This window comes from Acaryochloris sp. IP29b_bin.137, from assembly GCF_028285745.1.
Lineage (GTDB): Bacteria > Cyanobacteriota > Cyanobacteriia > Thermosynechococcales > Thermosynechococcaceae > Acaryochloris.
Genome location: NZ_JANQOP010000274.1, coordinates 1 through 40,493 on the forward strand (window position 1 = coordinate 1; position 40,493 = coordinate 40,493).

General features: G+C 48.3%; 29 protein-coding genes, 2 tRNA genes and 3 pseudogenes. 13 read left to right on the forward strand and 21 right to left on the reverse strand.

Translation table 11 applies throughout. The annotated features are described in order from the left end of the window. From Q0991_RS19365 to Q0991_RS19375, 4 genes and pseudogenes are all read right to left on the reverse strand, one after another. A partial coding sequence (locus Q0991_RS19365; RefSeq protein WP_299491601.1) for a hypothetical protein occupies positions 1–745 on the reverse strand: 745 nt, incomplete at its 3' end. Positions 746–776: 31 nt separating this feature from the next. Next, a complete protein-coding gene (locus tag Q0991_RS19370; RefSeq protein WP_299491604.1) occupies positions 777–1,163 on the reverse strand; it encodes a VOC family protein in 387 nt (128 codons plus the stop codon). Positions 1,164–1,168: 5 nt separating this feature from the next. Next, positions 1,169–1,331: pseudogene (locus tag Q0991_RS25275) on the reverse strand (ABC transporter ATP-binding protein); the annotation flags it as partial. Positions 1,332–1,368: 37 nt separating this feature from the next. Then, positions 1,369–1,530, reverse strand: a complete 162-nt coding sequence (locus Q0991_RS19375; RefSeq protein ID WP_299491606.1) for a hypothetical protein — start codon at positions 1,528–1,530, stop codon at positions 1,369–1,371. Between the two features lie 440 nt (positions 1,531–1,970). On the opposite strand from Q0991_RS19375, the gene Q0991_RS19380 reads away from it, so the two are divergent. From Q0991_RS19380 to Q0991_RS19390, 3 genes and pseudogenes are all read left to right on the forward strand, one after another. Further along, the gene (locus Q0991_RS19380) at positions 1,971–3,146 is read left to right on the forward strand and encodes an FtsX-like permease family protein (RefSeq protein ID WP_299491608.1); all 1,176 of its coding nucleotides are present in this window, start codon (positions 1,971–1,973) and stop codon (positions 3,144–3,146) included. Positions 3,147–3,245: 99 nt separating this feature from the next. After that, the gene (locus Q0991_RS19385; protein ID WP_366525014.1) at positions 3,246–3,989 is read left to right on the forward strand and encodes an ABC transporter ATP-binding protein; all 744 of its coding nucleotides are present in this window, start codon (positions 3,246–3,248) and stop codon (positions 3,987–3,989) included. Positions 3,990–4,187: 198 nt separating this feature from the next. Beyond that, a pseudogene (locus Q0991_RS19390) lies at positions 4,188–4,389 on the forward strand (ATP-binding cassette domain-containing protein); the annotation flags it as partial. 63 nt (positions 4,390–4,452) lie between these two features. On the opposite strand, the gene Q0991_RS19395 reads toward Q0991_RS19390, so the two are convergent. Continuing rightward, a complete protein-coding gene (locus tag Q0991_RS19395; protein ID WP_299491612.1) occupies positions 4,453–4,977 on the reverse strand; it encodes a PadR family transcriptional regulator in 525 nt (174 codons plus the stop codon). 99 nt (positions 4,978–5,076) lie between these two features. On the opposite strand from Q0991_RS19395, the gene Q0991_RS19400 reads away from it, so the two are divergent. The 4 genes and pseudogenes from Q0991_RS19400 to Q0991_RS19415 all read left to right on the forward strand — a co-directional run bounded on the left by Q0991_RS19400 (position 5,077) and on the right by Q0991_RS19415 (position 10,403). Further along, complete coding sequence (locus Q0991_RS19400) at positions 5,077–6,390, forward strand: efflux RND transporter periplasmic adaptor subunit (protein ID WP_299491614.1); 1,314 nt, start codon at positions 5,077–5,079, stop codon at positions 6,388–6,390. A 34-nt stretch (positions 6,391–6,424) separates the two neighbouring features. After that, positions 6,425–9,500 (forward strand): annotated as a pseudogene (locus Q0991_RS19405) (efflux RND transporter permease subunit). Between the two features lie 212 nt (positions 9,501–9,712). Then, on the forward strand, positions 9,713–10,015 hold the full coding sequence (locus Q0991_RS19410; RefSeq protein WP_299491616.1) for a type II toxin-antitoxin system HigB family toxin: 303 nt from the start codon (positions 9,713–9,715) through the stop codon (positions 10,013–10,015). Further along, entirely contained in the window at positions 10,005–10,403 is a 399-nt protein-coding gene (locus Q0991_RS19415) for a transcriptional regulator (RefSeq protein WP_299491618.1), read from the forward strand. The genes Q0991_RS19410 and Q0991_RS19415 overlap by 11 nt, the downstream gene beginning before the upstream one ends. 274 nt (positions 10,404–10,677) lie before the next feature. Here the strand turns inward: Q0991_RS19415 and Q0991_RS19420 are convergent, their stop codons facing one another. From Q0991_RS19420 to Q0991_RS19430, 3 genes are all read right to left on the reverse strand, one after another. After that, complete coding sequence (locus Q0991_RS19420; protein ID WP_299491620.1) at positions 10,678–10,956, reverse strand: hypothetical protein; 279 nt, start codon at positions 10,954–10,956, stop codon at positions 10,678–10,680. 132 nt (positions 10,957–11,088) lie between these two features. After that, positions 11,089–11,517, reverse strand: coding sequence for a methyltransferase (locus Q0991_RS19425; protein ID WP_299491621.1), 429 nt, complete (start codon positions 11,515–11,517; stop codon positions 11,089–11,091). Positions 11,518–11,523: 6 nt separating this feature from the next. Then, positions 11,524–11,835 (reverse strand): hypothetical protein, encoded by a 312-nt coding sequence (locus Q0991_RS19430; RefSeq protein ID WP_299491623.1) that lies wholly within the window; start codon positions 11,833–11,835, stop codon positions 11,524–11,526. Positions 11,836–12,491: 656 nt separating this feature from the next. On the opposite strand from Q0991_RS19430, the gene Q0991_RS19435 reads away from it, so the two are divergent. Together Q0991_RS19435 and Q0991_RS19440 are read left to right on the forward strand one after the other, a co-directional pair. Beyond that, entirely contained in the window at positions 12,492–13,772 is a 1,281-nt protein-coding gene (locus tag Q0991_RS19435) for an alpha/beta hydrolase (protein WP_299491625.1), read from the forward strand. A 491-nt stretch (positions 13,773–14,263) separates the two neighbouring features. Next, positions 14,264–15,445, forward strand: a complete 1,182-nt coding sequence (locus tag Q0991_RS19440) for an AAA family ATPase (RefSeq protein WP_299491627.1) — start codon at positions 14,264–14,266, stop codon at positions 15,443–15,445. Here Q0991_RS19440 and Q0991_RS19445 read toward each other — a convergent pair. Then, complete coding sequence (locus Q0991_RS19445; RefSeq protein ID WP_299491629.1) at positions 15,440–15,589, reverse strand: hypothetical protein; 150 nt, start codon at positions 15,587–15,589, stop codon at positions 15,440–15,442. The two genes, Q0991_RS19440 and Q0991_RS19445, sit on opposite strands and share 6 nt — an antisense overlap. Before the next feature lie 487 nt (positions 15,590–16,076). Further along, the gene (locus Q0991_RS19450) at positions 16,077–16,547 is read right to left on the reverse strand and encodes a cupin domain-containing protein (protein WP_299491631.1); all 471 of its coding nucleotides are present in this window, start codon (positions 16,545–16,547) and stop codon (positions 16,077–16,079) included. A gap of 75 nt (positions 16,548–16,622) precedes the next feature. Between Q0991_RS19450 and Q0991_RS19455 the strand changes: the two genes are divergently transcribed. Beyond that, entirely contained in the window at positions 16,623–16,910 is a 288-nt protein-coding gene (locus Q0991_RS19455) for a hypothetical protein (protein ID WP_299491633.1), read from the forward strand. A 237-nt stretch (positions 16,911–17,147) separates the two neighbouring features. Here the strand turns inward: Q0991_RS19455 and gltX are convergent, their stop codons facing one another. From gltX to Q0991_RS19470, 3 genes are all read right to left on the reverse strand, one after another. Then, complete coding sequence (gene gltX / locus Q0991_RS19460) at positions 17,148–18,605, reverse strand: glutamate--tRNA ligase (protein ID WP_299491635.1); 1,458 nt, start codon at positions 18,603–18,605, stop codon at positions 17,148–17,150. A gap of 104 nt (positions 18,606–18,709) precedes the next feature. Further along, positions 18,710–18,783: transfer RNA gene (locus Q0991_RS19465), tRNA-Asp, on the reverse strand. A gap of 93 nt (positions 18,784–18,876) precedes the next feature. Further along, positions 18,877–19,224 carry a hypothetical protein gene (locus Q0991_RS19470; protein ID WP_299491637.1) on the reverse strand — a complete coding sequence of 116 codons (348 nt, stop codon included), beginning with the start codon at positions 19,222–19,224 and terminating at the stop codon, positions 18,877–18,879. A 375-nt stretch (positions 19,225–19,599) separates the two neighbouring features. Between Q0991_RS19470 and Q0991_RS19475 the strand changes: the two genes are divergently transcribed. Beyond that, entirely contained in the window at positions 19,600–20,736 is a 1,137-nt protein-coding gene (locus Q0991_RS19475; RefSeq protein WP_299491639.1) for an extracellular solute-binding protein, read from the forward strand. Here the strand turns inward: Q0991_RS19475 and Q0991_RS19480 are convergent. Further along, the gene (locus tag Q0991_RS19480; RefSeq protein ID WP_299491641.1) at positions 20,733–21,362 is read right to left on the reverse strand and encodes a hypothetical protein; all 630 of its coding nucleotides are present in this window, start codon (positions 21,360–21,362) and stop codon (positions 20,733–20,735) included. The two genes, Q0991_RS19475 and Q0991_RS19480, sit on opposite strands and share 4 nt — an antisense overlap. Positions 21,363–22,235: 873 nt before the next feature. Here Q0991_RS19480 and Q0991_RS19485 point away from each other — a divergent pair. Continuing rightward, positions 22,236–28,289 (forward strand): hybrid sensor histidine kinase/response regulator, encoded by a 6,054-nt coding sequence (locus Q0991_RS19485; protein ID WP_299491643.1) that lies wholly within the window; start codon positions 22,236–22,238, stop codon positions 28,287–28,289. 102 nt (positions 28,290–28,391) lie between these two features. Here the strand turns inward: Q0991_RS19485 and Q0991_RS19490 are convergent, their stop codons facing one another. The 3 genes from Q0991_RS19490 to pds all read right to left on the reverse strand — a co-directional run bounded on the left by Q0991_RS19490 (position 28,392) and on the right by pds (position 31,742). Then, a complete protein-coding gene (locus Q0991_RS19490; RefSeq protein ID WP_299491645.1) occupies positions 28,392–29,267 on the reverse strand; it encodes a 6-carboxytetrahydropterin synthase in 876 nt (291 codons plus the stop codon). Between the two features lie 107 nt (positions 29,268–29,374). Beyond that, positions 29,375–30,316, reverse strand: a complete 942-nt coding sequence (locus Q0991_RS19495; RefSeq protein ID WP_299491648.1) for a phytoene synthase — start codon at positions 30,314–30,316, stop codon at positions 29,375–29,377. Further along, positions 30,300–31,742 carry a 15-cis-phytoene desaturase gene (gene pds, locus Q0991_RS19500; protein WP_299491650.1) on the reverse strand — a complete coding sequence of 481 codons (1,443 nt, stop codon included), beginning with the start codon at positions 31,740–31,742 and terminating at the stop codon, positions 30,300–30,302. The genes Q0991_RS19495 and pds overlap by 17 nt, the downstream gene beginning before the upstream one ends. 352 nt (positions 31,743–32,094) lie before the next feature. Here pds and Q0991_RS19505 point away from each other — a divergent pair. After that, a tRNA-Gly gene (locus tag Q0991_RS19505) sits at positions 32,095–32,166 on the forward strand. On the opposite strand, the gene Q0991_RS19510 is transcribed toward Q0991_RS19505, so the two are convergent. The 4 genes from Q0991_RS19510 to Q0991_RS19525 are packed head-to-tail and all read right to left on the reverse strand — an operon-like array spanning position 32,158 to position 39,952. Then, positions 32,158–36,024, reverse strand: coding sequence for an HsdR family type I site-specific deoxyribonuclease (locus Q0991_RS19510; protein ID WP_299491652.1), 3,867 nt, complete (start codon positions 36,022–36,024; stop codon positions 32,158–32,160). The genes Q0991_RS19505 and Q0991_RS19510 overlap by 9 nt on opposite strands. Continuing rightward, positions 36,021–37,028 carry a PDDEXK nuclease domain-containing protein gene (locus Q0991_RS19515; RefSeq protein ID WP_299491654.1) on the reverse strand — a complete coding sequence of 336 codons (1,008 nt, stop codon included), beginning with the start codon at positions 37,026–37,028 and terminating at the stop codon, positions 36,021–36,023. Before Q0991_RS19515 ends, Q0991_RS19510 begins: the two co-directional genes overlap by 4 nt. Then, positions 37,021–38,289, reverse strand: a complete 1,269-nt coding sequence (locus Q0991_RS19520; RefSeq protein WP_299491656.1) for a restriction endonuclease subunit S — start codon at positions 38,287–38,289, stop codon at positions 37,021–37,023. The genes Q0991_RS19515 and Q0991_RS19520 overlap by 8 nt, the downstream gene beginning before the upstream one ends. After that, positions 38,279–39,952 carry a class I SAM-dependent DNA methyltransferase gene (locus Q0991_RS19525; protein ID WP_299491658.1) on the reverse strand — a complete coding sequence of 558 codons (1,674 nt, stop codon included), beginning with the start codon at positions 39,950–39,952 and terminating at the stop codon, positions 38,279–38,281. Before Q0991_RS19525 ends, Q0991_RS19520 begins: the two co-directional genes overlap by 11 nt. Positions 39,953–40,493: the final 541 nt, after the last annotated feature.

Here is a 40,493-nt window from a genome sequence, read left to right on the forward strand (position 1 = left end):
CATCTGCCCAGGTATAGATAACAGCTGAGATAGCTGAAATCGATGACACTTGAGGATCTTCTTGAAATAGTGTCATCGGAATGTTATCTCCAGCTTGTCGAGAGATCTCTGCTTGATACTGATGGCCTGTTTTAAGAATAGAGAGAGTCTCTCGATCGTAGTAAATGGTCTCGTAACCAAACGGAAAGAATGCCCTAACCACTCTCGGTAAATCAGGCCGCTCCTTCAAGGCACTTGGAATCCTACATCCATTAATGGCTATCACACACGCACCATGCGGTCCAACAATACCTTTTTCCCGATAATGGTCGAATTTCTTGCACTTTTCCCAGAAAGCACTGGTTATCCTGAGTTTAATTTTCTCATCTGGAACAGGATGAGCACCGGGTTGTTTTTTCGGTACAGCATCAGCATTAGAGCCTTGATTGGGAGCTATTGCCTCGACCCATATATGGTTCGGTTTTACAACCTTAAAATCAGGTCCTTTGGAAGCATTTTTATTCTCTAGCTTGCATCCAGATTCCAATAGCGAGACACCAAGATATAACTCCCAAACTCTCTGGTAATAACTTTCTCCCAAATTTTGAACGAAATCTGGGTCAAGCATTCCGTCAAGGCGATGCCACATCTCTGTCACATAGTTACGTGCCTCAATGCAGTTTAAGTTGTTCTCTGTTCTGACTAATTCGTAAGCTTCATCCGAACCTGGTTGAGCAAAAGGGAGGATATTGGTTAACTTTTTCAAAGGTATACCTCACCCTTAATACAGGACAATTCTAGGCTTTGGCATCACCCATATGGTCTGAGATGACAACTAAGTAACCATCAGGATCGCGGAACCAAATTTCGTGCTGTTGGGCATTGGGGTTGATATGGGGTTCGGTGACAATTTCTGGGCTGAGTGCCCGAACCTTGGCAACACCGGCGTCAAAGTCATTGGTGCGAAACCATAAAATCACCCCATTTCCGGGCGGTATCTCAGGATTCCACATCCCTGGATGCTCATGTACATCCTGCCGATGAAGTTGCAGCAGCAGTTTCCCTTCAAACGTCAGCATTTCATATTCATCACCCCCATGAGCGCTTTCACAGCCCAAGAGTTTTTGGTAAAACTGGCTACTCGCGACAACATCTTTAACGGTAATGAGCGGCTCTATTTTCATCGCTGTTAACCTTCCTGAAGGCGGGCTAGTAAGGGAGCAGCACCTAGCAAAGTTTGAGTATAGGGATGTTGAGGATTGGTGAAGATCTCTGCCGTGGGGCCGATTTCGGCAATTTTGCCCTTACTTCATGACGGCGATGTGATCGCAAAAGAATCACGCCATCCACAAATGAAATCCTAGCCTACTGCAACAATGTTAGGGGTTGTTACAAGGGAACTTTGGCAATCCGGTTTATCCATTCTTCTGTAGTGACTGACCAAATTAGAATCAGTTCCTCAATAACAGTTTCTAAAGCGGTCTTCCTGGAAATAATGAGTGCACCTGAACTTTGGTTGTTGACCATAAACTCTGTGAATTCAGTCGGCATCGTTCTTCGATCATGCGTCATTAAATGCGTTTTTGCTTGGCGGATAAAGCCCATATTTCGGCATTCCTCAGTCCTTTTCTTTGATAAACGCCTCGGCTTGCTCAGCAAGTAACTGCACCTTGGTTTCTGCAGCCTCAGCTAAGGCAATAATTTCCTTTAGCTCAGATCAAGTTAGCCGACTCAAATAACCATAGTGTCAGTCAATGATTTGTGGAAATTGAACCTCAGCAAAGTGGACCTGATGGCTCATTGTGGTAGTTGGATAAAAATTACAGCGTAAACCCGGCTTCTTTTCAGATTGCTCTCAGCAAAAGTCTGTAGGTTTAGGTAATCATGCTTATACTGATAGGTGCGAAAAAAGAGTTTGCTTCCACCTAATTGAGATGATTTAAATCCACTGGTGAGCCATTGCTCCCTAAATCTCCCCCCGACGTAAACGAATGGTTTCTATCGCCCGCAAAAATTTATTCCAGGACCTACCTCGCTTTATTGTTGCCCAGGCGGGCATCATGTTTTCCGTTGGGTTAGTCACCATTCAAATTGGCATCCTCAATGGGTTTACCCGTTCGTCCACCGTACTGATTGAAAATGCAGATGCAGATATCTGGGTGACCTCCGAAGAGTTACGCCATTTGGCCTTGACCCTACCTTTGGAATATGAACAGCTGGCTGAAGCGAAAGAGGTAGAAGGAGTCGATCGCGCAGAACCCCTAATTGCCCAATCCACCGTGTGGCGGGATAAGTCCAATCAGATTGCCCCTATTCGGATTATTGGCTTTGACCCTGAAGATACCTTGTTTCGACCGCGTACTCTTTTAGAAGGAACCCTAAAGGATATCCAGCAGCCCTATAAAATCTTTGTGGATCAAGCCGACCTCAAGTTATTGGATGTCTCGGCAGTGGGTGATCGGGCTGAAATTGGCTCCTACGAAGGAGAGATTAAAGGGATTACGACCGGCACTCGCTCCATTGTGGCAAGTCCTTATATTTTTACGTCTTTACCGAATGCTACGGCTTATCTGAACTCTCCCATTGCTAAACCAGATGAGACCCCACCCGACCCGCCTGATTTAACGGATCAAAACCGGATTACCTATATTCTGGTTAAAGCGAAATCCGGTGAAAACCTATCCGCCCTGAAAGACCGCCTAGAAGAAGCCTTACCCGGTACCAAAGCCTTTACGCAAGCTGAACTCACAGAATTGACCCAAACCTATTGGCAGCAGAGTACTGGGGTCGGCTATATCTTGGGTTTAGGTGCAGTGGTAGGCATTGTGGTTGGAACCGTCGTGGTGGGCCAAATCCTCTATTCCTCTGTTACGGACCATCTGCGGGAGTTTGGCACCATGAAGGCCATGGGCTCGTCTGATTGGTATATCTATCGCGTCATCTTAGAGCAAGCGCTGTGGATGGCGGTGTTGGGATATTTGCCGGGTATGGGCCTTTGTTTGGGCTTAGGCGCTTGGACGATTCAGGCCCAAGCGATTCAGATCTTGATTAGTCCGGTAACAGCAGCCGGGGTCTTTGTCGTCACCGTCGCCATGTGTAGTGGAGCAGCCATCTTTGCCATCCAAAAAGTGACTCGACTCGATCCAGCCCTCGTCTTTAAGTCGTAAACCGATTCGGAAACAAAACTGACTCAACTGGGAAACCTGTCAAGAGAGATATACCTGATGCAACTTGCTTTTCGCCAACGACCTCAACCGATGACATTGATGACCTCCAATCCTGATACTGCTGGTGATTTGGCTACGCCTGCCATTCAGGCCAAGGGCATTGAAATGGCATTCCAAGTGGGCGATCAGCAGTTCAAGGTTTTGAAAGGCATTGATCTAGAAATTAAAACCGGGGATGTCGAATTGCTGATGGGGCCGTCAGGGTCGGGGAAAACGACGCTGCTGTCCATCTTAGGGGGCATCCTAACTCCCACCAGTGGGCAGGTTTCCTTGCTGGGCCAAAGCATCACGGGACTGCCTCGCCATAAGCTATCCAAGTTTCGCTTGCAGAATATCGGCTTTATCTTTCAGGGCTTTAACCTCTTTCCTGCCCTAACGGCAGCGGAGAATATTGAAGCGACCCTGAATTTAAAGGGGATTCGCGGTCGAGCGGCAAAGAAGCAATCGATCAAGCTGCTGCGGCAAGTGGGGCTGGCGGATAAGACCCGAAGTCTGCCGCGGGATTTGTCTGGGGGGCAAAAGCAACGGGTTGCGATCGCAAGAGCGTTAGCCGGAAATCCCAAGCTGATTCTGGCGGATGAACCCACGGCTGCCCTAGACTCTCAGCGGGGCCATACGATTATGGAACTGCTGCGCAAATTAGCCAAGGAAGAAGGTTGTACGGTCCTCATGGTGACCCATGACCCCCGGATTATGGATATCGCCGATCGGGTGGTCTATGTAGAAGATGGGCTGATCACACCGAAACCTGCCAATCCCTCCTTTGTACATAAGCCTGAATGATGCATCTTGGCCTCATTTAGTGATTCCATTTCAAGGTTAGGGAAAAACAGGATAACAGTGACAATCACCGATTTGCATCTTGGAAGACAGTTGCAGCTTCCTGAAACGAAACACCATGCTTTTGAATGCTGAAAGTGGCTTTTTGAGAAGCCCATTCAAACTGCATTGTCTAACACTATTCGAAAACTATTTCATCAGGTTGGGCTAGCTGATAAAACGTGAAATCTGACGGGCGATTTATTGGACGGGCAGAAACAGCTGGTAGCGATCGCAAGAGCATTAGCCGGAAAGCCCAAGCTGATTCTGTCAGGTGGAACCCACGGCTACCCTGGACTCTTGGCCAGGCCATACGATCATGGAACTGCTACGTAAATTAGCCAAGGAAGAAGGCTGCACGGTCGGGCGCTTTTGCCAGTTGTGGAAGGGCTAAGTTTACCTTGTTGTGACACTGGGGAATAAGACATCAACAAGTATCAAGCACTTCTTGGCACCAATCGATCCATTCTTTCTCGTATCGAATCCCTCGTCTGAGGGTCAAATACCGGAACTGCAAGGCTGGTTCTGGAGCATCTAACTGCTGAAAACAAGCCTCTTTTTCTAAATAGCGGTCTAACTGTTGTTGATGTAGGGCCTGGCGAGCTTTGACCTGCTGGATCAGCAATGGACGAGGGACATAGGGGCCTGCTAGAACCTTGACCAGGAGATCTTCACGGATGGGGGTCGGTGTGGACGGTTCAGCATACCAGTTCAGTAGTTCTTGTTTGCCCATCTCGGTAATTTGGTAGACCTTTTTATCCGGTTTACCCTGTTGGGGAACCAGCTCATGGGTTACCCAGCCTTGGGTTTCGATCTTGGATAACTCTCGATAAATCTGCTGCTGACTGGCTTTCCAAAAACAGCTCACCGATTCCTCAAAGCGTTTACTGAGGTCATAGCCGCTGTGGGGAGCCTCAGATAGAACCGTCAGAATCGTGTGGGCAAGGGTCATGAATTGATGATGGGGTAGCGTTGACATATCCAACAAGTTGAGTATAAATTATCGAAGTAATACTCAACAAGTTTTATATCAACAAGTTGGATATAAGCAATGGCTCAATCTTCTCCTCCGCTGCCTAACCAGGCCTTTAAACTGTCCGTTTGGAAATCCCCACGGATGCTGGGTTTAGCCGTGTTGACTGTTGGAGCAGTAACTTTTGGCATCAAAACGTGGGGGACGCCTCAGACTGGCCCCGCTCCCAAACAAGCCATCTTGCCCGTCACCACCCTGTTCCTGCAGCCTTCAACCTCCTATGACATTCAGCGCACCTATGCCGGGGAAGTGCAGGCCAACCGCACCAGTGAACTGGGTTTTGAATTGACCGGAACCTTGATCGAGATTGCTGTGGATGAAGGAGATTGGGTGCAGCAAGGGATGCCCCTAGCTCGTTTAGATACGCGCAGCTTAGCTGCCCAGCGGCAGCAGCTTTTGGCCCAAAAAGCACAGGCTCAAGCTCAGTTCCGAGAGCTAAAGACGGGACCGAGAACGGAAGAAATTGGCGCTGCGCGGGCGGCGGTGGAGGATTTAGGTCAGCAGCGGTTGCTGGCGGAGAAGCAAAGCAAGCGTCGTCAAGAACTGTATAAGAAAGGGGCGATTTCCCGAGAGTCCTTTGAAGAACGGTATTTTGCCGCTCAAGCCTTGGAAAAACGCCAGGGCCAGGCCCGGAAGCGGTTAGAAGAACTGTTGGCGGGAACGCGGGTGGAGCAAGTGGAGTCCCAGTCAGCTCAGTTAGCTGAAATTGATGCCCGCATAAAAGCCTTAGATATTCAGCGATCTAAAAGTGTGCTGCGAGCGCCCTTTACGGGGCAGGTAGCGCAGCGTCTTATGGATGAAGGGGTGATCTTAAACGGTGGACAACCGATTGTGCGGCTAGTGGAAACATCAAAGATCGAGGCCCGCATTGGCATCCCCCAGGCGATGGCGAGCCGCATGCAGCCTGGTCAGACCTACCCAGTGCAAGTAGGCGATCAGCGCTATCAGGGGCAGGTTAAAACGCTGCTACCGGAGGTGGATAACCAAAGTCGAACGGTGATGGCGGTGTTGACCTTACCCAAGGATGCTGCAGTCTCGATGGGGCAAACGGCCAAGCTGGTGTTGGCTCAACGGCAAACTCAACCGGGATTTTGGCTGCCCTCAACGGCGGTGATTGCGGGAGAGCGGGGCTTATGGTCGGCCTATGTATTGAAATCTACAGATCAAGATCAGGTGTTTAGTGTGGCTCGGCGCGATCTGGAAGTACTGCATACGGCGGGCGATCGCATCTATGCTCGCGGCATGCTGAATCCCCAAGAGCAAGTTATTGCCAAAGGCACCCACCGTCTCGCTCCTGGCCAACTGGTCAAAGTTGCCAACACCAAAAACTAGCGCGATACCGAAACGATACCGAGGCCGTATCACCATGTTGAACCTGTTCTACCGCAACCGCCAGTTACTGATCCTGTCGATTGCCCTCATTGTGGTTTGGGGCTTGTCCTCTTTTCTGACCTTGCCTCGGCTGGAGGACCCGGAAATTACACCTCGGTTTGCCACGGTGACCACCTTTTGGCCAGGGGCAAGTGCTGAGCGGGTGGAGTCGCTGGTCTCAGAACGGATTGAGACAGAACTACAGGAAATTGAAGAGATTGAAGAAATTGACTCCACCTCCAGTTTGGGGGTGTCCGTGGTGGTGGTGGAACTGAGTGATGCGGTTCCAGATGTGGATCCGATCTGGGCTCAGGTGCGGAGCAAGGTGGAAGATACGATTCCAGCCCTACCCCCCGATAGCCTAAAGCCGGAATTTGACCAGAGTGATCTCAAAGCCTCGGCCTTGATTGTGGCCTTGATCTGGGATTTGGAAGGTGAGCCTAACTACACGATTTTGACGCGGGTGGCGGCAGGGCTGGAAGACCGACTGCGCGGCATTCCGGGGACGGACAAAGTCGAGGTGTTTGGTGACCCCCAGGAAGAAATTCTGGTGGAAATCAATCAGGCTGAGCTGGCGAATTTGGGATTAACCCCGGCTGAAGTGGCACGGCAATTGCAGGCCAGTGATGCCAAAGTTTCAGCGGGGACTTTGCGGGGTGAGGCGGATGAGTTTTTGCTGGAAGTGGATACTCAACTGGAAACCCTGGCCCGAATTAAGACGATTCCGATCCAATTGGGCGATGCAGGGCAGGTGACCCAACTGCAGGATATTGCCCAGGTCACCAAGGGAATCCGCACGCCCCTCGATAGCCTTACCCTGATTAACGGCAAGCCAGGAATTACCCTCTCTGCTACAGTGGAATCCCAAGAGCGAGTCGATCAGTGGGCGCAGCTTGCTCGTCAGCAGATCCAAGGCTTTCAGGCCAATCTGTCGGACGGCATGAGTGTCGAGGTGATCCAAGAGCAAAGTCAGTATGTTCGCCAGCGGCTGAACGGGGTAATTACCAATCTGGTGGTGAGTTCGGTCTTGGTGATCGGCATTTCTGTGGTGATGCTGGGATGGCGGGCAGCCCTGATTGTGGGCACGGCCTTACCCCTAGTCACTCTGGCGGTGTTTGGCTGGATGCAAGGACTGGGAATTCCCCTCCATCAGATGTCAATTACGGGCTTGATTATTGCCCTGGGATTGCTGATTGATAACGCCATTATTGTTGTGGATGAAGTCCAGCATCGATTGCGAGAGGGATTACGGGGTGCGATCGCAGTTCGAGAAACCGTGCAACATCTGGGCATTCCGCTGCTGGCCTCGACCCTGACCACCGTGTTTGCCTTTGTCCCCATTGCCACGTCTAAAGGGGGTACCGGAGAGTTTATCGGCACGATTGGTTTAACGGTTATCCTAGCTCTCTTAAGCTCCCTGGCGGTGTCCCTGACGATCATTGCTGCTTTAACCGCAATTATCGGCGTCGGCCAGTCTGGAACGAAAGGGCCTCGCTGGTTGCGCAAAGGGGTGTCTAGTCCAGCCCTGTCCAGGGGCTTTCGGCATCTGCTGCGGCTCACCTTAGCCAAGCCGATTCTGGGGATTGGCCTCTCCCTGCTGTTGCCTTTGGTGGGCTTTAGTCAATTTGCCGCCTTGCCCCAGCAGTTTTTCCCACCGACTAATCGGGACCAGATCCAAATTCAGGTGGAAATGCCCACCTCCTCTACGATTACCCAAACCACGGAAACCGTGCGCGATCTGCGGGATCGGATGCTAGCCCATACTGAAGTGGCGGAAGTCCAGTGGTTTATTGGTGAAAGTGCGCCGCGCTTTTTCTACAACATCAATAGCATCCGCACCAATGTCCCGGATTTTGCCCAGGGCATTGTCCAACTGGCCTCTACAAAAAATCTCAGCCAGACCATTCAGTCCTTACAGGTTGAACTGGATGCCGCCTTTCCCCAAGCCCAAATTTTGGTCAAACAGCTGGAACAAGGCCCTCCCTTTGGTGCACCCATTGAGATTGAAGTGTTTGGTCCTGATATGGAAACTCTGCGGCAGTTGGGCAATGAACTCCGCACCCTCTTGGCTCAGGAACCCGAGATGGTGCAAACGCGGGCGGTGATTAATGAAGCCCTGCCGAAGCTGGCCTTAAATGTGGATGAAACCCAGGCTCGGCGGGTGGGCTTGAGTAATGAAGCTATTGCCCGTCAGCTCAATGCCTATTTGGATGGCAATACAGGGGGTTCACTATTGGAGTCCACGGAGGATCTGCCCGTGCGGGTGCGCTTGTCGGATACGGATCGTGACATCTCTGGAGCTATTAGGGAGTCAAGATGGGCAGGTACCGTTGAGTGCGATCGCAGACATAAATCTAGTGCCCAACCTCGCCACGATTACCCGCCGCGATGGTCAGCGGTTCAATACAGTGGAAGGCTATTTGCAAGCAGGAGCCCTGCCCGATACGGTGCTCAAACAGTTCCAGGCGCGACTCGATCAGAGCGAGTTTCAACTGCCACCAGGTTATTCCATGACCTATGGCGGCGAAGCGGATGCTCGTGGCAGTGCGGTGGGGAATTTATTAGCCACTGTTGGCTTGTTGGTGATTTTGATGACCGCGACCCTCGTTTTATCCTTTAATTCGTTTTTACTGGCGGGTCTGATTGCCCTAATTGCCCTTCTTAGTATCGGATTGGGAGCCTTTGCCCTATGGGCATTTCAGTCCATCTTTGGCTTTACCGCGATTTTAGGCATGTTGGGCTTAATTGGTTTAGCGATCAATGATTCGATTGTGGTGTTAGCGGCCCTGCGGGAAGATGAACGGGCTTGTCAGGGATCGCGACGGGCGATTGAGCGGGTAGTGTTATCTTCTGCTCGACATGTGGTGGCGACGACGTTAACCACCATTGTGGGGTTAGTACCTCTGATGGTGGATGAGACAGGATTTTGGCCACCCTTGGCGATTACGATTGCGGGGGGCTTATTGGGGGCTACCATTCTTGCTTTATATTTTGTGCCCTGTATCTTTCTACTCATTCATCGGAAACCTCGCCAACATCAGGTCAAGTCGGTAGTTGTGATGTCTGCTTAGCGATGAATGATGCTGATAGCTGTGCTGACTATGGATTGCTCCTGCACTCCATATAAAAATCGATGTTGGGCCTTAATGACCTCTGAGTAAGCCGTATAAAGTTTGTTTGATTCAGCTTGATCATCTTTGTGAATCAACACATGTTGACCTAAACTTCGCAAAATGCTAATATTTTTCTATATGCGGGGGTATTGATATGACAGCTAAAAAGAATGCACGTTATTACAAAAAGCCGACTTGTGCGGTTTTGGGAAAATCATCCTACTTCTAAATCGAGTCTTCTCCTCTGGTTTAGACTGACAACACAAGCCCATTGGAATAACTTTGTTGAGTTACGCCAAGTTTTCCCCTCTGCGGATCAAGTCAAAAACTTTACGGTCTTTGATATTGGCCGAAGCCATAGGCTAATCACCTTAGTTGATTATCAATATCAGAAAATATTTATTAGACATGTCCTCACCCATGCCGAATATGACAAAGAGGACTGGAAAAAAGATAAGTGGTTTGACAACTAATGCCAAATATCTCGAACTACTGAGTCAATTTCCACCTCAGCCAATTACCACCTCTGAAGATCTAGATGCGACCCAAGCCGTCATAGATAGTCTCCTGGATCGAGCAGCTTTAACTCCTGAAGAACAAGCATATTTAAATGTTTTAGGCACTTTAGTTTGGGAGTATGAAGAGCAAAACGTATTTATTCCGAGTCTTTGTGGTGTTGAGTTGCTTAAAGCATTAATCGCTGAATTTCAGCTCAAGCAAAAAGATTTAGTGCCGATCTTTAAAACAGAATCAATTGTTTCTGATGTTTTACATAGCAAACGTAAGTTGACAGTTGAGCATATTCAGAAGCTTGGAGAGTTCTTCAATATTTCTCCAGCCGTTTTTTTTGAAGACCCATAGGTGCAATCTCTGACTTTGGAAGGCTGGCTAAGCTAGTACGAGACGTTCAGTAGTCACGGTGGAAGATAGTGGTGATTGCTGTTAGAGCTTGGTTGGCCACATACGATACTGGACCATTAACCGGCATCGGGCTGCGTTCTAGTCTCGATCAAGATGTATCCCACTCCTCAATTCCTTCTATAATCCAAGAATGAGTAGTTACCGCTCCCCTCACCACAGTGTGAAAGGGAGCCTTTTCCTTGGGTGGTATCAAAGTCGCTATCGCTATTGATACTCAGCTCCCGCCAAGCTTATCGGCAATCCGATCATTCCAATCAACGTTTAGTTCTTGCCGATCCATTTGCCAAGTTTTTGGGACAATTTCTTCTTCAGCAAACTCTACATCACCCGTTGGCGGGATATCTACAACATCCACTAGATTCTCCCCCAACGTCTCAGCAATTTCCCAAGCATCATCAGGATCTTCGGCCTTGATCAGTCGAACCAGCGGTTTACCACTGTCCTGTTCGTAAATCGCATAAAAGTCCTTATCAACAATGTCTAACTGACTCATGGTTGAAGCTCCAAACTGGATATCAACAGTTCTAAAGTCATCGTCCCATAAACAAGAGCAGGGCAGAAATGACCTGCCAACAGAGGCCCTGCTTCGGCTTAATCGATCTTGCTTAAGACTAAGAGAACAGCACTACTCAGCAGTGGTAGCTCTTTTCGGGATGGGCAAAAGTTTTGAGACTCGCCCCATATAGTCTTTGTACTCCTGCCCCAAAGTCGCCATTAGATCCTTCTCTTCGTAGTACAGACCAATAAAGATATAGACACTCATCATTCCAGAGAGCATCAGATGCGTCGTGGTCATGGTTGGTGCAAACCAAATGCCGATTAATACACCGAGTTGGATCGGATGACGGACCAGCTTGTAGAGAAACCGATCGGTAAAATTGGGTGCTGGTTCTGGCTTATTCATAAAGTTGAAATAGACCTGCTGCAAGCCAAATAATTCGAAGTGGTTGATCACAAACGAAGCCAGAACCAGCAAGACCCAACCCACCAACTGACCCGCGATAATAGTTGTCCGGGCAATCGGATTGTCAATTTGCCAGAGGGTGCCAGGCAACGCTTGTCAGAACACACCGATCAGGCACAAAATCATCCCCGAGAGCAAGACATAGGTGCTCCGTTCTGCAGCGTTGGGAATCATTTTGGTCCACGCGGTCTTAAATCCAGAGCGGGCCATTACAGAATGTTGGAGTCCGAATAACAGCACCAACCCCACATTGATCAGCACTGCAATCCCCAGTGGGCCAGGGATACCTGAGTCGATGTGAACAGGCATAAACTCCCAACCACCAATAAACAGAATAAAGAAGACAAGTCCACCCAGACCAACAAAATAGGAGAAAATGCCATATACGAGAATTAAGTAGCGCCCCATACCCTTATTTACCTACATACCGAATCATTTTTGGCTTAATGTATTGTTCAGAAAGTTAACTGAGCGAAGTGTGTAATACCTTGCCCAGCATGGTTTTCCCTTTGTTTTGGTATTATGCACGAACTTTAGAATGCACCAACCCGACGGTAACTTTTCTTGAGAAGAATTGTGGTTGTGGCCCAATCGCAACGTGTTCGGTATGACCCGAGTTAACGAATGGAAAGGAAGATCCTCTGAAGCGTTTATGTTCTCCAGCACACTCGTTTGTGCCAAGCATTGGCGCTAGTCATACCTGTCAAGGGAAAAGGTGCCTTCAAGGGGGTTGTGTTGGTGGATGATCAGCCCACGATGTTCCTGCTGACCCATTGGTTGATATGGACCTGATAGGGATAGAAAGGGGATTGATAAAGCTCAAGTACGCTGAACCTCGAACAGCAGTCATACCGTGTGATTACTGTAGTGGCGACCCTCGATAGGCGATAGAAGACCCACAACTTTATGTATCAGTATTGATTTGCAGGCAGAATCTTTATGGCAATCCAGTCTTCTTTCTTCTCTGGCCATAAAGTGCAATATTGAAAGAAATTGAACCATCATTTTTTGTGGTTTTTATTTCTGCATCAATTATTTAACTCACTCAATTAAAGAGTTTCGTTGTGCATAAAAAGATCGCGTTACCTGCCATTCACCCTGGAGCTATAGGCATCGGTTTATCAGCATTATTTGCAGTAGGGTTCTGCCATCAGAAAGCCTACTCCAAACAGCTTGACGCTTCTAATGTGACTCAAAAAACGCTTTATGCCAATACGAATGTGAGTAAAAAAGCTAACTTTGCCAGTGTAAGTGATGGGTCGTTTGATAGGCATCGTTTCACTTTTAACGGCAAAGATCTTGGCCACGTAATGGCAGACATAGATCGAGAAAATATCGGCGATAATAAGGGTCAAGATGACATCAGAACTGATGTCTGGATAGAGAGTTCTAAGCAAGACGAGGTGCTGAACATTGCCTCTTTACCTGCCCCCCTCTTCTCTGAGATTCAGCAGTTAGAGACAGTGATTACGTCCAGTGGAGACGCCGCAGATATTTTTGTTCCTCGAAGTGCCAAATCTGATCCGGCTGCCAAGCCTTTTCCTGTGGCGCTGTTGCTTCAGGGAGCTAATGTTGACAAATCCCACTACTCTGAATATGCCAAAGTGGTTGCGAGCTATGGCTTTGTAGTCGTCATTCCCAATAACTTAAGAACTTGGCCTTTGCCACCCCCTGCGCCAACCACAACAGGGTATTACCCTGAGTTGAAACTGATCAATGAGGCCTGGAATTTCATCAAAGATCCGGCTGTTTCTCCTGTGGCAGAGGTCATCAACCCAGAGCAATTGGTACTGCTAGGCCATTCGTTAGGAGGGGCTGCAGGATTAAACGCTGTTCAGGGAGGATGTTCAATTCCTAAATGCCTTTATGGTGAATTCAAGCAACCGGAAGCATTGGTTGCCGCTGTTTTCTATGGTACTCACCTTAAGCCCTATACGGGTGGCCCTGTTCCCCCCATTAATAACGACACGATACCCACGGCTTTAATCTTGGGTGAAAAAGATGGGCGATCGTTTCCCGAGAAAACGAAAGAAACCTATCAACAGTTGGGGAATCCGACGAAGGTGCTGGTATCCGTCACAGGGGCCAACCATTTTGGCATTACGAATAGCAATGCACCCAATAACCTAGTCAATACGCCTGCTGTGGTTCCAGCTATTCTCCAGGATCCTAAGGTGCAAGATATTTCTCAAGCGCTGGCAATCAAAACGATTGGGACTTGGACGGCATTATTTCTGCGAGCGACAGTTCTCGAAGATCCAATGGCCTTGGATGTGATCTTCAGTGGCGCTGGAGATAAAGTAGATAACAATGTCAAGGTCATGATGCAAAATCCGTCGCCCTAGATTTGCACGACCTAAAATTTCGTGACTCCATCCAGTAGACGATCCTGAAAAATTACACTGATACGCTTTCATCCCATATTGGGCAATCTAGAAATGAACTCTAGGCTCGGCCATTCAGAAAAAGATTGAATATGTCAATCAATGGGTTAGAAATGGCGAACATCTAACGTCTATATTCATGGACCAGAATATTCACTTTACGATCTTATCTTGTTGGCATTGGGCTACTGCCCAAAAGGCGAAAATAGTCTTCTTAGAGTGCATAATATAATACTTATACCCAAATAGAAAAAATCAGTATGAATTCTTTTATTGATTCAAATATTTAGAATTTTCAGGGTAATTATGCCATTTCTTCGGTTAATCTCTGATCTCAATTTTTCGGGTGTTATCTATCGTTCAGTATAGACTCATTACATTTTTCATGAATTTGGGATTAATCAGCCATATCCCAAGTGATTAGCAATTCAATGTTGGGGAAATTTGTTCCAATGCGCCAAGATGTCGACCAATATTTTTCTGTACTTATTCGTCAAAAACTCAACTTATGTCTCTCGGAAGGCTGGGTTTATGGACAATTGAAACAGGAGTTCGCACTTGAACAGGATGAATTGGAAGAACTTGCCAGACGCTTGGGGTTCCGGAAAGGTTGGAATCCTGGTCTGAAAGACTTACTGGAATACCAATGGTCTAAAGATCAAGAAACCGTTCGGACTTTGGAGAGAATTCGGGGAAAATCTTTGGTCCCTAAGCCACCCCAGCGCACAAATCGCAATCCATCGCATCAAAAGAGCAAGCATGCTGAGACTTCGTCCGAGCAGAATCAAAAAAAGAGCAAGAATGCACTGCAACGCTCGCTTAAACAACTCCATGCGCTAACTGGACTGGGTACGGTTAAATCTACAGTCCAGGAGTTAGTCAATATCGCTAAGGTCTCTCAGATGCAGGCGAAAGTAGGCATCAAATCGCCTGCTATTACGCGACATCTTGTGTTCACAGGTAATCCCGGAACGGGCAAAACTACGGTAGCGAGACTATTGGGGAAGATTTATCAACATCTAGGCGTGGTCTCAAAAGGACACTTTGTCGAAGTCGATCGCAGTGACTTAGTGGCGGAGTATGTGGGACAAACAGCTCCCAAAACGACCAAGGTGATCGAGTCGGCCTTGGGAGGGGTGTTGTTTATTGATGAAGCCTATGCGTTAGTTCCGGATGGCCGTAGGGATGTGTTCGGCCAAGAAGCCATCAACACACTCCTAAAAAGGATGGAAGATTGCCGAGATGATTTGGTAGTAGTCGTTGCAGGCTATAAAGCAGAGATGTCTCATTTTATTGACTCTAACCCTGGTTTAAAGTCTAGATTTTCTCGAACTATCCACTTTGAAGATTATGCACCATCGGAATTAGCAGATATTTTTAAAGCGAGTTGCGAACAACATGGCTATCTACTCTCGGATAAAACCTTAGAGTCGATGCGCCATTTAATTCGCCAATTTGACTCTCAAATCGGTGAGCTTGGTAATGGTCGATTTGTACGAAATATCTTTGATCGCTGTGTAGCCATGCAATGTAATCGTTTGGCTGCTTTCACAAAGCCCACCAAGAACGATTTAAGGACGTTTCTGCCTGCTGATATTCCCACTCATGAGCAGCTTGCCAAGTCTCTTTTATAGCAAGCGGCAGGGTGCAGTATTTAGCCCAAAGCTGAGCGGCAGGGCATCAGATGCTGAGTCTTGCTGTGGTGTTTTGGGAAATAGCGTTGGCACAATGTGCTGATCCTGATGCATATACAAGCTGCGATCGCACGATAGTTTCATAACATTTGTATGGCACTCTATCAGAGCCTGAGGGAGATGCATTCGAAGATGACACCAACTTTTTTTACCTGGCTTTTGCTCATCTCCATCTGTTACAGCTGTTTGGTATACCTCGTGAGTGACTTAATTGCGCTCGGGGCTTGGTTCTTACTATGGTTAACTTCACTTCTCTTCTCTGTGACGGCAGTGTTTGCTTTTAGATGGCAAAGATGGCGTTATCTTTTCCTGATCCAGCCCCTGGCAGTACTAGTTGCCTTCTTCTTCTGGTCACCGATTAGGCCTTTTGTGAGCTTTTACTTTTCTCTGCATCCAGATATGACACTCCCAGAAGTGAGAGCTGCCGTTATGCAAAATTATGCGGGTACATCTTTCCGATTACCCAGTGAAGAGAATTGGAGGCCGAATCAAGAGGAAAAGAAAGCCGGTATCTCCAAAAAGCTCTATCTAGTTGCCCCCTATAACGTGATTCTTGACTGTGATGCAATCTTCATCTGTTTGGATCGCCATAGGGTGTGCCGTCCTTATGGGTAAATTGCCAGTGTACCTCAACCCATTTTGCCATTAGGTCATCATCAGGATATTCAACCTGGTCATCAGGGGTGCGATCGCCAATTTCTAGATAAACTGCATCAGCACCAGACTCATTACATAAATGGTGACCATCAGCCTCACCAGCCGGGAAACCAGCCGCCATCCCAGGAGTTAGACAGGCTTTGCCAGCATTGGTTTTCAGCATTAGCTCCCCTTCTAGCACGTAGATAAACTCGTCTTGTCGACTATGCCAATGACGGAGGGCAGAGCAACTGCCGGGCGTTAACCGCACCAAGTTGACGCCAAAGTTCTTGAGGCCCGCCGCATCACCGAGTCGTTGTTTGCTACGACCTGCGACTTGCGGTTGAAAGCGTACGGGATAGTTAGAGTGGGTGTGATCAGGGATACGAGCCAAATCAAGGAGCATGATGAGCCTTCCAGTCAGTTGTTATGATGATTGTGCCAGGTAGAAGACACCTGTCTGTATTCAGGTATAGATTTCATGAAATGGGTCAAAGCAATTGCCGGTATTGCTATCGCTGCTGGCATAGTTGTTGGTTTTAAGTTTTATCGTAAATTTCAGATGGCCGGTGATGTGAGGAATAAATTATTGGCTGCCTGTGCTGAGAGTACTCAATGTGCCACATCTGTGAACACTCACTTTGATCACTGCTTCGATGCGAACTACGATTGGGGAAATCGACAGCGCTTAGGTAATCTGGACGGTCCCAAATTTGCTGATTGCATCAACGAGAAAGCGGATGAATACTTTACCCTTCAGCCTGAATAATCAGCCCTCAACTCAATTGAGGCTGACACTCAAACTGCCCCAAGCATTAGGTTGTGCTCGTGCCTAGATATTAAACCAAGTGCTAGAAACCTATATTACGAGTGAAAGGGAGTATCTTGAAGTCATCCAACAAGGCTTAAACAAACTGGCCCAAGGGAATGTGGTTGATTATTCAGAAGTAGTTGCTGACGGGTCTCAAAAAAGCACAATATCGGACTAATGCCGTATCGCCCATAATCAAGCGCCTGCGATTTCTAGTGCTTGTTGGAGACGTTTGAGATCTTCGCCCCGCTGATGGAGGAGTAACCAAGACTCCATCAAATCAGGCCCCTTCATATCTCCGGTGAGTGCAGCACGAAGCGATCGCATCACCAATCCCTTCTTCAGCTTGTTGGCTTTCACCGTCGAATTGATAAACGATTTTGCTGCTTCTGCCGATAACTCAGATCCTTCCACATCTGCAAGCGGGTCAATCACCCCTTGCAAAGCCACTGCTACCCCCTCTTGGCTCAACTGCTTGCAAGCATCTTCCGTCCAAGTCAACTCTCGGGTAAAGAGGAACTGCGTCATCTCAACCGCATCCTTGAGCCTGACTAAGCTAGGCTGAATCAATGCCGTCACTTGATCTAGCCAAGGTCGGTCAGCATCAAGATCAAAGTCATAACCCGCCCCTTGCCAATAGGGAATCAGCGCATCAGCTAACTCGACCACGGGCTGGTCATGCAGATATTGACTACTGAGCCAATCTAATTTGTCCCAATCGAACTTGGCGCCTGCCTTGTTCACACGTTCAAAATCAAACTGGGCAGCCGCATCCCTAAGGCTAAAAATCTCCTGGGTCGGATCGGGGGGAGACCACCCCAGTAGCGTCATATAGTTCGCCAAAGCAGGAGCAGTAAACCCCATCTCCTGAAAATCGGAAATAGAGGTAACGCCGTCCCGTTTCGACAGCTTGCGGCCCTCCTTATTCAGAATTAAGGGGGTATGCGCAAATTCAGGAACCGCACCGCCCAAGGCTTGATAGAGCAAGATTTGTTTGGCCGTATTGGCAATATGGTCTTCTCCCCGGATTACATGGGAAATGTTCAAATCCATATCGTCTACGACAACCGCCAAGTTGTAGAGCGGTTGGCCCACTTCACCAGAGGCGGTGGCTCTAGCAACCACCATATCACCCCCCAGATCCCGTCCCTGCCAATGCATGGGACCGCGAACCAAATCCTTCCAGGCAATCGTTTGGTTGTCGTCAATCTTAAAGCGGATCACCGGCTGGCGACCCTCAGCTTGGAAGGTAGCTTCCTGCGCCGCCGTTAAATGGCGATGTCGATTGTCGTAACGGGGGGCTTCATTCCGCTCCTTTTGAGCTGCCCGCATCGCATCGAGTTCATCAGGCGTGCAGTAGCAGCGGTAGGCCAGGCCCTGATCGAGCAGCTTTTGAATGGCATCTCGATACAAGTCTAGGCGTTGAGATTGGAAATAGGGGCCCTCATCCCATGCCATTCCCAGCCAACGCAACCCCTCCAGAATATTTTCGGTGTATTCCGGTTGCGATCGCGCCTGATCCGTGTCTTCAACTCGGAGGATAAAGGTGCCTTGGTGATGGCGGGCATAAAGCCAGTTAAAGACTGCAGTTCTGGCAGTCCCGATATGAAGGTTCCCCGTTGGGCTAGGGGCGATACGAACTCGAACAGTCACTAAATCTCTCGGCTACGCTATAAACTCCATCCTACCGATAAAGCCACCTGAATAGAGATCCGAAAACCTCCCAGGTGACTTCACATGGAAATATGCAGTAGGAACGGGACTGACGGGATTCGAACCCGCAACTTCCGCCGTGACAGGGCGGTGCTCTAACCAGTTGAACTACAGTCCCCTGTGTTGGGCAACCTTTATTGTGCTAACTGAAATGAGATTTGTCAAACAAATCCTTTAAGTTGCCCGTCAAAGCCACTCAATCAACGACCAACTAGTGGACTCGTTGGGAGAGAAGCTGCTCTTCCAAGGCCGCAATACGGTTATAGGCGGCGGTCAGTTGAGCCGTAAGCCGTTGAATTTGAATCTCTGGTGAAAGGGGTTTGTCGCCTTGCTGCTCCTTAGCATCAAAGGATGTGGTTTCTGCTAGAACATCCTTATGGGTCATACCCGGATCGGTGTGCAAAGAAGATTCACTATAAGTTGCGCCAGGGAACGGCCTTGAGTGGGAATCCTGCTGCGACAGAGTTGTGGTCAATTTATGATCAAGCTGCTCGATCACCTGGTGCAGGGCATCAACCTTATTACTCACCACTGTGAGTTGCTCTTGAACTGAATCCATGGTTTTCCCCTACTGATTTGACTTAATTCTATGGTAAGGATTTCTGGCGGCAAACGGAGCCTTTTTAGAGGGGCAAAACGAAATTAAATCTAAAGTCTTGTCCCAATTTGTTGTGAATAGAGAAGCTATATTTCAGGCTATTTTGGCCAGGGAAATCCTTCAAACAATTACAGGTCTTTAGTTTGCGTACATTTACCTTCAAAAAACTTTCCGAAAACATCATTTCATGTTTATTGATGGGGGGCAGGAATAGACATAATTCGTTAGAAAATAGGTCCTCCTACCCTGGCGGCAAGGGTGATTAGCCTTCCAGAGCGCCAAAATGGGCTAAGCCTCAAAAACAGTTATTTTGATAGAGGTGATGGATTAAAAGTAATGGATCGACGTTTTTTTTTACAGGCCTTGGGGGCGGTTACGCTTCAGCAATTGTTAAGTGCTTGTCAGCAGAATAATCGGAATGTGCTAGAAGTACATTCATTACAGAAAACACTTCCCCCTCAGTTAATAGGGAAATTTCGGTCAAAGTCCCAAGTCTCTTTACAACTAACACTGCAATCTTCTCCCCAAGAAATCTTTTCTCAGTTGGGAAAATGGCATAAAGAAGTCCAGTCTGAAACGGCTGCAGACTCCAACCAAGGTTCGACGGCGTCAACGCCCTCTATTGAGCGACCGTCCAGGCTCGCTAGCCTGGGCGACTATTGGTTAACCCAAGCCATTCAACAGGATCTAATCCAACCGATTAATGTGGAAAAACTGAGCCGTTGGTCCGCCCTCGCCCCTCAATGGCAACAGCTCGTGCGGCGCGATCGCAACGGCCATCCCAAGCCGGACGGCCAAGTCTGGGGGATTCCCTATCGATGGGGGGCCACCCTGATTGCTTATCGCCCCGATAAATTTAAGAAACTCGGCTGGGAGCCTCAAGACTGGTCCGATTTATGGCGACCTGAACTACAAGGGCGAATTAGCTTACTCAATCAACCTCGGGAAGTGATTGGTTTAACCCTGAAAAAACTGCAAAAATCCTACAATGATCAGAATCTAGAGACCCTCTCAGCATTGCCCCAAGCATTGGAGCAGCTTAATCAGCAAGCCTTATTTTACGACTCAACCCATTATCTAGAGCCATTAATCCTAGAAGATACCTGGGCTGCAGTCGGCTGGTCATCAGATATTTTGCCAACCCTAGCCCGGGAGCCAGACTTAAAGGCTGTGGTTCCAACTTCAGGCACCGCTTTATGGGCCGATCTGTGGGTTCAACCCCACCCCCAACAAACGGAAGCCGCTAACCAATGGATGAATTTTTGGTGGGAAGAGGCCATTGCTAACAACCTATCGGAATTTACAGCCGCCGTCTCACCGGTACGCTCCCAATCGCCAAGTGAAAAGTCCCAAAGCCGATTGCTTGTAGTCGACCCTGATCGATATAAACGTAGCGAATTCTTATTACCATTACCCTCCACCACCCTTGAGCAATACCAGAAACTCTGGCAAACCCTGCAAACGAACCGCTAGAAAACCGTACGAGGATAGTTGGGGTTCAACCATAGAGAACAAGGGAGGGGTTTGCGGTTCACATCACCTGGAATGATTCGAGACTGGGCATTCAGGGAACCAGACCGATAGCTTGGGTCGCCTTCAGTAAACTTACAGGTGTAGGCACCTAAGAGCAAATCCTGCGCATCTTGAACAAACAGTTGATATCCAAAATGACTGGCATCTGTGCCAAATTTGAGGACAAAGGCATAGCGCTCGTAGTAGCTATATCGAGTCCAAAGTTCTGGCCGGACAATGACACTGATTTGTTGGGTCCCCACTTGATCGATGCCATAGGCTTGCCAATCTAGGACCAGTTTTTCGCCAAACTGCTGATTCGTCCACCATAAGCTTGGTACTGTAAACCCCTGCTGAGACGGTGTATTTTCAGTGACAATAGGGCCTTTAGGTCTACGCTCAAGTAACTGCTGTAATGCGGTTGGGGTGGTATTACCCAGTGGAGATCGACGAGACTGGGCAAAAGCAAGCGAATCACTTATGACAAATCCCCAACAACTAACCCCTATGCATACACTGAGCTGCATCAGTCTCGGATCAAGTCTCCCCCTGAGGAAATCCACCTGAAGTGGCCATTGTAATTTCATCAAGGATTCTGTCCTAGCATGTGCTTAACTGATCAAATCCCTGTTAATCTACAGCTCTACTTAATCTACAACTCTACATCCAAAATGAGGTTGGTGCGATCACCTTAAGATTGGATACCCTTCCGAATTCCCCCGTGCATCATTCAAAGCTACTCTGGATCTCCTCTAGAATTAGGCTAGCGGCAATTAAGATGAACGTCTATACAGCATCCAATCCTAATTCTTCTAAGACCCATTTTGTGCGAGGTTGAACCGCTTGAACTGCTGAATTTAATGGATGTGCAGATTACAGTGCTTGTGAAAATCACTTTCGAACATTTTGTGTGACACTTGGTATGAGAAGTACGCTGACTAATAGACAAGTGTTAAACAAGTTAAACCATCGAACGGATAGAAATTGGCCGAAAAAAGCAAGCTATGAAATTCTGACAAAAAAAACTTGAGGAACAATAAAAAAATATTTAATTTTCTTTGGGATATTGATTTTGCTCTTCAATGAATATCCACAAAAAGAAGACCTTACTCAAAGTGTGCCTCTATTTTTGGAGGATTAGCGACTACTATTCCTTTTCCTAGTAAAGACTAGCGCGAGGTCACGATTGAATCTACTGGAGCGGAGCATTAGCATTAAGCCATCTTGAAATCTATTTCTTGTCACCTAATTAATTGCTGACTCACTAATGGATAAAAATATTTGAGCTAGAGTGCAACTTTTTTACAGGAGGAAAATGTTTTCTTGATCTAGCCACTATTTGGGATGGGCATATTGAATATATTATGTTTTCCTCACACTGAATCCAGGTCAATATCTATTAGTAAAGCATCCTGAAAAATCTATCGCCATGGCTTAGATTGACTGCCAATGAAGTGATAATGTCTCATTCCCAAATCATTCTCAGTAATTATCAGGTTCGAGAGAAATTATACGAAAGCTCAAGGACATTGGTCTATCGTGCTGATAATCTGGTGACTCAGGAGAACGTTGTCCTGAAATTGCTCAAAGCACCGTATCCCACTGCCCAAGATCTTGCTGAATTCCGAAACGAATACAACATTCATCAAGATCTGAATCTGCCAGGTATCGTTAAACCCAATGCTCTACTGCCCTACCACAATGGCTTTGCGATTGAGATGCCAGATTTTGGGGGAATTTCTCTAGCAAAGCTATTCATCTTTTTCCCCCAGACTGACGCACCATCCGATGGAACCGTTTATCCAAGTTCTCTCCCCCTTAACATCTTTCTCGATATTGCTATCCAACTGGCTGCTAGCTTAGAGAACTTGCGTCAACATCGAATCATTCACAAAGACATCAAACCTCAAAATATTGTCGTCCATCCCCAAACTTTGGAGACAAAACTAATAGACTTTGGTCTGTCGTCAAAACGATTGCAGGAAAGCTCCTCTTTACTCAACCCCAAGTTATGGGCAGGGACGTTTGCCTACCTCTCTCCCGAGCAAACAGGACGGATGAATCGGAAAGTGGATTACCGAACTGACTTTTATTCTTTAGGGGTTACTTTCTATGAGCTACTCACTGGACAACTGCCTTTTCCTGCGAATGACCCGATGGAATTGGTTCATTGTCATATTGCTCAACGACCCGTTGCCCCAGCAGCGATCAATTCCGAGATTCCTGAAGTTCTCAACCAGATTATTCTTAAACTGATGGCTAAGATGCCCGAAGAGAGGTATCAAACCGGCTATGGGTTGAAGTTTGACTTAGAGCAGTGTCGCCATCAATTGCAGCAGCAAGGAAGCATCCACACTTTCGGGATTGGCATGGAAGATCAGTCTGAAGTTTTTGTGATTCCCGAGAAACTCTATGGACGAGACTCGGAAGTTGAAATACTCCTCAACACATTTGAACGAGTTGCTCAAGGAACCACTGAACTGATGTTGGTATCTGGGCAGTCTGGGGTTGGGAAAACCGCGGTCATTGGCGAAATCCATAAACCCGTTGTTCGCCGACGGGGATATTTCATTCAAGGTAAGTTTGATCCACTCAAGCAAAGTATCCCTTTTTCGGCCCTTCTCCAAGCGTTACGACATCTTTGTCAGCAGTTACTGATGGAAAGCCAAGCTTGCCTGAAACGCTGGCAAACCAAAATTCTGGATGCGGTCGGTAACAACGGTCAAGTCATGATTGATGTGATTCCAGAAGTGGAACTGCTGATTGGTCCTCAACCGCCTGTCGTTGAGCTGGGTCCTGAGCCTACCCTCAACCGTTTTAATTTTGTCTTCCAACAATTTTTCCAAGTTTTTCCCAGCATTGATCATCCCCTTGTCCTGTTTCTGGATGATTTGCAATGGATTGATTCAGCGTCGCTGACATTCCTAAAAAACCTCTTGGAAGAGGCCAAGACTGGCTATTTACTCCTGTTGGGTGCTTATCGAGACAATGAAGTCCTCGATGCCCACCCCCTGAAGCAAACCTTAAAGCAGATTGAATCGACCCACCTCTTTAGTAATAAACTACATCTCACTGCATTGAAACTTAGAGATCTAAATGTTTGGGTGGCGGATACATTAGCCAGCACGCCAGAGCAGACGCATACCCTAACTGAGCATTTATTTCACAAGACGAAAGGGAATCCATTCTTTTGCCGACAATTCCTACAAACTTTAAGACAAGAAGATTTGATTCGCTTTGACAAAAGCCATCGTGTCTGGGAGTGGGATATTACTCAAATCCAGGCCCTTGCTCCAACCGATGATGTGGTTGAGTTTGTACGTTGGCAGTTGCTGAAGCTCTCTCCCCAAACTCAAGACTTTTTAAAGTTTGCGGCCTGCATTGGCAACCCGTTTTCGCAGAAGACTTTAGCACTCATTGCCCAGTTCAGTGAAGAAGAAACAACTCATATCGTGGGGGAAGCTCTACAAGCTGGGCTGTTGGAGGAAGTTAAATCCATTAAGCTGCCTGACACTGTTCTAGCCAAGCGCCATAAGGATCACCTCCCCCCGGCAACAAATCTAGATTCCCCAGAGGTTACAGAATATCGTTGCGACTATAAATTTCTCCATGATCGGGTTCAGCAAGCTGCATACTCGTTGATTCCGCCGGGTCAAAAAAGAGCCACCCACTTGGCGATTGGCCGACAGTTGCTGAACACAGTCCCTGAAATTGAGGGGGATGAGCAGATATTTGAACTGGTTAATCAGCTTAACCGAGGAGCCACTCTTATCAAAGGTGAGGTTGAAAAAGTCCGCTTGGCAGAGCTGAATAAAATGGCAGCACAACAGGCGAGAGCGTCGACCGCTTATGATCTGGCTGCTGAATATGCGTCAATGGGTTTGATACTCTTGGGGTCGAGGGCATGGCAGGATCATTATGCCTTGATGCTCTCTTTGTCTGAGCTAGCCGCTGAAGCAGCTTATCTCCACGGTGCCATCAGCAAGATGGAAAAATTGGTAGCGTCCATCCTTACTCACACCACCCATCCTCTCGATCAAGTTCGAGCTTACGAAATTCAAATTCAGGCCTATACCTCCCAACACCGTCTGTTGGATGCCCTGGCCACTGCGCAACAAGCCCTTGAGTGCTTTGGTATCGTCTTTCCGGAAGCCCCGGATTCATATGATCTTCAACAGGCATTTCAAGATCTGGCTCAACAAACGGCTTTGGATCGCGTGGCAGAATTGGTCAATTTGCCTGAGATGACCGATCCCGAACAACTTGCGGTGATGGGGATTGCGGCGAGTATGATTCCTGTCGCTTACATCGCGGCCCCCCATCTCTTTCCGCTTGTGACCATTTTTGGGGTTAAAACCAGTCTATTACATGGGAATTCACCCCTTGGAGGATTTTTTTATGCGACTTACAGTATTTTACTGACTGGAATTCTACAGGATATTGAGTCGGCGAAGGCCTACAGCCATTTAGCACTCCAAGTGGTGGAGAAGTTTGACGCCAAACCCGTTCGACCTTCTGTGCTCTATAGTTTGGGGGCGTTCGTTGTTCACGATACGGCTCACCTGCAAGACGCGATCGCAATGTTGCGAGAAGGGTACCAAATTGCTTTAGATACGGGGAATTTAGAGTTTGTTGGCTATTGTGCCAAAGATATTTGTCAGTATTCCTATTTCAAGGGTCAAAACTTAACGACCTTAGAAACAGATATCCAAGCTTACGTCAAACTGCTAGAGAAGTATCAACTCGTGACGACAGCATCCTTTTCTAGGCTGTTTTTACAAGTCGTACTCAATCTTCAGCGGACTGACCTAAATCCGACCCAGTTAGTGGGAGAGGCCTTTAACGAGAATGAAAGCGTACCGGATATGTTGTCCGCAAACAACATGGCTGGCTTGCATTTTTACAGTGTGCATAAGCTGGTGTTGGGGGTGTTGTTTCAAGATCGCCAGAATCTTCAATCTCTGGCCGACGAAGCGAGAGTCTATTTGGAGGGAGGACCGGGTTATTTCACTGGGCCCATTTTTCGATTCTATGAATCTTTAGCATTATTAGCCCTGTCGTCTTCAGGGACTGCTATACCGGCTGACTGGCTCCAGAGAATTAGCGAAAATCAGGCAGATTTGAAACGACGGCTCCAATTCAATCCTGCCAACTATCAGCATAAATACCACCTAGTGGAAGCAGAGCACTATTGTGTCGTTGGTGCTCACTTAGATGCCCTAGAAGCCTACGATCAAGCTATTGCATTGGCAACAGAACATAACTTTGTGCAGGAACTAGCCCTGGCCCAAGAGTTAGCCGCCAGATTTTACTTGCAATGGGGAAAAACGACCATTGCCCAAACCTATATGGTGAACGCCTACTATACCTATGAACGATGGGGGGCAACTGCAAAATTAGCAGACTTGGAAGATAAGTTTTCCCAACTTTTAGCCCCCTTTCTCAACAGCGGCTTACGAATTCAAGCCCTGGAATCGTTCAGTATGGCTCGAACTCAACCAACACACTCCAGTCATGGTGGCTTCCAAGGCTTAGACTGGGCTGCAGTGATGAAAGCCTGCCAAGCGCTATCAGAGGAAATTGAGATTGAACGGCTCTTAGCCACTACCCTGCAAGTTGTGATTAAGAATGCTGGCGCAGAGAGGGGTAGCTTGTTTATGAAGCAAAACCAGCAAATGTGCCTGATGGCTCAATACCCACAAACCTCAGCTTTATTGCCCATTTCCCTCGACCATATTGAGATTGATAGAATCATTCCTTTATCTCTGGTTCACTATAGTGAACGGACGCTCGAGACCTTTGTTATTCATGATGGCCGCACGGAACCGAAATTTGCTGGCGATCCCTACCAAGAAAAATATGCGCCCCTCTCACAACTATGCATGCCCATTGTTCGACAGGGGGAATTGGTGGGATTGCTTTATCTAGAAAACAATTTAACCCCAGGGGCTTTCACTTCTGATCATTTGGAGGTGCTGCATTTGCTAACTGCCCAGGCGGCCATTTCCATTGATAATGCCCAGCTCTATTCTTCAGTGGAGAATAAGATTGCCCAACGAACCCAGCAGTTGCGCACCGCCCAGCTTGAGGCTGAAAAAGCTAACCAAGCTAAAAGTAAGTTCTTGGCGAGTATGAGTCATGAATTACGAACCCCCCTCAATGCCATTTTGGGTTTCAGTCAATTAATGGCTCAGGATGTCAGTCTGCCCAGGCATCTGCAAGAATCACTGGAAATCATTAATCGCAGTGGCGAACATTTACTGGATCTGATTAACGATGTCTTAGCCTTATCCAAAATTGAGGCGGGCAAAACCACCCTTCAATTAGATACCTTCAATTTATATGAATTTCTGCAAGCCATTCAGGGGATGTTGCAGCTCAAGGCTCAAGCAAAAGGGATTGAACTGAGATTTGAGCAGTCTTCAGATGTACCTGAGATTATTCAAGCAGATGAGCAAAAACTCCGCCAAATCCTTATCAATTTACTGGGGAATGCCATTAAGTTCACCGAGATCGGTTGGGTGGCCCTCCGGGTAAGACGCGCCACCCCTAGCCTTGACAAAGGTGGGCAGTCTCCTCCCGATATTAGTGTTCTCATGTTTGAGGTGGAAGATACGGGAGCGGGAATTGCGGCCAATGAGTTGGGTCACGTGTTTGAGGCGTTTGTCCAGACTAAAACAGGGGTGAGATCGCAGCAAGGAACTGGCTTGGGATTGCCAATTAGCCAAAGCTTTGTCCAACTGATGGGCGGAAAACTCCAGGTTCGCAGCGAAGAGGGGATTGGTACTTGCTTTTATTTCGATTTACCCGTCCTACTGACAGAAGTTCGAGTGACCCCAATACGACCTAAACGACGCATCATTGGACTGGCTGAGGGACAGCCCACTCAACGCATACTAGTCGTAGAAGATCAAGCCGATAACCAGCGTTTGTTAATTGATCATTTATCACCCCTGGGGTTTGTCGTCACCGCCGTGAGTGAGGGCCAATCCGCGATTCAATGTTGGCAGTCCTGGCATCCTCATCTTATTTTTATGGACTTACAATTACCAGGAATGGGTGGGCGAATGGCAGCTCAAGAGATTAAACGGCTAGCGGCTGCGGGCAGGGGTCCCGTCCCCATTATCATCGCGCTGACGGCTAATGCTTTTGATGATGTACGCAATCAAGCCTTAGCCAATGGTTGTGATGGGTTTGTCAGTAAGCCCTATATGCTTGCAGACCTGTTGGAGTTGATGGCTCGCTCTCTAGATCTGGAATGGATATATGAAGATTCTGCTCCATCTGAGCCCATTTGCTTACCCGGGCGTTCTCTGACTCCCGAGCATTTATCTGATCTACCAGCGACCTGGAAGGAGCAGCTCAATCAAGCAGCCATGTTCCTTGATGAGGGTAGGGCTACGGCGTTGATTGCTGACCTTGAAGGGGAACATCAGGAAATAGCTGCCAGCCTATACCAGCTTGTTAAGGACTATCAGTTTGAGCAGTTGATCCAATTAACCCGCTCGGTTTAACAGGGGTTCCTGGTCAGATTGCGGATAACAAACAGCATAAACATCTCCACCGACTAAAGCTTGGGGTATGAAAGTCGTCAGCAGGGGAATAATCTGCCCCAACTAGCCCACTAACGCGGGTTCTCCAATTCGACTAGAGAGTGCTGGGGTCGTATCAAATAAATCAGAACAGAGCACCTCGCAGGCATTATTGGGGCTCTCAATCAATTTGATTCGATGCAGGTCTGCCCCCATCTGTAGGATGGGTTCTCGCAAAAGCTTGGCAATATAGACCGCAATATTTTCAGCCGTGGGAACGACCTCCGCAAAGTAAGGAATATCCTTATTGAGAAAGGTGTGATCCAGGGGTTCTAAGACCACATCATCCACCATATTTTGGAGAGCGACGAGATCCACAATCATGCCTGTCCGTGCATCCACCTCGCCTTTGACGGTCACTTCCAGATGATAGTTATGGCCATGCCCATTGGGCCGAGCGCATTTGCCATAGATTTCGCAGTTTTCTTCAAAACTTAGTTCAGGGAGTGCCAATCGATGCGCAGCACTAAAATGACTTCCAACAGTTAAATAGGCGTCCATGCCAGCTCCTTTGTAGTCAGCCCACAGTTTGGGATGTTCAAAAAGTTGAATATTTACTAACGGTAAATGCGGTTCTAACCGCTGCCAGATCACCCGTGCCAGATGCTCGGTCGTGGGCAGGGTTGCCTTAAATTCGGGCCATATCTCATTCAGATAGGAAAAATTGAGAGGGTCAGTGACCTCTCGCTTAATCACTTGTTTGACATCTGAGAGATTGAGGACCATCCCATACTGATCCAGTTCGCCCCACATGGAAACGAACAGTTCATAGTTATGGCCATGACCCGGTGCTTGGGTACAAAGACCAAATTTCGCCTGATTTTCTGATTCCGATAGCTCAGGTAACCAATACCGATGGCTGGCAGAGAACTCAGCGCGTCGGTGGATAACACATTTCATAACAGGGCAAACCGTAGCAACAGCCGTTCTTCATTGGAGACACGGCACTAATAATATTTCTTAATATTTTAACCTATGGTTTCAATTCTCTGGGTTAATCCAGACCCTCATAAGGATTTGAGCCAAGCCAATGGCAAAGACATCAATTTACGCCGACTCGGAACATAGGCTCGACGGGTAAAGACATCGTATTGGTTCTGCTCAATCACATCCAGGATTTGGCGATAGAGCACCAGAGCCGACCATACGGGCCAGCGAGCATCCTTTTCTAGAGTGCTAATTCCTGACTCTGCCTGAGCGAAGTACTGACGAGCCCGACGGATTTGGAATTTCATAAATGCTCGCCAGCGATCATCAATGATGCCATTAAATAAATCCGCTTCGGTGTAGTCAAAGGCAGCCAAATCCTCTAGAGGGAGGTAGATTCGCCCTCGGCGAGCATCTTCACCGACATCCCGGAGGATATTGGTGAGCTGATTAGCAATACCTAAATCGACGGCCTTACTAATAGTGTTGGCCTGATTGTTGAGAATTCTAGGAGGACTCCAGGGAGCCTGTAAGCGATCGCAAAAGCATTCCACCCCCATAATCTGAGCTGACATCAGCCCCACGGTTCCGGCAACCCGGTAACAGTAAAGGCGCAAATCCTCAAAGGTTTCGTAGCGATCGCGGACTAAATCCATTCGCTGTCCAGCAATCATATCCCGGAACGGCTGGATATCTAGCCCAAAGCGTTCCACGGTATCCACAAGTGCGACATCTGGGTCGTCCACAGGATGGCCCGCAAACACAGATTCAAGCTGTTCTTCCCACTTGTCTAGCGTCTCAGAGGTGGTAAATGCTGCCTGAGGACCATCGACCAATTCATCCGTCAGCCGACACCAAACATAAATAGCCCAGACCCCTTGACGCTTTGCGGGCGACATCAGCTGGGTGCCCAGATAAAAGGTTTTGGCATAATCGGCGGTAATTTGCCGACATTGCTCGTAGGAGTCTTCAAGAGACGCCAGTTTTTTGGTGGGTCTTGGAGTTTCAGGCAGTTGCAGCATTCGGGATTGACTGGGAAACTGGCTTGGACGGTGCAGAAGCGTGATTGGAGGACGAAAGGACTTTAGCGCTGTTAATCGCTTGTGCTGTCAGCTTACCAGAAAGCACCGCTCCCTCCATACTGCCCAGATATCGTTGCATGGTGTAACTTCCAGACAGAAAGAAGTTGGGAATGGGAGTTGTTTGGACCGGACGGAACTGCTGTCGGCCCGGAATCGCTTTATAAACAGAGCGGGGTGTCTTCACCACTCGGGCTTTCAGCACTTTGGCTACATCGGGAATTTCGTCTGGAAACAGTTGGGCGAGTTCTGCTAAAGTCGCGTCAATAATATCATCGTCTGATCGGCTAATCCAGTCCTCTGCCGGGGCCAGAACTAGCTCCAACATTGATTTGTCTGGATCGGAATATTCCCGACAAGCGTTACTCATATCGGCGTAGACACTTAATAAGGGTGACCGTGAGAAGAGCAAATGATCAACATCACTAAGCTTGCGATCAAACCAGAGCTGAATGCTGATCACAGGCACCCCTTCCAACTCCTGGAGCTGTTGGAAATAGGGTTTAGCCTTCCACTCGTCGGGCATCATCAGCTTCATGGCGTCTACGGACATAGCCGAGACATAAGCATCAGCGGTGATGGTGTACTCTTCCGAATCAGCAGATCCTTTCATCAAGAAATGATTCACACTGCCATCATCGTTGAGCACAATCTTCTTTAGCGGAGCATTAACCAGAACTTCGCCCCCCCGTTCCGTTACATAATCAACGATGGGCTGACAAAGTCGCTCGGGTGGGGCACCGTCCAAAAAAGCAATCTTTGATCCGTAGCGCTCTTGTAAAAACCGATTAAGGGCCGTCAGGGGAATGGTGGCAGAAACTTCATCTGGGTTGATAAAAGTTAAGGCTTTGGAGGCGGCGATAAAAATATCGGAATTCACCCGGTCGTCGATGCCTTGCTTTTGCAGCCACTCCAATAAAGAGTAACGATCCATCTCTTCGACGTATTTCTGCCCTCGGACAATGGCAGGTAGGAGGCCGATCGCAAATCGTATCTTCTGCTCCCAGGTCAACATATCGTTGTTGCGGAGAATCGAAATAATGACGTTGATAGGCGAGGGCAAGTCCGGCACATCAAACCGTGATAACACCCCCGGCTTTTCGGGCTGATTGAAGATCAAGGCATGCTTTTTCCACTGCAGCCGATCTTCAATATCCAGTTCCTTCAGCAATTGGAGCATGTTGGGATAAGCCCCAAAGAAGGCGTGTAGACCTGTTTCCACCCAGTCTCCATCTTCATCTTTCCAGGCGGCCACCAAGCCCCCCAAGACAGAGGCCCGTTCTAAAACGATGGGAGTATGCCCTTGGTCAACTAAATACTTGGCACAGGAGAGACCTGCCAGACCTCCACCTGCGATCGCAACTCGCATGAATTGTTATGTCCCTTGGATTACAGCGTCTTTTCTTAACCACCGACCGGCCAAGTGGTGGTTCACAGCCCTAATTATACCTTTGCAAACTGTAACAATTCAGAAAATCTGAAAAAAATATAAATTTTTCTAGAATAAGCCTCCACATCAGGGCTTGGGAGAAGAGCAAGCTGCAATATCAAAAGGCAATCAGGTCCAGCTACGGCCTTAGAGTCGGCTTATTCAAAGAACGACGAGGGCTAATGGAGCTGCATCTTTGCCAAACCTGATAAAAAGCAGAACGCACTTCTGGATAAAATCTATAGTTCGTTTGAGGGGTGAGGGTTCGATGCTATCTTATTATTCACGCTCTGCGGGTGTAGTTCAGTGGTAGAACGTCAGCTTCCCAAGCTGAATGTCGTCGGTTCGAGTCCGATCATCCGCTTACTGTGATTTCTGTGAATACTTTGGCTTGCTCCAGCACCAGTTCGATAGCCATAGCTTGCTGATCGGGTGGGTAGCCATATTGTCTGAGCAATCGCTTGACCATGACCTTCATCCTTGCACGAGCAGTCTCTTTCAGATTCCAGTCAATCGAGGCATTTTTGCGAACTCTAGCCACCAGAACAATGGCTAACTCTCGTAACTGATCATGCCCCATAATGTCCTTGGCACTCTGGTTTTGGGCCAGGGCATCGTAAAAAGCCAGCTCATAGGATTCGAGGCCAAGCTCCTCGCCCCGATTTTTTGCGGCTTCGACATCTTTGCTGATTTCAATTAGCTCCTGCATCACATCCGTGACGCTAATCACCTGGTTTTTATAGCGTCTTAGCGCATCTTCTAGCATGTCAGCCAGCTTGCGACTCTGGACAACATTGGTCCGCTGCTGAGCTTTAATTTCATCCCGTAGAAGACGCTTAAGCAGTTCAACCGCTAGATTCTTATGCTCCATGCCTTCGACTTCGGCTAGGAATTCCTCGGAGATAACGGAAACGTCGGGACTCTTGATACCAGCGTCGTCAAAAATGTTGACGACAGTATCGGAGACTAGGGCTTGGTCTACGACTTGTCGAATAGCTGTTTCGATTTCGACGTTACTAAGGCCACCATCACTAGGTTCTAGCTTACGGAGGCTGGCTTGAATGGCCTGAAAAAAAGAGATTTCTTCGGCCCTGTCCATGGCTTCTGGGTTGTGGGCGACAAGGGCATAGATTCTAGAGAGGGCTGTAACCGCATCCATAAATCGGTCTTTGATTTGGGGATGAGCAACGTGGTTGGTGGCGGTTTTAAGCAGGTTGAGTTTATCGCCCGTGCTAGCGGTGAAATAGGGTTGGTAATCAAAGTCTGCCATGATGCCTTCCACCACTTCCAGTTTGGTCAGCATTAGACCTATAGCGACCTCCTGATCGAGACTCAGATCTCCTTTGCCACCGCTTTGAGAATAGAAGTTGAGGGCTTCTTTGAGTTCGTGGGCCACCCCTAAATAGTCCACTATTAGGCCCCCCTGTTTTTCAAAGTAGACCCGGTTGATGCGGGCGATGGCCTGCATCAGGTTATGGCCCTTCATGGGTTTGTCGATGTACATGGTGTGGAGGCAGGGGGCATCAAAGCCGGTGAGCCACATATCGCAGACAATCACCAGTTCTAGGCTGTTGTCGGGATCTTTAAGGCGTTGGGCTAAGACCTGACGATCTTTTTTGCTGGTGTGGTGCTGCACCAGTTTCTCTTCGTCGGAGGCGCTGGCAGTCATCACCACTTTGAGGATGCCTGCGTTGAGGTCGTTGCTATGCCACTCTGGACGCAGTTGGGTAATTTGCTCGTAGAGATTTGCAGCAATGCGGCGGCTAAGGGTAACAATCATGCCCTTGCCGCGATTGGTTTTTTGGCGTTGTTCGAAGTGGGTGATGATATCCTGGGCGATGGTCTCTAGTCGCTGGGTGGAACCGACAATCGCTTCAACACGAGTCTGGTTGGCCTTGGCTTGTTGGGTGGTGCTGAGGTCTTCAAAACTAAGGTCTTCGTCTAGTTCTTCTAGGAGTTCTATACCCTGCTGATCTAGGTCAACCTGGACCAGGCGGCTTTCGTAGTAAATAGGGACGGTGGCTCCGTCTTCGACGGCCTGGGCAATGTCGTAGATATCGATATATTTGCCAAAGATTTCTTCGGTATTTTTGTCGGTTTGGTCGATGGGGGTGCCGGTGAAGCCGACAAAGGTGGCATTGGGCAGGGCATCACGGATGTATTTGGCGAAGCCATAGCGCGTTTGTTTGCCGATTTCGTTACCGTCTTCGTCTTTAAGGGTGACCTGTTTGGCCTTGAAGCCATACTGGCTGCGGTGGGCCTCGTCTGCTAAGACGACGATGTTAGAACGAGGGCTAATTTGAGGATAAAGGGTTTCGCCATCTTCGGGGGCGAATTTTTGCACGGTGGTAAAAACGATGCCACCGGAGCTAACGTTGAGCAGATTGCGGACTGCAGCTCGATTGTCTGCCTGCTGAGGGGCTTGGCGCAGCAGTTGGCGGCATCCAGCAAAGGTATCGAAGAGCTGGTCGTCGAGGTCGTTGCGATCGGTGAGGATGACGAGGGTGGGATTGTCGAGGGCTAGGACAAGCTTACCGCTGAGAAACACCATGGAGAGGGATTTGCCGCTGCCCTGAGTGTGCCAGACCACGCCACCCCGATGGTTACCCCTCTCCCTAAATCCCTCTCCCAAGGGGCGAGGGACTTCTAGATCCCCCTCCCCATGGGAGGGGTTAGGGGAGGGAAGACCTACTTGTGCTGCGATCGCTTTGCTGGTTTGGTCTTTGCTGGTTTGGACGTTGGCCTTCTCCCTAAATCCTTCTCCCATAGGGCAAGGGACTTTTTGATTCTTGGGACTAGGGGAGGGAAGACCTACTTGTGCTGCGATCGCATTGAGAACGGTAGCTAAATCTTCAAAAATGGCCTGGTTGGAGAACCTTAAAACGGTGTGACCCAGAGATGAAAGGTATTGCTCTCTTTCTTGATCTCGATGCTGTTGCTCAGGCTGATTGTGAATGCCGCCGTCTAATTCAATGACCAGTTGATGCTGGTGGCAGTAGAAGTCAACGATAAAGTTGCCAATCTGATGCTGACGCCGGAACTTGAGTCCACAGAACCTTTTTGCTCTTACGGTTTCCCAAAAGATGGCTTCTGCAGGGGTTTGTTTTTGACGAAGTTCTCTTGCTTGTTGAAGGAGTGTGGTGACGGGTAGTCCACCCCGGTAGGCTGCTTGTTCTTCACTGGCTCGGAAATTGGCCCTCTCCCTAAATCCCTCTCCCATAGGGCGAGGGACTTCTTGATTCCCCTCCCAAAGGGAGGGGTTAGGGGAGGGAATATCACACGCTTGCAAAACACATTCAACAGCTTTATTGACGGCGTAGTACTGGTGGTAGGCAGCGACTTTTTTGATGGTGTTGAGGGTGACAACTTCGGTACCGGGGTCCACTTGTTTGACTTTTTCAAAGACGGTGAAGTGGCGGACCAGGTCCAGCAAGGTGTGCTTATTAAGCATCCCGTTGACGAGGATTTCTAGCTCGTTGGTGTTGGGGTTGTTCTCGATGGTGCCATCAGGGAGCTTGCGTTTCCATTGGCTAAAGCGACTGAAAGGTGCAGAGAGGGAACCGGCACGAGCAGAGATACCATCGGAGATGATCAGTAGGGCGTTGTAGGTGAAGAGGCTGGGGATTTCGTACTTGTAGGTTTGGAGCTGGTTATAGGCGGCTTGTAGATTGGCTTTGGCGTCGGTGGCATTTTTGAGTTCGATAACGACCAGGGGGATGCCGTTGATAAAAAGAATAATATCGGGGCGGCGGTTGTGTTTATCTTCGATGATGGTGAACTGGTTAACCGCCAGGAATTCGTTATTTTCGGGGGTGTCCCAGTCGATTAGCCAGAGCTGTTCACCTTTGGTTTCGCCGTTTTTTGTATATTCAACGGTGATACCTTCCGTAAGGTAGCGATGGAAGGTTTCGTTATTGGTGATCAGGTCGGGGCTGGCGATGTTTTGGAGGTCGCGTTGGGCCTGTTGACGATTTTCGGGAGGGATATGGGGATTGATATGGCTGATCGCCTGCCCGAGGCGATCTTTGAGTAAAACCTCACTGAAGCTGTGGCGCTGTTCGAGGCTGAGATAAGTCCCCCCGCCACTGTCTTTGGCCTTCCAGGTGGTGGGCTGCCCTGCAGTTGTTGCTGAGGTCGTGCCGTGACTGTACCGATAGTCCAGCCTATCGAGGAGCTGGAGGTTGTATTTTTCGATGTCGTCTTCGGTGGTGAATTTGCTCACGGTTCCCCCCGTAGAATTCGCTGTAACTCCTGTTGTAAGTCTTCCCGATTGGGCAAATAGAGTTGATAACGGGAGACAAACAGTTGATTGGAGATGGAGCCAGTGGCATATTCCACTAAAATTTCATCCTTGTCTCGGGCTAGGACAATGCCAATCGGCTCATTATCATCTTCGACATTTTCTTCGGCACGAAAGTAATTGAGGTAGAGGTTCATCTGGCCGATGTCTTGGTGGGTGACGGCTCGGGCTTTGAGGTCAATCAGGACAAAGCATTTGAGGATGCGGTGGTAGAAGACCAAATCCACGTAGAAGTGGGTGTTGTTGAGGGTGATGCGGTATTGCTGACCGATAAAGGCAAAGCCTTTGCCCAACTCTAGGAGAAACTGCTCTAGCTTTTCGATTAGGCGCTGTTCGAGGTCGCTTTCCCGCAGGTTGCGTTCGGGTAGATCCAGAAACTCGAAGACGTAGGGGTCTTTGACGACATCCTGAACAGACTCGATGGGTTGGCCTTGTTGGGCGAGGTCGAGGATTTCTTCTCGGTCTTTGCTGAGGGCAACTCGCTCGAATAGGGCTGCGTTTTTCTGGCGTTTGAGTTCGCGGACGGACCAGTTTTCGCGGATGCATTGCTGCTCGTAGAAGGAGCGAGCTAGGTCGTCGGAGACGGCGAGGAGTTCGGTGTAGTGAGACCAGGTTAATTTGCCAGACAGTGTCTGGCGTTTTGGATAGGCCAGGTAAAGCAGCCGCATATACTGGAGGTTGGAGCGGCTAAAGCCTTTGCCGTGGGTTTGTTTGAGGTCTTTTGATAGCTGGGGCAGGAGGCGGGATCCATATTCGGCACGTTCTTGGCCGGATTGTTCGAATTCGATGATGTGTTGGCCGACTTGCCAGTAGGTTTCGAGAAGAACAGTGTTAACTTGTTGGTTGGCTTGGATGCGGCCTTGGGTGAGGCAGGTGGCGATGCGATCGATGAGGGTTTGGTAGGTGTTGGGGGTGAGGTCACTCATTTTGGCTATCTCCTACTCGGAGTTTGCCACTCATGAGTTTGGGAAGAAGGGTATCGCGGACATTAGTAAGCGTTTGTATCTGTTGAGAATTAACTAAGATTTTCTCAAAAAGATTAACAGCATTTTTTTCAAGCGTTGTAAGAGTGAAGAGGTCAGGAATTAGAATTTTTAGCCTTTTAAAGTTAGAAGTTGTGATGGTATCAAATACACTTCCATATGCTTCCCGTTTAAGCTTATCAATCAAATTTCCTATCAGAAGATGACCGAAGAAAATATGTTCTTTTTTTTGAGCTAAAACTCCAAAGTTTGATTGACTTATAGCCATGCTTTCAGAAAGTAGACAATAATTACCTACCGTTCCTCTAGCAGATATAACCGTCGTGTATTGAGGTAAGAGTTTCGCTGCAGATTTTTGCAATCCAAGCTCAGAGATTTGTTTCTCAGTGTGGAGAATGAAATTTTTATTGTGTGATGTTACATCCTTGCCTGAAAGCCATTTGACATCCCCATCCCAATATTCAGGAATACTCGTCTTTGGTGTTCCCCCACTAAACAAATTAAAAAAATCATCAAAATCCCCAAAATGCCAGCCTGCAGGGATTTCGCCTAGCTCTGATGGGACCATTGCGCCGCCGGATGATTTGTAGGGCTTGCCGTCGGTGCTGGGTTTGCCCTGGGCGAAGTCGAAGGGGAACTCAAAATCGACGAACCAATGTTTGAAGAGGGTTTGGGCGATTTTCTCTAGCGTATCGTTTTGTTTGCGGAGGGTATCAATTTTGCGATCGAGGGTTGCCAATATTCTGACAATTTCTTTCTGTGTCTCAAATGGTGGAAAAGGAAGCAATTGTAGATCAAATGTATCGCGAGAAAGACTGGGATTAGAGGTTCCAACCTTTAAATGATTTAGACCGATGTAATTCACTAAATAATAGAAATATCTCAAATCAAGGTCAGAACGATTAGCCGTGACAAAATAGGCTGTATCAATTACCCAAAAGTCTTTGTCACACCACTCTACGCCAAGTGGACCTTGTCCCTTTCTCCCAAGAATCACACCTGGCCCTTTAGTTAGCGAAGAATCATGCCAACCACACCTACCATTCGTTCCATAAACTGGTGTGTCGCCAGAATTTCTGTCACTTTCTCGCAAAGCCTTGCCATAGTTGAGAGTGACTAAATCTTTTGCTGGAACTAATGGCCATATCCAATTGGTATCAGATGAGAAACCTCTGGGATAGAGACCGTGTTGTTCAGAGAGCATATCCTAACCCCGCCAACTGAACCTTAATCTCCCGATCCAGCTCCTCTGCCTCCTTCATCTGCGCTGCTAACTCCACCGTCAGCGCCCCCATCTTCTCCTCAAAGGGAATCCCATCATCTTCCTCCTCCGGTATCCCCACATACCGCCCCGGCGTCAGCACAAAATTATGCTTCTCAATATCCGCCAACACCGCCGACTTACAGAACCCTTTGATATCTTCATAGGCCCTCTCCCCAAACCCCTCTCCCATAGGTAGAGGGGCTTTTTGATCTCCCTCCCTCTGGGAGGGGCTAGGGGAGGGCAACCGTTTCCAGGCATGATACGTGCCTGCAATCTTCTGAATATCCTCCTCTGCAAAGGCCCGATTACGCCGATTGACCATATAGCCCAACTCCGATGCATCAATAAACAACACTTCCCCCTTGCGGTCCCGGTTCTTATTCCCGTTTTTATATCGACTCAAAAACCACAAACAAGCCGGAATTCCCGTGTTGTAAAACAACTGCGTTGGTAACATCACAATGCAATCCACCAGATCGGCCTCCACCAACGCCTTGCGAATCTCCCCTTCCCCACCCGTATTCGACGATAGTGACCCATTCGACAACACAAACCCCGCTGCCCCCGTCGGGGCCAAGTGATACAAAAAGTGCTGCACCCAACCAAAATTGGCATTCCCCTTTGGCGGCACCCCATACTGCCAGCGGCCATCCTGCCGCAGTAAATCTCCACCCCAGTCACTGTCATTAAAGGGTGGATTGGCAATCACAAAATCTGCCTTTAGATCCTTATGGGCATCGTTTAGGAATGAGCCTTCAGGGTTCCAGCGAATATTCGAGCCATCAATCCCCCGAATCGCCAGGTTCATCCGGCATAGCTTGTACGTTGTCTCATTGCTCTCCTGCCCATAGATGGAAATATCATCCAGTCGCCCCCGGTGATGGCTAACAAACTTCTCACTCTGGACAAACATCCCGCCCGATCCACAGCACGGATCAAACACCCTGCCCTCAAAGGGCTGTAGCATCTCCACTAATACCCGCACCACCGCCTCCGGGGTGTAGAACTGACCTCCTTTCTTCCCCTCCGCTAGGGCGAATTGCCCCAAAAAATACTCATACACCTGCCCTAGCAGATCAGCCTGTCGCGGTTCTGGGCTGGGCTCCGCTATCTCTAACTGCCCATCTGCATCCACCTCAGATTTCGCTAGATTGACGCTGCCAATCATATCGATCAGCCCACCTAGCGAAGTGGGGTCCAGCTTCTGCTGCCCATACACCTTTGGCAAAATGCCCTTTAACAGCTTTGAGTTATCCCCCTCAATTGCTTCCATAGCCTCATCCACCCGCTGGCCAATATCCGGCTGCTTCGCTTGGGCCTGCAACGCCGACCACCGTGCCCCCGCAGGCACAAAAAACACATTCTCTGCCTTATATTCATCCGGATCTTCTGGGTCTGCCCCTGCATATTCCCCTTCACCCGCCTCCAACTTGTCGTGTAGCTGCTCAAAAGCATCGGAAATGTACTTGAGGAAAATCAGCCCCAGGACAACATGCTTATACTCCGCTGCATCGATATTCTTGCGCAGCTTATCCGCCGCCTTCCAGAGCTTCTGCTCCAAGGATTCATTACTTTGGGCTTTGGCTTTTTTGGCTTTGGGCATCGTCACAGTCCGAACGTCTGGAGTGTGTTTTAGAGTAGGACCAATCCCCAAAAAATCACCGTATATTCTGATTTCCTTTATCTAGACGCTCATACTCAGTTACTCACCACTCATTTAATGATATGCGTCCTCATGAGTGGGTAGATCCGAAGGAGCATTTTCGTCCAAAATACCCAATCGTATTGCTTTGCGATGGTCTACGACCGGCCTTCGGCCATCACCTCAATCTTGCGACGACTACCATATTTCATCAATTCGGTGATTGGTACCATTTGGGATTCCTCATCTTGATTAAGAGTTTTTGCCTGCTGCCGCCACCGGCATAGTGCTGGTTCATAGCCCTCAGCTGGGCCATCTGATCAGTGTCAAACTCCTTCAAACCCACAAATCAGCACACCATTTGCTCAACAGGCTAGGCGTTAGGAGATGACGGGGAGATCGGCCCCGCTCTTCAGACAACAGCTCTACAGCATCTCTGCGGGAATACAACACAGATGAATGGTTCATCGGTGATTGGATAAATGAATCAAAAAGTAATGGT

Excerpts from the sequence above, each read along its gene's own strand:
- Q0991_RS19370 (WP_299491604.1), bottom strand. The coding sequence starts at position 1,163 with ATGAAAATAGAGCCGCTCATTACCGTTAAAGATGTTGTCGCGAGTAGC.
- Q0991_RS19375 (WP_299491606.1), bottom strand. The coding sequence starts at position 1,530 with ATGCCGACTGAATTCACAGAGTTTATGGTCAACAACCAAAGTTCAGGT.
- Q0991_RS19380 (WP_299491608.1), top strand. The coding sequence starts at position 1,971 with ATGGTTTCTATCGCCCGCAAAAATTTATTCCAGGACCTACCTCGCTTT.
- Q0991_RS19385 (WP_366525014.1), top strand. The coding sequence starts at position 3,246 with ATGACCTCCAATCCTGATACTGCTGGTGATTTGGCTACGCCTGCCATT.
- Q0991_RS19395 (WP_299491612.1), bottom strand. The coding sequence starts at position 4,977 with ATGACCCTTGCCCACACGATTCTGACGGTTCTATCTGAGGCTCCCCAC.
- Q0991_RS19400 (WP_299491614.1), top strand. The coding sequence starts at position 5,077 with ATGGCTCAATCTTCTCCTCCGCTGCCTAACCAGGCCTTTAAACTGTCC.
- Q0991_RS19410 (WP_299491616.1), top strand. The coding sequence starts at position 9,713 with ATGCACGTTATTACAAAAAGCCGACTTGTGCGGTTTTGGGAAAATCAT.
- Q0991_RS19420 (WP_299491620.1), bottom strand. The coding sequence starts at position 10,956 with ATGAGTCAGTTAGACATTGTTGATAAGGACTTTTATGCGATTTACGAA.
- Q0991_RS19430 (WP_299491623.1), bottom strand. The coding sequence starts at position 11,835 with ATGGGGCGCTACTTAATTCTCGTATATGGCATTTTCTCCTATTTTGTT.
- Q0991_RS19440 (WP_299491627.1), top strand. The coding sequence starts at position 14,264 with ATGCGCCAAGATGTCGACCAATATTTTTCTGTACTTATTCGTCAAAAA.
- Q0991_RS19445 (WP_299491629.1), bottom strand. The coding sequence starts at position 15,589 with ATGAAACTATCGTGCGATCGCAGCTTGTATATGCATCAGGATCAGCAC.
- Q0991_RS19450 (WP_299491631.1), bottom strand. The coding sequence starts at position 16,547 with ATGCTCCTTGATTTGGCTCGTATCCCTGATCACACCCACTCTAACTAT.
- Q0991_RS19455 (WP_299491633.1), top strand. The coding sequence starts at position 16,623 with ATGAAATGGGTCAAAGCAATTGCCGGTATTGCTATCGCTGCTGGCATA.
- Q0991_RS19470 (WP_299491637.1), bottom strand. The coding sequence starts at position 19,224 with ATGGATTCAGTTCAAGAGCAACTCACAGTGGTGAGTAATAAGGTTGAT.
- Q0991_RS19475 (WP_299491639.1), top strand. The coding sequence starts at position 19,600 with ATGGATCGACGTTTTTTTTTACAGGCCTTGGGGGCGGTTACGCTTCAG.
- Q0991_RS19480 (WP_299491641.1), bottom strand. The coding sequence starts at position 21,362 with ATGAAATTACAATGGCCACTTCAGGTGGATTTCCTCAGGGGGAGACTT.
- Q0991_RS19485 (WP_299491643.1), top strand. The coding sequence starts at position 22,236 with ATGTCTCATTCCCAAATCATTCTCAGTAATTATCAGGTTCGAGAGAAA.
- Q0991_RS19490 (WP_299491645.1), bottom strand. The coding sequence starts at position 29,267 with ATGAAATGTGTTATCCACCGACGCGCTGAGTTCTCTGCCAGCCATCGG.
- Q0991_RS19495 (WP_299491648.1), bottom strand. The coding sequence starts at position 30,316 with ATGCTGCAACTGCCTGAAACTCCAAGACCCACCAAAAAACTGGCGTCT.
- pds (WP_299491650.1), bottom strand. The coding sequence starts at position 31,742 with ATGCGAGTTGCGATCGCAGGTGGAGGTCTGGCAGGTCTCTCCTGTGCC.
- Q0991_RS19515 (WP_299491654.1), bottom strand. The coding sequence starts at position 37,028 with ATGAGTGACCTCACCCCCAACACCTACCAAACCCTCATCGATCGCATC.
- Q0991_RS19520 (WP_299491656.1), bottom strand. The coding sequence starts at position 38,289 with ATGCTCTCTGAACAACACGGTCTCTATCCCAGAGGTTTCTCATCTGAT.
- Q0991_RS19525 (WP_299491658.1), bottom strand. The coding sequence starts at position 39,952 with ATGCCCAAAGCCAAAAAAGCCAAAGCCCAAAGTAATGAATCCTTGGAG.